The sequence below is a fragment of the Mesoflavibacter sp. SCSIO 43206 genome, from assembly GCF_019904215.1.
Classification (GTDB): Bacteria; Bacteroidota; Bacteroidia; order Flavobacteriales; family Flavobacteriaceae; genus Mesoflavibacter; species Mesoflavibacter zeaxanthinifaciens.
In genome coordinates this window covers 2,548,357-2,606,027 of record NZ_CP063201.1, presented here as the reverse complement: position 1 = coordinate 2,606,027, position 57,671 = coordinate 2,548,357, and the positions used below count along the sequence as shown (strand labels likewise).

Here is a 57,671-nt window from a genome sequence, read left to right as displayed (position 1 = left end):
AAAAGTCAACCTGAACATCTCCTGCGATAACAGAATCTCCTAATCCACCAACTGGCACACCAACTTTACCGTTAATAAGAACACGGTCTGATATTTTGGTTTGTAAAGTTACACCTACTCTATTATCTGTTTGAAAATCTGGTCTTGTTTGTCCTGCTTCAAAATTTAGTCCAACATTAAACTTACCGTCCCCTGAAGATAGTAGGTTGTTAACTAATCCATTTAAACGCTCGGTTAATGTTCCTGTAAAATTAAGGTTTTCTAATCCACGACTAAAGGATCCTGTAGCTAAAAGGAAAAGTGCCTGATTTTCTCTATCTTCTCTTGAGTCTAATCTATAATTTAACTCTGATTTTATTGTTGAGCTTGTATTAGGAAAATCAAACGCATAGTTAATTGTTGGTCGTTCTAGTTGATCTGTTAACTCTAAGGTTAAATCTACAGGTATACTTCTGTTAATACCACTATCTAATAATGGTGATGGATTAGCACGTGTGCTATATTTTGCTTTTATATCTATTAAGGCGTCTAACGGTGGACCATTCCATGCAAGTGTACTTACATAAGGCTCTACAACAAATTGTTTTTGTACAACACCACTGTATAGAAAATTGTAAACACCTTCATAAATTACAAAGTCACCGTACATATCAAACTTATTATTAGTGTTTATTTCTATTAATAAACCACCAACACCACGACCTTTTATTGTACTTCCTGAAGTTTTATCTATTAAAATTTCAATTTCGGCATCTTGAGTAACATCTAATTCAAAATTTAAGTCTAAACCTTCATCTACTTCAAAATCTATTTCTTTACCTTCTTCTTTTGCTTGTTTTTCTTCTGGTGTTAAAAAGTGAATGATAGAATTATCTCCAAAAGACTCGTTATCATTTAGAGGTATTTTAAATACGGTACCTTCTTTGGTTTCGGCAATTACATTTATACTTAATGCTTCTGTTGCACCAACAATTTCTGCACTACCACCTATAAATGCGGTACCGTAATACATAGATTCTTCTGTATATTTAGTATCTAACACTAAGAGTTTTTGTGTGTTTATGCCTAAGTTTAATTTCCATTTAGAAAAATTATTGTGGCTTATACTACCACTAAAACTTCCTTTTGTATTGTGTTTAGTGTCTGTAATATTTGTTTTTTGAAAGTTGAAACTTTGGTCTTTCAAAATGACTTTTGTGTTATCCTGAAATTTATAATCAACCATCAAATAAGGCACACCTAATCCGCCATTATTAATTAATAATTCTCCATTAAAATTTGGTTGGTTAAGATTACCTACTACTTGAGTGTTTCCTGTAACCTTACCTCTTATATTACTTAGTATTCCATCTAAAAATGGATTTAATGGTTTTAAACTAAAATCTCTAAATGCTATATCTAAATCTATAGAAGGTTCTTGTCCTGATACTATTATACTACCATTGGCTTCAAATGAATTAGTTGCATCATCCTTTATTTTTGCATTTACCGTATAGTTTGATAAGTCTGAGTTTCCTTCAATTTTTGCATCAAAAGAACCTAGGTATGTTTTGTTAAGCTCTAAATTATCTATGGTGATGTTAGAACTTGGTAAATAACTACCGTTTTCTTGTAATACATTAAGTTTTCCATTAATCGTACCTGCTAGACTTAAACTATCAATCTCTGGAATAATTTTATTTAAATCTACATCTTTAAAATTAAGGTTTAAGTCTTTGTAGGTAGAGTCTTTTAAAACACCTGCTAACTTAATTTCTTCATTTTGATGGTTAAGCAAAATGTCTTCAATTTTAAAATCTTTAAAATCTCTATCAAAAATTATTTTATTAAAGTTATTACGGTCTTCATTAATATGCCAATTATTACCTTTAAAGGTGACATCGCTCTTTTTAAAACCTACAACCGAATTGTTGTCTTGATCTATTGTATGATAAAAACTTAAATCGTAAAGATCATCATTTCGTTTACCGCCTTTAAATTCGCTACGCATATAAAGCGTATCATTTAAGGTTACATTAATTAAGTTGAATTTTGAAATATTGTAGACGTTTGTATTTATACTATCAATTTCTACGTAAGTATTAAATAATGGATTGTTGTTATCTACTTGTATCTCTATCTGGTTAGCAAAATATTCTAATAGCTTTATTTTAGGTGATTTAAAGGTTAGCTCAAACTCTTTTTCGTTACTTTCTACTCTTCCCTTTATAAATGTATTTGGTGCTAACTCTACCTCTGGTAAGAATACTTCTACTATTTTATTATAAATTTTAAAATTGAAGTCTATATATTGATTACCTTCTATCTTATTAGGCTTGTAATTTGTGTATATACTTTTTAAAGAGTTTTCAAAAAGCAACTCTAAATCATTAAATTTAAAATTTCCGCTTAAGCTACCTTCAATAATTTCGGGAGAGTTTATATCTATTATATGTTCGTTATCAATAAACTGAGAGTTAATTTCGAAATCCTTAAAATTATATGTATCATTTTCATTTTTATAGGTAGTATTTTTAAATTGAATGTATCCTACAGCATCATCAATAGTGTTTGCATTCATTTTCATTTCTACAATTCCTGAAAATTCAGACTGCTCGTCTCTATTATAAAAATTTAAAGTTTTAAGGTTGGCATAATCTACATTAGCAATAAAGTCAAAAGTGTTTACTTTATTTGATAAATCTGCTAGTCCATTAAATTTTAATTTTAAATTTTGATCGTTAACAACAAGCTTACCATTAAATTTACTCTGCTTATAAACACCATTAACAGCAATATTTTGGTAATTATATGCATTGTAGTTTATACTATAAACATCACCTTTTAATTGTGTAGATAAGTTTTCTTTTTTAAACCCAACGCCATCTACTTCTACATTTAGAGATGTTTTTGTTAATTTAGGATCGTCTAATAATTTGCCTATATTAAATTGATCTAAAATAATGGTTCCTCTATAAGAAGCGTTATCAATATTATTAACATTATACATCTTTAGATCTGAATCTACATAACCTAAATCTGTGATAATCTCTAAATCTGCAATTATATTATCTGGCGTTACATGGCTTGTACCTTTTGCTGTAAAATTACCTAGCTTATCAAAAATTGAAGGTATGGCTTCACCTAAAACATTAGGTAACAACGCTTTTAAATCTCTATAATTTGAAGACAGATTAGTAAAGCTTCCATCCATTTCAAAATTATTAGCTTCACTATTAAAAAGGTTTTTAAAATTTATATCACCATAAATTTTAGTATTACTACTTGTGTTTAATCTTAGATTTGTAGTGTTTAAATTATTTAAAGTCCCTGAAAGTTTAGTACTAAAGTTAACTCTTTGATTAATCCCAAATTCATTATAAAATTTATTTAAATCATCAAGTAATATGCTAGCTTCTGTAAAATTTGCATCTACATTTACTTTATCTTCAAAATCTTTAAAATCTTCTCTATTATAATTAAAATTTAAATTTCCCTCTACATAAGATGCCTTAGTTTTAATACTTAAATCATCAAAACGCATTTGTGTTAAAGTATAAGAGAAGTTTGTTGATAAATTTTGAAGTGCTAAACCACGATTATCTATAAATTGCATGGTATTAATACGTGCACTTACATCACTTCCATCAATTAAAAAGTTTGTTGCATTTATGTTTAAGTTATCAAACTGAAGTATTTTTGGTGTCTCTTTATTCTCATCAATCATTCTAAACACACCATTATTTATGGTAATATCACTAGAAGACATTAAAAAAGAACTTTTAGATGTTTTAGGTTGGTCATCATCAAATCTTGCTACAAAAACATCTAGATTAGTATCAGTTTCATCTTTGTAGGTTTTAATATTAAACACCAAATCATCTAAACTTATATCGCCAAAATTTAATGTGCCATCATAAAGATTCTTAAAATTAATAATAGAAGTTTTAATCTCTGATGCACTAATTAAAGTATCTAGTTTGTAATCTTTTATTAAAACACCTTTTATCTGTACATCTCCATTAAAAGCAAGACCAACTTTATCTATATTAATATTAGTCTTAAAATCTTGATTTAATCTATCTGTAGCATATTTACCTATTTTTGTTTGTACAGCAGGTATTGATAACACTAGCATTAAAATAATAAATAGCAATACAATTATTGCTATTATCTTACCAAATATTTTAAGTGCTTTTTTGATATTGAATTAAAATTATAATTTTAAAAGAAACCTTACATTTGCATATACGTTAACAAATGTAATCTAGTTGTTAATTAACACCTCAAAATTAACAATTATTATGCCTAAAAAAAGCTAATGAACTCACAAAATATTTATATCCTTGGTATTGAGAGCTCTTGCGACGATACTGCTGCTGCTGTAATCCATAACGGAAAAATTTTAAGCAACATTATTGCTAATCAAAAAATACATGAAGAATATGGCGGCGTTGTGCCAGAATTAGCCAGTCGTGCTCACCAACAAAATATTGTTCCTGTTGTTGACCAAGCGTTAAAAAAAGCTGGAATTACCAAAGATCAATTAAGTGCAGTAGCTTTTACAAAAGGTCCTGGACTTATGGGAAGCTTGTTAGTTGGTACATCTTTTGCAAAATCTTTGGCATATGGATTAAACATACCTTTAATAGACGTAAACCATATGCAAGCGCATATTTTAGCGCATTTTATAGATGAAGAAGGTTTTGATAAACCACCTTTTCCGTTCTTAGCAATGACTATTTCTGGTGGACATACTCAAATTGTAAAAGTGAATAATCACTTTGATATGGAAGTTATTGGCGAAACTATTGACGATGCTGTTGGAGAAGCGTATGATAAAAGCGGAAAATTATTAGGTTTAGGTTATCCTGCAGGACCAGAAATTGACAAACGTGCTAAATTAGGTAATCCAAAAGCTTTTAAATTTAGTAAACCGAAGGTTGACGGACTTAATTTTAGTTTTTCAGGTTTAAAAACGGCTATTCTTTATTTTATTCAACGTGAAGTAAAAAATAACCCAAATTTTATAGAAGAAAATCTAAACGATATTTGCGCTAGCATACAATACACCATTATTGGCATTCTAACCGATAAATTAAAAAAAGCAAGCAAAGAAACAGGCATTAAACACATAGCAATTGGTGGTGGCGTTTCTGCAAATTCTGGAATACGACAAGCCTTAAAAGATGGCGAATCTAAACACGGTTGGACAACATATGTGCCTAAATTTGAATTTACCACAGACAATGCAGCTATGATTGCTATTGTTGGCTATTTAAAATATTTAGATAAAGATTTTACTACACAAAATGTAATGGCTAATGCAAGACTAAAAATCTAATTTTGTTAATAACGTTTTAAAAAAGCCTATCTACAACATCTTTTTTTTGTTTTTTTGTTCTATCAAAACTAAAATTCTAAAAATTTAATTAATGAAATATCTACTTACAGTAACACTAGCTTTAATCACTTTTACAGCAACTGCTCAAAAAAAACTGATTAAAAGTTTAGATACTATTACCAACACAGAACAAGCAGAAAAATTTTTAGAAACCAAAAAATCTAGAAAAAACAAGATCCTTATTTTTAATGAAGAAAAGCACCAATCCAAACTAGCTAACGCACTTTTAAACACATCTGTTGGTAGCACAAAAGTAGTTAAAGGTGAATTTGATACGACAGTTTACAAAGTCATAGAAAAAGACAACCAACGTCATTACAGACTAAGTTACGTGTATTTAGATGGCAATAAATTAGATGCCGAAACTATTGTAAAATATAAAAACGAAATTCTTCAATCTTACGAAGATGGTGTTAGGTTTGATGATTTAGCAAAAAAATATTCGATGGATAAAAATGCGTTACGTGGTGGCGATTCTGGTTGGTTAAAAGAAGGTAATCTTCCTATCGAAGTAGAAACCGAAGCGTTTAATCTAGAACACAAAGTAGGACAAATTTACACGGTTAGAATACCAGAGCCACAAGCTTATTTTGTAATTTTAAAAACGCACAGAATTAAAAAAATTAAAGAAATTAAAGTTTTAAAAGTTATAGATTAATTATAAAGAATAATTTAGCTTTTAATCGTATAAATTACTGTTAGTTAATAGTTTGACGTAACTTACATTAGTAAACGTAAAACAAGCTATTATGAAACTATTTTTAATTAAAGCGATGGTAACTGTATCGTTATTACCATTAGCTTTTTCCCTTAATTCTGGCAAAAAACCAAATAACGACAAAAAAATTACAATTTGTCATGTTCCGCCAGGTAATCCTGGAAATATGCATAAAATAACAATAAGTTATAACGCATTACAAACACATTTAGATCATGGAGATTTTATTTGTACAGGACAAGACCAATAATTAAAATTTATTAAAATAAAGAGTCTTATTTTATCCAAAAGTAAGACTCTTTTTTATTTTTGTCTTTTTAAAAATTATATGCAGTTATTCTATAATTCAGATATTTCAGAACAAAACAATACGTTTACTTTTCCTAAAGACGAAAGCAGACACATTGTAAAAGTTTTACGTAAAAAAGTTGGTGATACGCTTTACATCACTAATGGAAACGGATTTCTGTTTACTGCAAAAATCACTATTGCAGATCAAAAAAACTGCGTGGTAAGTATTGAAAATTCTGAATTTAAAAAACCAACAGATTACAAACTTCATTTAGCTGTAGCACCAACAAAAATGAATGACCGCTACGAATGGTTTTTAGAAAAAGCTACCGAAATTGGCATTACTAGCATCACGCCTATTTTTTGCGATCATTCCGAAAGAAAAAATGTAAAACTAGATCGTTTTGAAAAAATTTTACAATCGGCAATGAAGCAATCGCTACATTTATATCTGCCAACTTTAAATCAACCTATATCGTTTAAAGACTATATAAATAAAGACTTTTCTGGAGATTTATTTATCGCGCACTGCGAAGAAACAGATAAAAAATCATTAAAAAACGAAATTAAACCCAACACAGAAATCACAATTTTAATTGGTCCTGAAGGCGATTTTTCTGTTAATGAAATTGAAACAGCAATAAAAAATAAATTTATTCCTGTAACTTTGGGTAATACGCGATTACGTACAGAAACTGCTGCTATTGTTGCCTGTCACAGTGTTGCTTTTATAAACGAATAATTATGAAGTTTAAACTTATCTTATGTTTTTGTCTGTCTTCTATCTTCGGGTTTTCTCAAGATTTAGCAGTCTTAAAATATAAAGGTGGCGGCGATTGGTATAGTAATCCAACAGCTTTACCAAACTTAATCAAGTTTTGTAACGAAAACATTGGTACAGCGATGAACACAAAACCAGAAGTTGTTGAAGCTGGCAGTATTGATATTTTTCAATATCCAATGCTTCACATGACTGGTCACGGAAACGTTATTTTTGATGATGATGAAGCTGAAAACATTAGAAATTATCTTATTTCTGGCGGTTTTCTTCATATTGATGATAATTACGGTATGCAGCCTTACGTTGTAGAAGCTTTAAAAAAAGTATTCCCAAATCAAGAATTGGCTGAATTACCTAATACACACGAGATTTTTAGCGCAGCATTTCAATTTAAAGATGGTTTACCAAAAATACACGAACACGATGGTAAAAGACCACAAGCTTTTGGATTGTATCATGAAGACAGATTAGTGGTTTTATTTACTTTTGAAAGTGATTTAGGCGATGGTTGGGAAGATCAAGAAGTACACAACGATCCTGAAGACGTGCGTTTAAAAGCTTTAAAAATGGGCGCAAACATTGTAAAATATGCGTTTGAACATTAAAAAATGGATGATTTAATAACTGCTTTTATTGACTTGATTTAACAGGTATGAAAAACGCAACCGAAATCATGAAGAAGAATTTTTTGATTTTAATCATCAAACTTTCTATTATATCTGTTTTTGTAATAACTGTAACGAGAGCTATCATATTGACTTCAATGTTTTGGGAAATTAATATTGAAAGCGGATTTAAATTAGAAAGCTTAGTAAAAATTATAGAAAGAACTTCATATTATATCCCATCACTCATTTTACTTATTCCTCTTGTTGGAGTTTTTTTAAACAAAAAAATTGGCTGGATTTTAATTCAATCTTATTTCTATTTTCTGATTACTAATCTGACATTTAGAATGAAATATTTTGATTTTAATGATAAAACTAAAATTTTATTGAATTTTGTCGGATTCTTATTACTAATGTTAATTATCATTCTTATGAATAAAAATAAAATTAGTGATCAAGTTTACGGAATAAGAAAAGTAGAATTAATTAAAAAGAATATTATAGCTTCTGTTATTGGAATAATGATAACAATAACTTTAGCTTTAAGTAAAATTTAAATACTTAAAAAGCAACTATCATTTTATATTTCATACTAAAATAAATCTAAACTCCGTTTGCAACTCAACCATTACAATACCAACTTTAAACAACAAACATTTCCTATTACCATTGTTTGTCAAAATGTAACTAACGCGCCTAATATTGGTAGTTTGTTTAGGACTTCAGATGCATTTGGTGTAAAAGAATTAGTGTTTACAGGAACCGAAATTCCGTTAGGCAGAAAAATGACCAAAACGTCTAGAGCTACCGAAAAAGTTGTGAATTATCAAGTTGTAGAAGATGCTTTCGGCTTTATTTCTAATTTAAAAAAGGAAGGTCATCAAATTATTTCATTAGAAATTACAGATAATAGCCAAGCATTACATAAATTTAATTTCAACTTAAATACGCCAATTGTGTTAGTGATTGGTGATGAAAATTTTGGAGTTTCAGATAATATTTTAAGCATTAGTGATGCTATTATTCACATAGATATGTTTGGTCAAAATAGCAGCATGAATGTGGTACAAGCTACTAGTATTGCACTTTACCAAATAACTAAACAATTAAACCACAAATAGTTTATCTTTACGTTATGACATCAAAAACTATCTCTAACGGAATCCTTCGTGCTGTAGCTATAATTATAGGTGTAGTACTTTTAGGTTGGTTTATTTATAAAGTACAAAGCGTTATTGTTTACCTTGCTATTGCTGGTGTTGTAGCTTTATTAGGTAGACCTATTGTTGTGTTTTTAAAAAGCAAATTAAAATTTAACGACACACTTGCTGTTGTATTTACAATTACTATCTTTTTGATCTTTATTTTTGGTATTATAAGCCTATTTATTCCTTTAATTATAGAGCAAGGCAATAACCTATCTTTATTGGATATTGATGAGCTACAAAACAATATAGAAAATTTATATGTGGAAGCAATTAGCCATTTTGGATTAAATACTTCTGATGTTGAAGCGTCTTTAAAAGATTCAAAATTTATGTCTAATCTAAATTTTGGATTTATTCCAGACTTTTTAAATTCGGTTATTTCTGGTTTTGGTAGCTTTAGTATGGGATTATTTTCCGTACTTTTTATTTCGTTTTTCTTCCTTAAAGACAGTAAATTAATGAGCAATGGATTAATTACCATATTACCTAAAAAACACGAAAAAAAACTTAGAAAATCGTTTGTTACGATTAGGGATTTACTAACTAGATATTTTGGCGGGTTGTTATTACAGCTACTTATATTATTTACAATATACTCTATCGTATTGTTCATTTTTGGTATAGAAAACGCTATAATTATAGCTACACTTTGTGCTTTACTTAATGTTATTCCTTATTTAGGTCCAGTTATTAGTGCTGCTTTATTAGTATTATTAAGCATGTCTAGTAATTTAGGCGAAAGCTTTAGCGATGTAATTTTACCAAAAACCATTTATGTTATGATTGGTTTTATTATTGCACAATTAGTAGATAACTTTTTTAGTCAACCTTTTATTTTCTCTAAAAGCGTAAAATCTCATCCATTAGAAATCTTTTTAGTAATCATTATTGCTGGACTAATTTCTGGTATTGTTGGACTAATTATAGCTATTCCAGTTTATACTGCAATAAAAGTAATTGCTAAAGAATTTTTAAGTGAATATCGTGTAGTAAACAAACTTACAGAAGGCTTAAATGATTAGTTTCAATAAAGAAATATTAAATATTGAAATTCAAGAGTTTATAAAAAATAATATTAATTCAAACATCTCTGGATTAATACTAAAAGGTCTTCCTTTTTCTTCTGAAATTTCTTCAGAAATTATTAATCAAATTGAAGCTAAAAACCGTTGTAAAAACAAGCTGAATACTTGGTTTGAAACTGATAATATTTACTATCCAAACAAACTAAATATTGAGCAAACATCTTCTGAAGTTACAGCAAAACACAAAGCGTCTTTAATCAAAGGAAAAAGCCTAATTGATGTAACTGGCGGATTTGGTGTAGACTGTTTTTACTTTGCCAAACAATTTGAAACTGTTACTCATTGTGAGCTCAATACCGATTTATCCAAAATTGTCAATCACAATAACTCCGTTTTTAAAATTGAAAATATAGATTGTGTTGCCGCTAATGGAATAGATTACATCATAAATAACGATACTATATACGACTGGATTTATATTGACCCATCACGTCGTAACGATGCAAAAGGTAAAGTATTTATGCTGTCCGATTGTTTACCAAATGTTCCGCAACATTTAGATAATCTATTCAAAAAAACAAATAACATCATGATTAAAACATCACCGTTATTAGACATTTCTTTGGGTATAAAAGAAGTTGATTTTGTAAAAGAAATCCATTGTATTGCGGTTAATAATGAAGTCAAAGAACTGTTATGGATTTTAGACAAAGGTTTTAACCAATCGGTTAAAATTATAACCACAAATATAAAAAAGGATAAAAAATATAATTTCGAGTTTTTCTTAGATGAAGAAGCTAATGCAACGGTTAATTACAGTAAGCCACTAACCTATTTATACGAGCCAAATTCGGCAGTATTAAAATCTGGAGCGTTTAATAGCGTTGCAGAGCAATTAAGTGTGTTTAAACTACATAAACATTCGCATTTATACACAAGTGAACAATTAATAGATTTCCCTGGAAGACGTTTTAAAATTGAAACTATTGCGCCTTACAACAAGAAAAAGTTTAAACAGCAATTTAAACTAGATAAAGCTAATTTTACGACTAGAAACTTCCCTGAAACTGTTGCACAATTAAGACAAAAACTTAAAGTTAAAGATGGCGGAACTGACTATTTGTTTTTTACTACAGATTTAGATAATAATAAAATTGTAATACACTGCACAAAAGCTTAAATTTTAAAAATCGCATCTTCTGTAAACACAATATTAGTGTTTTTTTTATCCGTTTTATTAGTGTTTAAACCTGTAAACTTACTAAAAGCTGGCAATACGATATGATTATCAAACACTTGATAACATGGTAATTTTATAAACTGTTTGCCTTTTCCTTTCAGCACATATCCTGGATGAATATGTCCTGAAATATAAAATGCATCGTCTTCACATTCATTTAAATCATGAACAAAAGTAAATGGATCTAATTTTAAGCTTGGTTTAAAAATGTCGATATTTAAGTCTTCGTATAATGTAGCTGAAAGTCTGTCGTGATTACCAATAATTAACTGCAATTTCAAGTTATCAAATTGCAACAACCAATCTTTAAAATAGTCTATATCTGTATTAAATTCTGCGTGAAATAAATCACCAACAATTATTAGTTTTTCAGCTTTAAAATGATCTATTAAAGCCTTTAAACGCTGTAAATCTTCAATTAAAATAGATTGACTAATTGGTATACCACTTTTTCTAAATGTAGCCGATTTACCAATATGCAAATCACTTAAAACTAATGCGTTTTGTGTTTCCCAAAAAAGCGCACGTTGGTTGGTAAACACTAAGTTTTGATTGGCAAATTTTAAACTAATCGTCGCTAATTGTTTCATGTTTCAAATTTAAGCATCTGTTTTTTAATGCGCTCGATACGTTTTTGCAAATCTTCATTTGTCATCGTGCCTCTTAAACCATCTACTTTTAACGGAAAACTCAATGGTGTAAACGATTTTGAATGCTTAATAATAATCTCACTGTTTTTAATCCTATTAAAAGCTTCACGTAATCTCACTTCTTCTAATTCTTGATTAAAAACTTCGGCATAAGCTTGTCTGATTAATAAGTTAGAAGGCTCATTTTCTTCTAAAACTCTAAATATCAAACCAGAAGACGATTGTAAACTCTTATTCGTTTTGCGTTGTCCTGGTTGCGATTGTACAACTAAACCAGCAATAACAGCGATATCTCTAAATTTTCGGCTTGCCATTTCACTAGCATTTATACTTGCCACAACATCTTCCATTAAATTCTCAACAGATAATATTTGATGAATTTTAGCCTTATTTAAAGGTAATTCTTGATCGCTTAATAATTCAAAACCATAGTCGTTACAGGCAATACTAAAGGTTAACGGTTTAAATTTACTAATGCGATATGCCATTAATGCAGCAAAAATCTCGTTAACCAATCTGCCTTCAAACGGATACATAAATAGATGAAATCCGTCTTTTGTGGTGACTAATTCGACTAAAAACTGATTAGCTTTAGGTATTTGTGACGCTTTATTTTGACGTTGCAATAATGGTCTTAAAAACTTTAGTTCCTTTTCCGATGTTTTAGCAAGTAAAGCATCGCTTAACTTCAACCTTAAAAAGTGTGTCAAATAGGATGTTAATGGTAACGAGCCACCTTTCCAACTTGGTGTAATGGCTTTTTTAGATTTACTTAAAGTTACCAAAGCCGTCATATCTTTAATTTGCTTTAATTGCAACACGCGACCAGCCAAAACAAATGCGTCGTCTTTTTTTAGTTTTGAAATAAAAAACTCTTCAATCATACCTATATAACCGCCAGAAAAGAATTTTACCATTAACATAGCGTCACTAACAATTGTACCAATATTCATACGGTGTAACATGGCTATTCGTCTACTTTTTACCTTAAATAAACCATCTGTATCAAAAATTACTTTATGAAATTCTTCATAAGATGATAAGGTGTTACCGCCTTTTGTTATAAAGTGAATTGTCCAATTAAAATCGTCTTCGGTTAAATACGAAAAAGCATGTGTTTGTTGTAAAAGTTTAAAAATTTCGTCCTTTTTAAATCCTTCGCCAACAGCCAAAGTGACTAAAAATTGTACCAAAACATCGTAAGCCAAAACAATTGGTGATCGCGTTTCGATTTGTTGTTGTTTTACTGCTTCTTTAACTGCAGCAACTTCAATTAATTGTAAAGAATGCGTAGGAACAAAATATATTTTAGAAGTCTCAAAAGGCGAATGACCGCTACGACCAGCTCGTTGTAAAAAGCGCGCTATACCTTTAACTGAGCCTATTTGGATGACACAATCTACTGGCTTAAAATCGACACCAAGATCTAAAGAACTTGTACAAATTACCGCTTTTAAAATACCTGAAGCTATGGCGTCTTCAATAAAATTACGTTGTTTTTTATCAATAGATCCATGATGAATAGCGATTAATCCAGCTAAATCTGGCGCTTCTTCAAGAATGATTTGATACCATAATTCACTTTGATTTCTTGTATTGGTAAATATTAACGTCGTGGTATTTTCATAGATTATAGGTATAGTTTTAGAACTCATTGTTCGACCTAAATGTCCTGCCCAAGGAAGTGTTTCGACTTGGTCTGGTAAGACTGAAATGATGTCGATTTTCTTCTTTAATTTTGCTTTAATTTGAATGGTTTTTAAATCTTTATAAGGCATTAAAACCTGCTGAGCTTCATCTAAATTACCAATGGTTGCAGTGATTCCCCAAACTTGAAGTTTTGGCGATAACTGTTTCAATCTTGCTATAGCTAATTCGGTTAAAACACCGCGTTTATTACCTAATAACTCGTGCCACTCGTCTACCGCAATGCAATTAAGATGTTTAAACCAACGTGAATTTTTCTTTTGTGAGAACATTAAATGCAATGTCTCTGGCGTCGTGATTAATACGTCTGGCATTAAGCGCTCTTGTTTGCGTTTAATATTAGTTGGCGTATCACCATTTCTAACTTCAATTTGCCAATCTAAACCAATATCTTCAACCGCATTTGACATTGCTTTGGCCAAATCTTTAGCTAAGGATCTAAGCGGACTAACCCAAATTAATTTTAGTCCTTTTTTATAGGCTTCTGGATGATTTAAATAATCGATAACAACCGCTAAAAACACCGAAAACGTTTTACCAAAACCTGTTGGAGCTACGACTAAACCAGAATGTTTAGTGTAATATTTAGACCAAGTTTTATACTGAAAATCAAATGGTTGCCAGTCGTTTTGATGCATCCAATTCTCAATAATTTTATAACCAGTAGAATTTTTAAACTTAGACATCTAACGGATTTGTAATAAGTTGTTTAACAGTTTCTATAGTATCGATTTCTGAAACTGGCTTATCTTTTCGCCAGCGTTTTATTCTTGGAAAACGCAGTGCTACTCCACTTTTGTGACGTTTACTAAAAGCAATACCTTCAAAAGCAATCTCAAAAACTAATTCTGGTTTTACAGTTCTTACAGGACCAAATTTTTCGATAGCATTTTTATTAACCCATCTAGAAATTTCGGTAATTTCATCGTTTGTCAAACCAGAATAGGCTTTAGCAACGGTAACTAAACCGTCATCTGTTTTTACCGCAAACGTATAATCTGTGTATTTGCTACTTCGTCTACCGCTACCTTTTTGGGCGTAAATCATCACAGCATCAATGGTTAAAGGATTTACTTTCCATTTCCACCAATCGCCTTTTTTACGACCAACATGATATTCAGATTGTTTTTGTTTCAGCATTAATCCTTCGCTATTATGCAATCTGGCTTCATTTCTTATCGCATCTAATGCTTTCCATTTATCAAATTGAATGACTTCTGAAAGTTTAAAATTTGGTTTTGATAATTGATTATCATTAAAGAGTTGCTCAAGTGTATTTCGTCTAAACTGAAGGCTTTTTGCTCTTAAATCTTCATCATTAATTTCTAAAATATCGTAAGCAAAAAAGCCAATTGGTACGTCTTGTAATAGTTTTTTTGAAATGGTTTTTCTATTTAATCGCTTCTGTAAATCGTTAAATAATAACACAGATTGATCTTTAACAGCTAGGATTTCGCCATCTAACACAAAATCTTCTTTTATGGTTGAAACAATTTCAACTAACTCCGGAAATTGTTTTGTCACCAACTCTTCGCCTCTTGACCAAATGTAAATTTCGTTATTTCGTTTTACAATTTGACCTCTAATGCCATCCCATTTATATTCGACTTGCCAGTCTGAAACCAAGCCTAATTCGTCAAGATTTTTCTCCAAACTATACGCTAAACAAAACGGATAAGGTTTTGAATTATCGTAATTGATATGCGAACCGTTTATTAAATCTTCAAACGAAATAGAATTGATATCCCATTGCCCAATAATACTGTGCATCAATTGGTTGGCATCGATATTTGTTAATTTAGAAAGTGCATTTACCAAAGTTTTTTTAGAAACGCCAATTCTAAAACTTCCACCAATTAACTTATTAAAAATAAAGCGTTGTTGCGTGTCTAAATGTCGCCAAGCATTCAATACATAAGCTTTTTTTTCATCATCAAATTTAGTTGAAAGTTGCTTAAGCTCGTCCATGTAAATATGTAACGGTTTATCAATTGTATTAGAAGGTTCTGGCAATAATAAAGATAAGGTTTCTCCTAAATCACCAACAGTGCTGTAAGATTCTAAAAACAACCATTCTGGTAGATCTGTTTCTTCAATACACCATTGTTTTAATAAAGATGTTTTTACAGGTCTTTTAGGTCTTTTTCCTGTAAATAAGGCAATTAGCCAGAGTTTATCTTTATCTAAAGCAGTTTCAAAAAAATTGACTAATGCGTCTAATTTGGCATTAGTTTTATTGGTGATTTCTAATGAATTTATGAGTTGCGAAAACTGTTTCATTAGCTAGCAGTTGTTAATTGTTGATCTTTGGCGTCTTCGTTGTCTTCTGTACCATATTCTGTGACAACCTCTTGACTTTCTATACCAATTTCATTTAAATACTTTGAAAATACAGCTTGCGAACCATGAGTGACATAAACTTTCTCTGCTTCGGTAGCTTTAACAGCAGAAAGTAGTCCGTTCCAATCTGCATGATCGCTAACTGCAAAGCCTGCATCTACACCTTTCCAACGTCTATTTCCTCTTATTTGCATCCAACCAGAGCAAATTGCAGTTGCGGCGTTAGGAATCTTTTTAAGTAGTTTAGAACCCAATAAAGCTGGTGGAAGAATTACGATTTTATTTTGAATGTCTTTTTTATTGAAATCTGAAGTGATAAGTTTTGATTTAGGTAAAACAATTCCAGATTTAGAAATAGCTTGATTTAAATTATTAATTGCTGAATGGACATAAACCTCATCAACTCCATCTACTAAAGACATAATTCTTTGCGCTTTACCCAAAGAGTAACCAAAAAAGACACTAGTTTTATTTTGTCTTTGATTATTTACAATCCATTGTTGTAGTTGAGATTGTAAATCGACTTCTGTTTTCCAACTATAAATTGGTAAACCAAAAGTACTTTCTGTAATAAATTCGTGACATTTTACTGGCTCAAATGGTGTCGTTATAAAATCAGTATTAGTTTTATAATCTCCAGAAAACACTACAACTTTTCCTTTATACTCTAGCTTTATTTGAACAGAACCAATAATATGTCCAGCAGGATAAAATGAAACTTTTACACCATTTATAGTTTTGATTTGGTTGTAATTTAAAGTTTCTATCGAAATGTCTTTTCCTAAACGATGAAGCAGTATGTTTTTTGAATCCTGATGACACAGATAATGCTTATTTCCCCATCTTGAATGATCGGCATGACCATGAGAAATTATAGCATAATCTACAGGATACCATGGATCTAAATAAAATTTTCCTGGTATGCAATAAATACCTTTTTTAGTGAATTTTATGAATTTCAAGCGTTTTTTAACTACAAAATACAACCAAAATCATAAAATTATAGTAGACTTAACTAATTTTTAACCAGAAACAAAAAAGCCTTACTAAATTTAGTAAGGCTTTTTGTGATCGCGACAGGATTCGAACCTGTGACCGTCTGCTTAGAAGGCAGATGCTCTATCCAGCTGAGCTACGCGACCGATAAAATGTCGGGGTGGCAGGATTCGAACCTGCGACCTCCGCGTCCCAAACGCGGCGCGATAACCGGGCTACGCTACACCCCGAAATTGGTTATCTATATTGCGGAGAGACCGGGATTCGAACCCGGGCATCCCGAAGGATGACAGCTTAGCAGGCTGCTGCATTACCACTCTGCCACCTCTCCTAAATCATTTAATGAACTTTGCAATAAAATTGCGGATGCAAATGTATGATTTCATCTCGTAGAACACAACATTTTTATTGATTTTTTTGAAATTTTATTCCGGATACTCAATTCTTAAATGGTAAATGTTTGCTAACTTGCGTTTTAGCACTTTTTTTATGGCTTCAATTTCTTTAAAGGTTATGTCTGCATTTAAAAATTGTCCTTCGTCTTTTTGTTTATTTATTATATTTTCTACAAAATTATCAATTTTTGCTGATGTAGGTTCTTTTAAACTTTTTGATGCTGCTTCTACACTATCACACATCATTAGTATTGCAGTTTCTTTACTAAATGGCTTTGGTCCCGGATAGCTAAAGTCTTCTATGTTTACACCTTCATTATTAGCCTTTTCTTTCATATAGAAATAATAAACTTGACTGGTACCATGATGTGTTCTTATAAAATCTATGACTCTGTCGGGTAGATTATTTTTCTTAGCAATTTCAATTCCGTTTATAACGTGATTTATTATGATTTGAGCACTTTCTTTTGGAGATAATTCGTCATGACTATTTATTCCTGACGATTGATTTTCAGTAAAATAAGTAGGATTTTTCATCTTCCCAATATCATGATATAGAGCTCCTACTCTAACCAACATCGCATTTGCATTAATTTCATTTGCTGAAGCTTCTGCTAAATTTGCAACGTTTAATGAGTGATGGAATGTACCTGGAGCTTTATTTGACAGCTCTTTTAAAAGTTTAGAATTTGTATCGGACAATTCTAAAAGAGAAACATCTGATACTAATCCAAATAGCTTTTCATAAACATAAATTAATGGCTGGACAAACAATGTAGCCAAACCGCAAAGTATAAATAGTACAAAGGTTTGGGTATGTATGTTTTCTATACTTGCTTCATGTATAACAAAAAAGGCAAAATAAGCGATGATATAAATTAATGTAATTTGACCTACTGATATGAATAGATTTGCTCTTTTATAAAGTTCTGAAACTGTTAATATGGTTACAATACCTGCAATAATTTGCAAAAACATATACTCATAACTATTTGGCACTATTGATCCAAGTAAAAGCACTGTAATGACATGTGCAAACAAACCTAATCTAGCATCAAAAAAAGCTTTTAAAACTAAAGGTAAAATAGCTATAGGTACAATATAGACATATTCTGATTTGTAACTTACCACTAAGGTTGTAAGCAAAACAACCACAAATATGTTAAAGAATATAAAGGTAACTTTAGTATTATTGTTAAAAACATCTATTCTATACTTTCTTATAAATAACAATAACATTAATAGGGCTAAAGCGACTAATAATGTGTAAGCAAAAACAATCCAATAATAGTTAGATTTTGTCCAATCTTTAGACTCATATTCATTAACTAAAGAATTTAAAATTTGAAATTTATTATCGTTTACAATTTCTCCTTTAGAAATAATTAAAGTCTCTTTTTCAATCATTCCCCTATTTACCGAAATAGATTGCAAAGCTTCATTTAAAACATTTTCTGTTAATGTTTTATTATAGGTTAAGTTTGGTTTTATAACGTTAAAGAAAAGCGCTATTATAGAGTTTATTTCTTTTGGTGTAAAAATATCTTTTAGTTCGTTTTCAACGGTAGATTTTACTTCAGATTGGTTGAATAAATTTTTAAAATTTGCAGTTTCTTTTTCAACATTATTTTCAAGTATAATTACAGTTTTTTCAGGCTTTAACTTGATTTTTTCGCTTAAAATTCCAAATTCATAAAACTCATCTAAAATCTGACTACTTTTTTCTTTAAGAATGTTATAATTTGGTATTGAATCTGAAAAAACATTGCTAAAAGACTTTTCAAAAGCATTAAAAACAGTTGATTTAACCTTTTCATTTCTATTAAAATATGCTATAGATTGACTTTTTAGTAGCTCTTTTTCTTTATCAATTTCAGACTTATTTTTCTTTATAGCAAAGTTAAATGGTGCGTAAAGATTTTCTGTTTGCCAAGGTTTTCCTTTTTCAAAGTTATATTTAAAACGACCACTTTTAGGAAATAAAAACACAATTAAAAAAGTAGTAGCTATAAAAAGTAATACTTTGTATATGTTAGAATGGTTTTTGTAAAAAATATTTATGTTGTTGTTCATACAAAAAACTGTAGTTTTTCAAATGTAATAAATAAATACAGTTTTGATTAGTTATAATGCACAGAATGGTCTAAATTTTATTAAAAAATTAGTAATTTCGTGGACATAATAAAAACTAAATAAATATATGAGTAAAGAAGTTGTAATTGTCTCGGCTGCAAGAACACCAATAGGTAGTTTTTTAGGTGCTTTAAGTACTGTTCCTGCTCCTAAATTAGGTGCTGTAGCTATTAAAGGTGCATTAGATAAAATTAATTTAAAACCAGAATTGGTTGATGAAGTTTTAATGGGTAATGTAGTACAAGCTGGTACTGGACAAGCTCCAGCTAGACAAGCAGCTATTTATGCAGGTATACCAAATACTGTACCGTGTACAACTGTAAACAAAGTTTGCTCTTCTGGGATGAAGGCAGTAATGCAAGCTGCACAAAGCATTGCTCTAGGCGACACAGAAATAGTTGTTGCTGGAGGTATGGAAAACATGAGTTTGATTCCTCATTACTTACATGCAAGAACTGGAACTAAATTTGGTCCTGCAAGTTTAATCGACGGTATGCAAAAAGATGGTTTAGTAGATGCTTATGACCAAAATGCAATGGGTGTTTGTGCAGATGATTGTGCTACTGAATATAATTTTTCAAGGGAAGAACAAGATGCTTTTGCAATTCAATCTTACAGTAGATCTGCAGCAGCATGGGACGCAGGGAAATTTGATAATGAAGTTGTACCTGTAGAAGTACCTCAGCGTCGTGGTGAACCAAAAATAGTATCTAAAGACGAAGAATATACAAATGTTAAACTTGAGAAGATTCCTGCATTACGTCCTGCTTTTACTAAAGACGGAACAGTAACTGCTGCTAATGCTTCTACAATAAACGATGGTGCTGGTGCAATGGTTTTAATGAGTGCTGATAAAGCAAAAGAATTAGGCCTAACACCATTAGCAACTATAAAATCTTATGCAGATGCTGCACAAGAGCCAAAATGGTTTACTACTGCTCCTGCAAAAGCATTGCCTAAAGCTTTAGATAAAGCGGGAATTAAATTAGAAGATGTAGATTACTTTGAGTTTAATGAAGCTTTTTCTGTTGTAGGATTAGCTAACATGAAAATTTTAGGGTTATCAGACGACAAGGTAAACGTTAATGGTGGCGCTGTATCTTTAGGTCATCCATTAGGTTGTTCTGGTGTAAGAATACTAATTACTTTATTAAATGTTTTAGAACAAAATGATGCAAAAATTGGTGCAGCAGCTATCTGTAATGGTGGCGGTGGCGCATCAGCTTTAGTACTACAACGTCAGTAAATACAACTAATGCAATACGGAATTTGTAATTTAAGCATTGTTCCTTTAAGATTAGAAGCATCAGACACAAGTGAAATGGTATCTCAGGTCATTTACGGTGATGTTTTTAAAGTTTTAGAGCAACGAAAAAAATGGAGTAAAATCAGATTAGCTTTTGATAAATATGAAGGCTGGATTGATAATAAACAATATGTAGAAATTACAGAAGAACATTATAATGACTTAAATAATCAACCTTTAAAAATCTCAACAGATTTAGTTGAGTTTATTCAGGATGAAATTGAGCAACTTCATACAATTGTTTTAGGTTCTAGCTTAAATGGTGTTAGTCTATTAAATCATAAATATGAAGGTGCTTTTGTAGATCAAACACAAGAAAAAAGTCATTTAATTGAAACTGCATTTAAATATTTAAATGCTCCTTATCTTTGGGGAGGAAAAACTCCTTTTGGTATCGATTGCAGTGGTTTTACACAAATGGTATATAAACTTAATGGTTATAAATTATTGCGTGATGCCTCACAACAAGCCACACAAGGTGAAGCTTTAAGTTTTATTGAAGAAAGTGAACCAGGTGATTTAGCTTTTTTTGATAATAATGAAGGCCAAATTATTCATGTTGGCATAATAATGCAAGACAATTATATTATACATGCGCATGGAAAAGTAAGGATAGATCGTTTAGATCATACAGGTATTTACAATGCAGATAGACGGATGCATACCCATAAACTTAGAGTTATTAAAAAGATAATATAAAAAAAGCCTCCTAAAATTTAGGAGGCTTTTTTATTATAATAGTTAAAGGTTTTATTTCCCTTCAATCTCTGCATTAATTGCTTTTGCTTTTTCTACTTCGCCTAAAGCATTATATATATTCTTTAACTGTTGTAAAACAGATGTAGGTACAGAAGTATTATTATTTTTAAAATCTACTAGCGTTTGTGCTGCTTGATCAAATAGAGAAGACTTCTTCTTTTTAAGTTCTTCATATTTTAAATCATCTGCTCTACTGTTTCCTAAGGAATTCATTTGTTCTACTAAAGCATTTCCTTCTTCAAGGTATGATGTAGATAAATTTAATGCTGCATCTGCATTTGCAGGTTTTAAGCTTAATACTTTTTCAAAAGATTGTCTTGCTTTTTCAATCTCTTTGTTATTCATGTAAATAACACCTACGTTATAATGTAAGTCTGCATTATTAGGCTCTTTTTGTATAGCTTCTTGTAAGATTGATTGAAACTTTTTCTCATCACCCATTTCAAAATAAATGTTTGCTTCGTTAATTAATAAATTAACATCATCTGGGTTTGCTTGTTTTGCCTTTTCTATAGCTGCTAAAGCTTTGTCTTTTTCACCTTTATTAATGTAAATTAATGCAATATTTTTAGTGATTTCAGAAGCTCTAGATTCTGTATTTTGGGTCTCTGGATCTGTGTGTGTTCCACTCTTTACATATATATCTCTTTCAGATTTACTGTTAAAGCTATCTACTTGTCCAGTTTCTTTGTTTGTAGCAACAAACATTGTTTTTTCTCCTGTATAGCCTAATTTATCTAACTCTAAGTAAGACTCTAATGCTTTGTCAAAGTTTTGAGCACCTATATAACTTACTGCTGTGTAATATAAATAGTCTTGTGCTTCTGGATTAACTTGATACATCATGTTAAAAGTTTCTGCTGCTTTATTAAACTTTTTACTTGAGTAAAAATTATTTGCTTTTGTTAACAGATCATTCTCTATGATTCTTTTAAACTCGGCTCCTTCTGCTCCTACCTTAAGTATATTTTCTATAGCTTTATTAGTATCTGCATTAGTAGACGTCCCGTTAGCATAATATGCTTTTGCTGCAGCTAGATAATAATCTTCTTTTAAGTCATCATCCATAGCAGAGACTTGAGAATCTAATTGTGTTGCTATAGTTTTAGCTTCTGCAAAATTGTCTTTTTTTACTGCTTTTTCTAATGCTTTAACTTCTTTTTTTTGGGCAAAAGTAAAAACAGATACAACTAATGCTAAAGCAATAATTACTTGTTTTTTCATTTTAAATTTGTGTTTTAAATTTTATAAATTATTTATTCTTCTTCGTTAGTAGCAATAGTTGTGCCATCTTCTGTGTTGGCAGTGTCTTCTATGTTTTCAATATCTATTTCTTCTTCATCTTCATCTTTCATCACTTTAGCTACAGCAGCTATAGAATCGTTACCTTTTAGATTTATTAACTTAACACCTTGAGTAGCTCTACCCATAGTCCTTAAGTTTTCTACTGCTAGACGAATAGCAATTCCGGATTTATTAATAATCATTAAATCATCGGAATCTGTAACACTTTTTATTGCAACTAAGCTTCCTGTTTTTTCTGTGATAGAAATAGTTTTAACACCTTTTCCTCCTCTATTAGTGATACGGTAAACTGCTTCTCCATCTTCTGGATCATCAATAAATGTACGTTTACCATAACCGTTTTCTGAAACGACTAATACAGTTTCTTCTTGCGGATTGTTAACAGTTACCATTCCTATTACTTCATCATTATCATTACCTAAAGTAATACCTCTTACTCCTGAAGCATTACGACCCATTGGACGTGTTTTTGCTTCTTCAAATCTAATAGCTTTACCAGATTTTAAGGCTAACATAACTTGGCTGTTACCTGTTGTTAGTTTTGCTTCTAGTAACTCATCATTATCTTTAATGGTAATTGCGTTAATTCCGTTAGTACGAGGTCTAGAGTATTGCTCTAAAGCTGTTTTCTTAACCTGACCTTGTTTTGTTGCCATTATGACATAATGAGAATTTATGTAATCCTCATCTTTTAGGTCTTGAGTACAGATAAATGCCATAACCTTATCATCTTGTTCAATATTAATAAGGTTTTGTATTGCTCTACCTTTTGATGTTCTTGAACCTTCAGGTATTTCGTAAACACGCATCCAGAAACACTTTCCTTTTTGGGTGAAGAATAACATATATTGATGGTTTGTACCCACAAATAAATCTTCTAAGAAGTCTTCATTTCTTGTATTTGAAGCTTTTTGACCAACTCCACCTCTATTTTGTGTTTTATACTCTGTTAAAGATGTACGCTTGATATATCCTGCATGAGAAATAGTAATAACTACTTGCTCATCTGGTATCATATCTTCGATACTTAAATCTCCACCAGCATATTCTATTGTAGAACGACGCTCATCTCCGTACTTATCTTTAACTTCGATAAGTTCTTCTTTGATAATGTCCATACGACGCTCTTTCTTTTCTAAAATATCTTTTAAATCTGCTATTGTCTTTATGATATCTTCATATTCACTACGTAGCTTATCTTGTTCTAGACCGGTTAATTGGCGTAGACGCATATCTACTATTGCTTTAGCTTGAATTTCTGAAAGCTCAAAGCGATCTATTAATTTTTGTCTTGCTTCTTCTGCGTTAGACGATGCTCTAATTATTGAGATTACTTCGTCTATATTATCTGAAGCTATTATTAAACCTTCTAAGATATGTGCACGTTCTTCAGCTTTACGTAATTCATATTTAGTACGTCTTACTACAACATCATGTCTGTGCTCTACAAAGTGATAGATTAGGTCTTTTAAATTTAAAAGTTCTGGTCTACCATTTACTAAAGCAATATTATTGACGCTAAAAGAAGATTGTAAAGCTGTGTATTTAAATAATTTATTTAAAACTATATTTGGTATTGCATCACGTTTAAGCACGTAAACAATACGCATTCCGTTACGGTCAGACTCATCACGAATTGTAGAAATTCCTTCTAATTTTTTATCGTTAACTAAATCAGCAGTCTTTTTAATCATGTCTGCTTTGTTAACTTGATAAGGTATTTCGGTAACTACAATAGATTCTCTTCCGTTAACTTCTTCTACATTAGCTTTACCACGCATAACAATACGTCCGCGACCTGTATGAAATGCTTCTTTTACACCATCATAGCCATAGATTGTTCCACCGGTTGGAAAATCTGGAGCTTTAATGTGTTGCATTAATTCATCTACTTCAATATCGTTATTATCAATGTAAGCAATAGTACCATTAACAACTTCTGTTAAGTTATGAGGTGGCATATTTGTAGCCATACCTACAGCAATACCAGAAGCACCATTAATTAATAAACCAGGAATACGTGTAGGTAAAACTGTTGGTTCTTCTAAAGTATCATCAAAATTTAGTTTATGATCTACAGTTTCTTTATCGATATCTGCCAACATGTCTTCAGATATCTTTCGCATACGCGCTTCTGTATAACGCATTGCTGCAGGACTATCTCCATCTACAGATCCAAAGTTACCTTGACCATCTATTAACATATAACGTAAACTCCATTCTTGAGCCATACGCACCATAGTGTCATATACTGAGGTATCACCATGTGGATGATACTTACCTAAAACCTCACCAACTATTCTTGCAGATTTTTTATGTGCAGTGTTAGACCTAACACCTAATTCGTGCATACCAAAAAGCACACGTCTGTGTACAGGTTTTAAACCATCTCTTACATCTGGTAAAGCACGTGACACAATGACTGACATTGAATAATCAATGTAAGCCGACTTCATTTCATCTTCAATGTTAATCGGAATGAGTTTTTCTCCTTCTGCCATATATAATTTAATTTGTTATATTCTTTATTTCAAAACACGCTAATATAAAACTTTCGTTAGTAACGGTAAGCCTTTTACTAGGTTTTTTTAGTGTTTTTTATTAACAATTTTAGCCCCTTTTTTAGTTAATAACTTAATCACTGTTAATTTGTAGATTATTCTTACTTTCAAACCAAAAACAATTAACATATTATTTAAGGTACAGTTTTTGCCTATACTAATTATGTTTACTATTTTTAAAGCAGAAAGGAAATAAATATGGACGATAATTTTTCACCAAGAGTTAAAGATGTAATTGCATACAGTAAAGAAGAAGCGCTTAGATTAGGGCACGACTTTATTGGCACAGAACATCTTATGCTTGGTCTTTTAAGAGACGGAAACGGTAAGGCTATTAATATTTTAAACGCATTAGATATTGATTTAAATCATTTAAGGCGTAAAGTAGAAATTTTAAGTCCTGCCAACCCAAATACATCAATAACTTCTAACGAAAAGAAAAACTTGCACTTAACACGACAAGCAGAACGTGCTTTAAAAACTACTTTCTTAGAAGCTAAGCTTTTTCAAAGCACATCAATAAACACAGCACATTTACTGCTATGTATTTTAAGAAACGAAAATGATCCTACTACAAAGCTTTTAAATAAGCTTAAAGTAGATTATGATAATGTAAAAGAACAATTTAAGTCAATGATTACAAACGATGATAATTTTGAAGATATAACAGGAAGCCCTAAAGCCGAGTTTCCTGAAGATGATGCACAACAAGACGATGCATCAAAAGATATATTTAATACGCCTTCATCAAAAAGCAACAAAAAGTCTAAAACTCCTGTTTTAGATAATTTTGGTCGCGATTTGACTGCTATGGCAGAAGAAGGTAAACTAGACCCAGTAGTTGGACGTGAAAAAGAGATTGAAAGAGTGTCTCAAGTATTATCACGTCGTAAGAAAAACAATCCACTTTTAATAGGCGAACCTGGTGTTGGTAAATCTGCTATTGCAGAAGGACTTGCTAACAGAATTGTAAGCAAGAAAGTATCTAGAATACTTTTTAACAAACGTGTAGTTACGTTAGATCTTGCAAGTTTAGTTGCTGGTACAAAATACCGCGGACAGTTTGAAGAACGTATGAAAGCTGTCATGAATGAGCTTGAAAAGAATGATGATGTTATTCTTTTTATTGACGAAATTCACACCATAGTTGGCGCTGGTGGCGCAACAGGAAGCTTAGATGCTTCAAATATGTTTAAGCCTGCTTTAGCACGTGGCGAAATTCAATGTATTGGTGCTACAACTTTAGATGAGTACAGACAATACATAGAAAAAGATGGTGCTTTAGAGCGTCGTTTTCAAAAAGTTATTGTAGAGCCTACTACTGTTGAAGAAACTATTCAAATACTTAATAACATTAAAGCTAAATATGAAGATCATCACAATGTAGAATATACAGATGAAGCTATTGAAGCTTGTGTTAAGTTAACCAATAGATATATGACAGATCGTTTCTTGCCAGATAAAGCAATAGATGCTTTAGATGAAGCTGGTTCTCGTGTTCATATTACCAATATTGATGTCCCTAAACAAATTCTAGAATTAGAGAAAAAACTAGAAGAAGTTAGAGAAACAAAAAATTCTGTTGTAAAAAAGCAGAAATACGAAGAAGCTGCAAGATTACGTGATGACGAAAAACGTTTAGAAAAAGAACTTGCTGTTGCACAAGAAAAATGGGAAGAAGAAACTAAATTACATCGTGAGACAGTAACAGAAGATAATGTAGCAGATGTTATCTCTATGATGACAGGTGTTCCTGTAAACAGAATAGCACAAACCGAGAGTAATAAACTAGCACAATTACCAGAGCTAATTAAGGGTAAAGTTATAGGTCAAGATAATGCTGTTGCTAAGGTTGTTAAAGCAATACAACGTAACCGTGCTGGATTAAAAGATCCAAATAAACCAATTGGTTCATTTATCTTTTTAGGACAAACAGGTGTTGGTAAAACACAATTAGCTAAAGTTTTATCAAAGCAATTATTTGATAGTGAAGAGTCGCTAATTAGAATAGACATGAGTGAATATATGGAAAAATTTGCCATATCTAGATTAGTTGGTGCACCTCCAGGATACGTAGGTTATGAAGAAGGAGGACAACTCACAGAAAAAGTAAGACGTAAACCATATTCTGTAGTACTTTTAGACGAAATCGAAAAAGCGCATCCAGATGTATTTAATATGTTACTTCAAGTTTTAGATGATGGTTATTTAACAGATAGTTTAGGTAGAAAAATAGATTTTAGAAACACTATAATAATCATGACCTCTAACATTGGTGCCAGAAAATTAAAAGATTTTGGTACTGGTATAGGTTTTGGTACATCGTCTCAAAAAGCTCAAGAAGATGCAAATGCTAGAAGCGTTATTGAAAATGCACTTAAAAAATCTTTTGCACCAGAGTTTTTAAATAGAATTGACGATGTTATTGTCTTTAATGCTTTAGAACAAGAAGACATTAATAAGATTATTGATATAGAATTAGAAAAACTATTAAAACGTATTGATGGTTTAGGCTACAATTTACAATTAACTAAAGATGCTAAAAACTTTATAGCAGAAAAAGGCTTTGATAAGCAATACGGTGCAAGACCATTAAAACGTGCTATTCAAAAATACATTGAAGATGCTTTAGCTGAAGAAATTATTACTTCTAAATTAAAAGAAGGAGATAATATAGTTATGGATTTAGATAAAGACAATAACGAAATAGTTATTTCTATTCAATCATCAGAAGAAGCTAAATAACAATAATTAATTATAATAAAAACCTGTTGATTATTTATTTTAACAGGTTTTTTTCTATCTTTATAAAGAGTTAAAACCAACCTATATGCCTATAAAAATCACATTAGATTTTTGCACCTTAGAATTTATAGACAAAATTGCAATTGCGGTAATAAATGAAGGCGTGCATGTAGACTTAGAAACTAGCAAAATTATTGCTCAAACTTGTACTAACTATTTTAAACAAACTCCATTTGTATATTTAACTCACAGGAAAAATTCCTACTCTGTTGACGTTACAAAATATAGTACTTTAGTAAATCAAATGGAAAACCTAAAAGGTTTTGGAGTTATTTCCACTTCATTATCTGCAAGAAATGCAGAAATAGAAAGCCTTTTCCTAGATCTTCCTTTTGCAATTTTTGACGATTTAGACGAAGGTCTTAAATGGGCAAAAAACATCTTAGATAATAGCCCAGAGAAAACTATCTAAATAACTCACTCGAGTCAATACCTAAATTATTAATAAATAGTATTGATTTTTCTATATCATCGTGTAAAATTTCATCTTCTTTTACAAAAGGTACTTCTACTCTATAACTTTGTAAAAATAATTCTATAAAATCAGAAGATTTTAATGGTGCTCTAAAGTATATAGCTTGAGAAGCATTAAATAACTCTATAGCCAAAACACGCTCTACATTATCTATTAACTTAAAAGCTTGTGTAGCTGCATTTGCCCCCATACTTACGTGATCTTCTTGCCCATTACTTGATACAATACTATCTACACTAGCAGGACTTGCTAACTGTTTATTAGCACTAACAATACTTGCTGCGGTATATTGCGGTATCATAAACCCACTATTTAAACCAGGATTATCTACTAAAAATGCAGGTAAACCACGAAGTCCTGATACTAATTGAAAAACTCGCCTTTCAGAAATATTACCTAATTCTGACATGGCTATTTTTAAATAATCTAATGCTAAAGCTAAAGGTTGACCGTGAAAATTTCCTCCAGAAATAATTTCATCTTCTTCAGCAAAAATATTTGGGTTATCTGTCACAGAGTTTATTTCTGTTATAAATGTTTTTTCTACAAAAGATAAAGTGTCTTTTGTTGCACCATGCACTTGTGGTATACATCTAAAACTATAAGGGTCTTGTACGTGTTGCTTTTCTTGACTTATAATTTCGCTACCTTCTAAAAATTCTCTTACTCTTTCTGCAGTTTTTAATTGTCCGTTATGTGGTCTTACTAAATGTATTAATTCATTAAAAGGTTCTATTCTTCCGTCAAAAGCTTCTAAAGAAATACTGCCTATTAAATCTGCTAAATAAGATAATTTATAAGACTTCAATAATAAAAACACACCATAAGCACTCATAAATTGCGTTCCATTTAATAATGCTAAACCTTCTTTAGACATTAATTTAATAGCATCCCATTTAAAGTATGTATTTAAATCTTCTGCTTCTAAAATAGCATCTTTGTACCACACTTTTCCTTTTCCTATTAAAGGTAAAGCTAAATGAGCTAAAGGAGCCAAATCACCAGAAGCTCCTAATGATCCTTGTGTATAAATTACAGGTAAGATATCATTGTTAAAAAACTCAATTAAGCGCTGTACAGTTTGTAATTGCACGCCAGAATGCCCATAACTTAAAGATTGTATTTTAAGTAGCAACATTAACTTAACAACTTCATTAGGCACAACATCTCCTGTACCACAAGCATGAGACATGACTAAATTTTCTTGTAATTTAGTTAAGTTTTCTTTGTTTATTTTAACATTATATAACGATCCAAAACCTGTATTTATACCATAAATTGGCTTAGTTTCTGTTTTTAATTTTTCATCTAAATAAGCACGACAGTTTTCTATTTTATCAATAGCTTCATTTGATAATTGTAAGTGTTTTTTTTCTAAAATTATAGATTGAATAGTTGCCAAATCTAATGGCTGTGATGATATATAATGAATTGAACTCATGGACATATTTTATTGTGTCCCAAAAGTCATAATTTGAGATAAATTCTGCAAGTTTTTGTTAATAATTCGTCAAAATAAGAAATCCTCAAATTATTCTTTTATTTTTGATTGAAAATTAAATAATCTATAATGAAGAAAGTTTTAATGTGCTTAGCAGGTTTGGCCATAATAGCCTGCAAACAAGAACCTAAAGATTACGCTACTTTTTCTGGTAAAATCGAAAACGCAAATAGTGATTCTTTATTTGTATTTCAATCAAGAAATTACAAAAAAACTATTAAGGTTAATGAAGATGGAACTTTTAGTGACACTTTAAAAGTAAATCCTGGAGTTTATGGTATTTATGATGGAAAGGAACAAGCTTTTGTTTATCTTAAAAATGATGCAGATATCAAACTTTCTGTTGATGCAGAAAACTTTAGAGAAACTATTAAATATGAAGGTAAAGACGTAGAAAATTCAAATTTTTTAGTAGAAAAGGCAAGGTTTGAAAGCGGTTTAATTGATTTAGAAGCTCTAAAAAATCTTGACTCTTTAGGTTTTGAAAAAAAACTAGAAAGCCTTAAATCTGAAATGATGGCTTTTTATGATAAAAACAAAAATATAGATTCTAGTATTATTGCTACCTCTAAGAGTCAAATTAATCCAATGCTTATGTCTATAAAAAGATATGTTGGAGAGTCTATTAAACTAAGATCTCAGTTACCAAAAGGTTCTGAATCTCCTTCATTTAAAGACTACGAAAATTATGCTGGTGGTACTACATCTTTAGAAGATTTAAAAGGAAAATATGTTTATATAGATGTATGGGCTACTTGGTGTGCACCTTGTAAAGTAGAAATTCCTTCATTAAAAAAATTAGATGAAGACTACAAAGACAAAAATATAACTTTTGTAAGCATATCAATTGATGACGCAAGAGCACACAAAGGATCTATGGAAAACGCAAACGAAGCTTGGAAAACTATGGTAGCCGATAAAGAGTTAACAGGTGTGCAATTATTTGCTCCTAATGGGTGGCAAAGTGATTTTATTAAAGACTATAAGATTAATGGTATACCAAGGTTTATATTAATTGATCCTGAAGGAAAAATTGTAACACCAGATGCACCAAGACCATCTGATGAACAACTAAGAACTTTATTAGATACATTAAACATCTAATCTGTTACAATTTAAAACAAAAAAAGCGAGCTTTATAAGCTCGCTTTTTTTATTTAATCTTCTTCACCATCATCCTCTTCTTCTACTTGAGGTTGTTCTGGTTTTTTAAATAAATCTAGATAAGCTAACGGTATTCCTTCAACAACATGTGTTGCTATAAAACTTTGATAACCTAACTCATCTACAAGTAAGTCTGCCGCTTTACCGTGTAAATAAATGGCAAATACTGTTGCAGATAATAAATCATAGCCTTGTGCTATCATACCTGCAATCATACCAGTTAAAACATCTCCTGTACCTGCTGTTGCTAATCCTGGGTTGCCGGTAACGTTTACATATAGTTTATCCTCTGCAACCGTTATTGTATTAGCGCCTTTTATAACTACTATACATTTATACTTTTTACTAAATGCTTTTGTTTTTTGTAATTTATCAAAATCATCTTTCCAAGTCCCTATTAAACGTTCTAATTCTTTAGGATGTGGTGTTAAGATAGTTTGACGTTCTGGTAAGAGCTTTAATAGTGACTCTCGTTTAGCCAACATATTTATACCATCTGCATCAATGACTAAAGGTTTTTTATTTGTTTTTAAGAAAGCTTCAAAAGCATCTATAGATTCATTATCTGTACCTGCTCCTACTCCAAAAGCTATAACATTTGCGTCTATATCAAAATTAATCTCGGTAAGCTTTTCTTCATCTTTATCTGTAATTAACATTAACTCAGGAAAAGCGCCTTGTAAAGGAATATATCCACATTTGGGTGTAAAAGCTGTTACTTTTCCAGCACCAGCACTTAGTGCGCCTCTTCCTGCCAAGTTAACTGCTCCTATTTTACCATAACTACCTCCAATAATTAAAGCGTGTCCAAAAGTACCTTTATGACTATATTTTTCTCTTGGCTTGTATATTGTTAAGACTTCATTTTTTCCAATTAAGTCTGCTTCGGTAGATGTCGTATATAAAAATTCAGGATCTATACCAATATCTAATACTTCCCATTGTACCGTGTATTTTGCAGTTTCTGGTAAGAAAAAAACTAATTTAGGTGATTGAAAACTTAATGTATATCCTGCATTAACAACATTATTTGGTGATGTTGGCACAGCATCTGTTTGCAAACCTGATGGTATATCTACAGATAAAACAAAAGCTTTAGTAGCTCTAAAGTGATTAAAAATATTTACTACCCAATTAGCTACTGGTCTGTTTAGACCTATACCAAAAATAGCATCAACAATAATATCTCTTTCTTCTATTTGCGGTAATTCGCTTTCTTCATTTAGTAATATTGGCCAATCTTTAGTTGTATTTTTAATACGATCGTAATTAATCAAAAAGTCTTTTGATCTTGACGTACTGTAATTAACAATATACGTTTTAACATTATAACCATGAGTTATTAAGTGCCTAGCAATTACTAAACCATCTCCTCCATTATTACCAATACCACAAAATATATGAATTGGTACTTGCGCACCATGCATACGCATGTGTAACCAATTAAAAATTTGTATTCCAGCACGTTCCATTAAATCTGTAGAACTTATATTTTGTTTTTTAGCGGTTAATGCATCACCTTCATAAATCTGTTCTTTCGAAAATATTTTCATCTATAAAAATTTATTATAACATTCATTTTAAGTTTCATTATTAATAAAATTTAAGCTTAAATTTATTAATCTATCAAAAATCAAACTTAGGTTTGTTTATTAAGGTAAAAGTAATACATTTGATAAGTATTGAAGCAAAAAGATGAAAACAACTTCTTTAATTATTACTTTTTTTATGACAATGACCCGTTAGGGTTATGCTTCTATATATCTTCCGTTTAAGGTAGTTTAAAAACTACAAATTTTAATTAATTACATACAAACTAGATGAAAGTTCTAAAATTTGGAGGAACCTCTGTAGGTTCTAGTCAAAACATAAATAAAGTTATAGCCATTTTAAAAGAAAAATCGCAAGAAGATACTGTAATATGCGTAGTTTCTGCAATTGGTGGCATCACAGATAAATTATTAAAAGCTGGGCAATTAGCTAAAAATAAAGATAAAAGTTATTTAAATGAATTTGAAATTATTAAAGACATTCATTTTAAAACAATAAGCGAATTACTACCAAAACCTAGTAAACCCATAACGACTGTTGTAGAAGATAAACTTAATCAATTAAAAGAATTATTGAATGGTATTTATTTGATAAACGAATTATCGCCAAAAACATCTGATAAACTAGTAAGTTTTGGTGAGCACTTATCTTCTACTATCATTGCTAAAACAATGAAAACTCAAGGTTTTGATGTAGAATTAAAAAATAGCCAAGATTTAATTGTAACTGACGGTAATTTTACACGTGCCCAAGTTAATTTTGAAGTAACTAACAATAATATCAAATCCTACTTCAAAACACCTAAACAAATTACAGTATTACCTGGTTTTGTATCTAAATCTACTTCTAGAGAACCAACAACTTTAGGTCGTGGTGGATCAGATTTTACCGCTGCTATTATTGCTGCTGCATTAAAAGTAGATCAATTGGAGATTTGGACAGATGTAAGTGGTATGTACACAACAAATCCAAAACTAGTAAAACAAGCATTTCCTATTGATAATTTATCGTATCAAGAAGCTATGGAATTATCGCATTTTGGAGCCAAAGTATTATATCCTCCAACAGTACAACCTGTGTTAGATTTAGACATACCAATTCACATTAAAAACACTTTTGATCCTAACGCTATTGGAACAGTAATCACCAAACAAGACAACGAGAAAAACTTAACCGTTAAAGGTATAAGTAATATAAACGACGTTGCTTTACTTACACTTGAAGGAAGCGGAATGATTGGTATTCCTGGATTTTCTAAACGCTTATTTGAAGTCCTTGCTAATGAAAAAATCAATGTGATTTTTATAACACAAGCGTCTTCTGAGCATTCTATTTGCTTCGGAATTGATAAATCGGATGCTGAACGTGCCAAGAAAGCTATTGATACTGCTTTTGATTATGAAATTTCGCTTCATAAAATTAATCCAATTGTTGTAGAAAAAGACTTATCCATTATTGCTTTAGTTGGTGATAATATGAAAAGCCATCAAGGCATTAGCGGGAAAATGTTTAGTACACTAGGTAAAAACAATATAAATATTCGCGCTATTGCACAAGGTGCTTCAGAAAAAAATATATCTGCAGTTGTATCAGAAAAAGATGTAAAAAAAGCTTTAAACGCTTTACACGAACGTTTTTTTGAAAGCAACACCAAACAACTTAATGTATTTATAACAGGTGTAGGTAATGTTGGCGAAAAGCTAATAGATCAAATTAAACAACAACGCAGTTATTTAAAGAAAAACCTAAAACTTGATGTTAGAATTATTGGACTATCAAATTCTCGTAAAATGGTCTTTAAACCAGAAGGTATCGATTTAAATAATTGGGCTTCACTTTTTCATCATGCAGATAAATCAAGCATAGAAGGTTTTTATCAAAAAGTAGTTAATCTTAATTTACGCAACAGCATTTTTGTAGACGTAACAGCAAACGAGGATGTGGCAAACATCTACGAAAAATACTTAAAACAAAGTGTAGCGGTTGTGGCTTGTAGTAAAATAGCGTGTTCTAGCGCATTTGCAAATTATAAAAAGCTACAAAATTTATCATTAAAATATAACGCACCTTTTTTATACGAAACTAACGTTGGCGCAGGATTACCAATAATTAACACACTTAATAACCTAGTAGCATCTGGAGACAAAGTAATTAGTATTCAAGCTGTTTTGTCTGGTAGCTTAAACTTTGTGTTTAACAACTTTAGCGATAAGAAAAATTTTCATGACACCGTAAAACAAGCGCAATTTGAAGGTTATACTGAACCTGATCCGCGTATTGATTTAAGCGGAATTGATGTCGCTAGAAAAATATTAATCTTAGCTAGAGAAAATGGTATAAAAATGGAAATTGAGGATATCGAAAATAAATCCTTTTTAACCAAACAAAACTTAGAGAGTAATTCAGTAGACGATTTTTATGACACTTTAATTGCAGACGAAGCTCATTTTCAAAAGTTATATGCGTCTGCTAAAGCAAATCATTGCCAACTAAAATATGTAGCCGAATACAAAAACGGAAAAGCAAAAGTTGGCTTACAAGAAATTCCAGAAGGACATCCATTTTATAATTTAAAAGGTAAAGATAATATTGTAATGTTCCATACACAGCGTTACCCAGAACAACCTTTAATTGTTAAAGGTGCAGGTGCAGGCGCAGATGTAACTGCTTCTGGATTATTTGCAGATATTATTAAAATTGGAAGTAAATAATATGGATTGTATTAAAATATTTTCTCCTGCGACTGTTGCCAATGTGTCTTGTGGTTTTGATGTCCTTGGATTTTGTTTAGATCATATTGGTGACAAAATGATTATAAAAAAATCTAAAGAAAAAGGGTTGAAAATCACAAAAATTGAAGGTGCAAATCTTCCTTTTGAAATCGAAAAAAATGTGGCTGGCGTTGCTGCTTTAGCAATATATCAAGATGCAAATCCAGATTATGGTTTTGAGATTGAAATTTATAAAAATATAAAACCCGGAAGTGGTATTGGTAGTAGTTCTGCTAGTGCGTCTGGAGTTGTTTTTGCAATCAACCAGTTATTAGGTAAACCATACAACGCAACACAATTAACCCAATTTGCTATGAAAGGTGAAGCTGTTGCAAGTGGTTGCGAACATGCAGATAACATTGCTCCTGCGCTTTTTGGTGGCTTTACTTTGGTAAAAAGCACACAACCGTTGGAAGTGTTATCATTACCAACACCAGCGGATTTATATGCAACAATAATTCATCCTCAAATTGAAGTAAAAACTGCTGAAGCTAGAGCCATTTTACCTAAAAAAGTAGAATTACAACATGCCATATCGCAATGGGCAAATGTTGGTAGTTTGGTACATGCATTACACACTAACGATTATAATTTGTTAAGCCATTCTTTAAAAGATAACATTGTAGAACCTTTTAGAAGTAAGCTTATTCCCTATTTTGATGACGTAAAAAATGCTGCAATAGACGCTGGTGGATTAGGAACTGGTATTTCTGGTTCTGGTCCTTCAATTTTCACTTTAAGTAAAGGCGAAAAAACAGCAAAAGACGTTGAAAAAGCTATACAAAACGTATACAGTAAAACAGATATAGAATTTAATACTTACGTGTGTAAAATCAATACTGAAGGCATAAAAATAATTTAAATGAAAGAAAACGGAAGTCGGAAGATGGAAGATTCAAAAAAAGTATTAATCTATAAAAATTAATGAATATGATAATTGCTTTCAGAAAAAATTAAAATAATGAACTTTAAAACTTCGGTCTTCAGTCTTCCAACTTCTAACCTATTCAGATAATTAAAACAATGAAATACTACTCTTTAAATAAAAAAGCACCAATTACTACATTCGAAAATGCAGTAGTAAAAGGATTAGCGCCAGACAAAGGACTTTATTTTCCAGAAAAAATAACGCCTTTACCACAATCCTTTTTTGATAATATCGACAACCTTTCACATTCCGAAATTGCTTTTGAAGCCATCAAACAGTTTGTAAGTCCTGAAATTCCTGAAGCAGAACTTAAACGAATTGTGGAAGACACATTGTCTTTCGATTTTCCTATTGAAAAACTTACAGAGCATATATCAACATTAGAATTATTTCATGGTCCAACTATGGCGTTTAAAGATGTTGGCGCTCGTTTTATGGCGCGTTGCTTAGGTTATTTTAATAAAGACAACACTAATGAAGTTACAGTTTTAGTTGCTACTTCTGGAGATACTGGCGGCGCTGTTGCTAACGGATTTTTAGGTGTAAAAGGCGTAAATGTAGTGATCCTCTATCCTAGCGGAAAAGTAAGCGATATTCAAGAAAAACAATTAACTACACTTGGTAAAAACATTAGAGCTTTAGAAGTAAATGGTGTTTTTGACGATTGCCAAGACATGGTTAAACGTGCTTTTTTAGATGAAGAATTAACTTCTAAAATGCAATTAACATCTGCAAATTCGATAAATGTTGCACGTTGGTTACCGCAAATGTTTTATTTCTTCTTTGCTTACAAACAGTTACATAACTCACATAAAGACATTGTATTTTCTGTCCCAAGCGGAAATTTTGGTAACATTTGTGCTGGTATGATGGCGCAACAATTAGGCTTACCAATTAAACATTTTATTGCCTCTAACAACGCAAATAATGTTGTGACAGAATTTTTAAAAACCGAAAATTATCAACCTAAACCATCGGTGCAAACTATCAGTAACGCAATGGATGTTGGTAATCCAAGCAATTTTATTCGTATACAAGAAATTTATAATCAAGATTTTAACGAATTAAAAAACAACCTAACTTCTTACAGCTATACAGATGAAGAAACTTGCGAAGCTTTAAAAGAAATGTATAACGATTACAACTACGTTGCAGATCCACATGGCGCTGTTGGATATTTAGGCTGTAAAGACTATTTAAAAAATAATCCAAACGCGCATTGTGTCTTTTTAGAAACAGCGCATCCAACCAAGTTTTTAGATGTTGTGGAAGATGTAATTAAAGAAAATATAGAATTACCACCACAAATTTTAAGCGTCATGGATAAAAAGAAAAAGGCGACTAAAATTAGTTCTTATGAAGAATTGAAACGTTTCTTATTGAAATAACAATTCATCATCTAACATCTACAATTCGGTGATATAATATTTAGTATTTTTCAAATTAGAGATAAGTTTGCTTCAACTTTTAATTTCAACTAATGAAAAATAGACCAAAATTAATCCTAAGAATTGTTCTGCTATTAAGCACTGTAATTTCACTCTACTTTGTCCCTTGGCCAATTGTAACTGCTTGGGTAGAACCTTTACCAAATACTATTCAAGAACAAGTAAATCAAGCTTCAGATTACGGTTTTGATGGTATAATTGTTTATGTAGATCAAGCAGGAAAATCACCTCAATTTTACACTTCTGGTTATCACAATACAGAAAATAAAATTCCTGCAAAACCTGATGCTTTATTTAAAATTGCAAGTAATGATAAATTATATACATCGGTTTGTATTGCTAAATTAGTTTATGACAAAAAAATTGATTTAAATAAAACGTTAGCCGATTATTTTCCTGAGTTAGTTGGTAGAATCGAATACGCTAATACCATAACAATAAAAATGATGGTACAGCACAGAAGTGGTATACCAAACTATACAGATTTTAATAATTATTGGACAAATCCAAAATATACAAATGAAGAAAACCTTAAAATTGTTTTGGATTTACCTGCTAGTTTTAAACCAAATACAGATTACGAATACAGTAACACCAACTACCTACTACTAACAGAACTTATTGAAAAAGTTACCGAAAAACCTAAGTTTGATTACATAAACCAGCATATCTTAAAACCATTACAGTTAACAAACACTTATAATTCCATAAACGATGTAAATATTAATCGTGTAATGAGTGGTTATTATGTTGGTTATGATAAAGATTTAAAAACCGAAGATGTTGGTATGCTTGCGACTGCAGAAGATTTAGGCAAATTTTTAAGAGCATTAAATAACGGAAGTATTTTCAAAAATAAAGAGGAACAAAAAATTTATTCCTCTATATATAAATATGAACATACTGGCTTAGTTCCTGGCTATCAAAGCATCGCTAAGTATCATAAAGATATTGATGCTGTTGTAATACAATTTACTAATACCGTTAACTTTGAAAGTTATAATTGGAACCTATCTGAAGTTATGTATGGTCGTGTTGTTAAAATTTTAAAACGCAATAATTAGCTAGATAGCTTATGTAAAGCTTCACCAATTAGGGTTTCTCCTTTAATTATTTCAAAAGTCTCTCTATTTGCTGTATCGTCATTTAAGACACTAACTAAGGTTTGTGCAACGTCGTTACGGCTAATTTCGCCATGTTTATCAAGGTGTTGTTTTAACTCAATCTTATTTGCTGCTGGCTCGTTAGTTAATGATCCTGGTCTTACTATAGAGTAATTTAAATCTTTAGATTTTAAATACTCGTCTGCATTATGTTTTGCTTTTAAATAGTCTTGAAGTTGGTTAGCTTCTTCTGGTTTATCTGCACCAATAGAACTAAGCATAACAAACTTCTTTACTTGGTTGTTTAAAGAAGCATCAACCAGCTTTTTTGCGCCTTCTTGATCTACATTTATCAAATTTTTCCCTTTAGATCCTGCTGCAAATATGACTTTATCTATAGGCTTAGAAAACGCATTATCTACATTTTTAGTTAAATCTGCAAGAACAGTGTCTACATTTTTAGCTTTAAAATAAGGAATTTGCTCCTCTTTTCTAACCATTGCAATTGGGTTAAAATACTGAGATTCTTTTAAAAGGTTTACTATTTTTTTTCCTGTGGTACCATTGGCACCTGCTACTAATATATTTTCCATAATACTCTAATTTACAAAAGAGTTAGATTTTAATAAGAATTGTAAAATAGGTTTAACTTAGGTTTAATATAGATTGAAATGAAATGCTAAATTTTTAACACTAAAAGCGAATAAATTCAATAATTGAAAGGAAATTTCAGTACGTGATAAATTGAAGTTATTTCTTCAAAAATCAAAATGTGTAGTCAATAATTTTCAATACTTTTGTGACACTAGAAACTAAAAATTTCCGCTTGACGGAAACGAAAAATATATTAAATGAAAAACACAGCTTTAACCGAAACTCACATCGCACTTGGTGCAAAAATGGTACCTTTTGCAGGCTATAATATGCCTGTTCAATACGAAGGTGTAAATATAGAACACGAAGCCGTTAGAACAGATTGTGGCGTATTTGATGTAAGTCATATGGGCGAATTTTTAATTGAAGGACCAAATGCTTTAGACCTTATACAAAGCGTAACTAGTAACGATGCATCCAAATTAACTATTGGTAAGGCACAATATTCTTGTTTACCAAATGATGAAGGCGGAATTATTGACGATTTAATTGTATACCGAGTAAAAGAAAATACATATTTATTAGTTGTTAATGCTAGTAACATAGAAAAAGACTGGAATTGGATTAGCTCTAAAAACACCTTTGGCGCTACAATGCGAGATTTATCAGAAGATTATTCTTTACTAGCTATTCAAGGTCCTAATGCAGTTGAAAAAATGCAAGCTTTATCAAGCCACGATTTATCCGAAATTAAATTTTACAACTTTATAGTAGGCGATTTTGCTGGAATAGAAAATGTTATTATCTCTGCAACAGGATATACTGGTAGCGGTGGATTTGAAATTTACTGTAAAAACAACGAAGTAAAACAAATTTGGGATAAAGTTACAGAAGCTGGTGCAAAACCAATTGGTCTTGCAGCACGTGATACGTTACGTTTAGAAATGGGTTATTGTCTTTACGGAAATGATATAGACGATACAACATCTCCTTTTGAAGCTGGTTTGGGTTGGATTACTAAGTTTACCAAAAAATTTACCAACTCAGAAAACTTAGAAGAACAAAAGAAAAAAGTACTAAAACGCAAACTTATAGCGTTTGAGTTAGACGAAAAAGGTATACCAAGAACAGGATATGATATTGTAGACGGACAAGGAAAACTAATAGGTAAAGTTACCTCTGGTACAATGTCTCCATCATTAAAAAAGGGAATTGGTTTGGGTTACGTCTCTCCTATTTTTAGTGATTTTGGAAGTAAAATTAACATTCAAATTCGTAAAAATGCAGTTCCTGCAACGGTAGTAAAATTACCTTTTTACAAAGGATAATTCTTTAAAGAAAATAATACTATGTCAGTCTAAGCTTGTCGCTATAAACATTGGTTTATTTTAACAAGTTTATTCTGGCATTTTATTTGAAAATGAAGTAGATTAATGAAGCCTCAAAAAGACAACAAACATCGTATATTAATTCTTGGCGCAAGTGGTTTTTTAGGACAAGCCATTTATAAAGAGTTGTATGCCTACTATAACACATTTGGCACCTACTGTACCGATAAATATGCATATGAGAAAAACCATCATTTTTTTCAGTATAACATAGAAGAAGATGATGTTTTTGAAATCCTAGATATAATAAAACCTACAATAATTATATCTGCCCTCCGTGGTAATTTTTCTGCTCAAGTTATAGCACATCAACACATAGTTAGTTATATTACAAATAACGATTGTAAGTTACTTTTTTTATCATCAGCAAATGTTTTTGATGCTTACAGTCAATTTCCTAGTTACGAATTTGACAAAACTTTAAGCCATAGTATGTATGGTCATTTTAAAATTAAAATAGAAAACATGCTTCTTAGACTACCCAAAAACAAAATAGGTATTTTAAGACTACCTATGGTTTTTGGCGTACAATCTCCTAGAATTAAAGAAATAAAACTTCATTTAAGAGAAAAACTGCCAATAGAAGTGTTTCCTAACTTAATAATGAATGTTACAAATGATAGCAAGGTAACTCAGCAAATTCATTACATCATTAATCGAAACAAATCAGGAATTTTTCATCTTGGAAGTCAAGACCTAGTGCATCACGAAGATTTTTTCTCAGAAATTATTTCATCTTTAGGATACAAAAATCCATTGTATAAACGAGTATATACAACTAACGAAGATCGTTATCTTGCTGTTTTACCAAAAGAGAATAAATTACCAAAGCACCTTCAAATACTAAGTCAAGACATTTTATCTGAATTAGAAGTATAAATTTCTTATTTTTAAAACATAAAACATTAATATGGATAAACTATCTAAAACCGACATAGAAACACGTCTATTAAGACTACCAGATTGGGAATATTTCGATAATGCAATACATGCCGAATTTGAATTTGAAAACTTTAAAGATTGCTTTAGTGCTATGAGTCGTATAGCTTTTGAATGTGAAGCATTAAACCACCATCCGGATTGGACAAATGTTTATAATGTTCTTAAAATTTCTATATCTACACACGACGCCAATGGTGTTACAGACAAAGATTTTAAATTAGCACAAGCAATAGAAGCTATTATTGAGGAAGAAGAATAATTAAATTCTCTTTTTTAAATTTGCAAAAAAATTAAATAACCGCCTTCGTTAGAAGACAAAAATAAAACATCAAATATGGGAAGAGCTTTTGAGTTTAGAAAAGCACGAAAAATGAAACGTTGGGCTGCTATGAGTAAAGCCTTTACACGTATAGGAAAAGATATCGTAATGGCTGTTAAAGAAGGTGGACCAGATCCTGACAGCAACTCAAGACTAAGAGCAGTTATACAAAATGCCAAGTCTGTAAATATGCCTAAAGACAATATAGAACGAGCAATAAAACGTGCTAGTGATAAAAACCAAGGCGATTATAAAGAAGTTGTTTTTGAAGGTTATGCGCCACACGGTATTGCTGTTTTAGTAGAAACAGCAACAGATAATAATACACGTACTGTAGCAAACATACGTAGTTATTTTAATAAATGTGACGGTAGTTTAGGTACATCTGGATCTGTTGTTTTTATGTTTGACCATACTTGTAATTTTAGAATTAATGCTGAAGGATTAGATCCTGAAGAATTAGAATTAGAGCTAATAGATTTTGGTGCAGAAGAAGTCTTTGTAGATGATGATGGCATATTAATCTATGCTCCTTTTGAAAGTTTTGGAGCAATACAAGCAGAACTTGAACGTCGTGAAATAGAAATTTTATCTTCTGGTTTTGAGCGTATACCACAAGTCACAAAAAAGTTAACCGAAGAAGAAGCTGCAGATGTAGAAAAACTTTTAGAAAAAATTGAAGAAGATGACGATGTACAAAACGTATATCACACAATGGAAGAGACAACAGACTAATAAGCTTCCTTATTTATAAAACTAAAAGGCTATTCAAAATTGAATAGCCTTTTTTCTTTCAAATCAAATCAATTATCAACCATTAATTATTGCTTAGAAAGATAAACTGCAGAAGCAGATGCTAAATCATAATCTAAAACCGGTGTAAGGTTACCTCCTGAAGAGATATTATTAAAAGCTAAAATCTTACCATTTGCAGCTTCTGCAATATATACTGTTTCAGTCGTACTATCATACGCAACATCAACTGGATTACCTAACATTGTATTAGATCCTGCAACTCTAACTTGACTAGACATTGCTAAAGTACCACCATCGTTTATACTATTAAATTTTGTTGAGAAATTAGAAATAACATGAAATCCACCATCTGATGCACTTGTAGGAGTACCACTTGCAACACCTATATCTGTTAATACCATAACATCAGCATCCATATCGTAAGCTATACCATGTGTTCTAACAATTCCTTCTACAGAAACTGTTTTTGTAGCCATAACTGTAGCATCTGTAGTATTTGACAAAAAGTTATTAAATACAGCCAATTGATCTGTAACATCTACAATTGCATATAAATCAGATCCAGCAAAAGTAATGCCCCATAATTTAAAGTTTGTAGTAATAGTATTTCTTAAAGTGAAGTTACTACCCGATTTTTGATAAATAAATAATCTACCATCAGGTGTGTTTGCATCTCCATCTACATCACTATTGTCTGCCACTACATAAAAGTTACCATTAACAGCGACTTCACGTGGACTTGTCATATCTGCCGTACCTGTAAAATCTACAGAAACATTTGTGCCAGAAGTAATCATACTTACATTAGAAAAACCTTCTAAAGAAAGATTTGATCTTGATACTTGAAAAACGGCATCAGATTCTGAATCATAATATACACCATCTGCAGCTGTACTTGTTGTAATTAAAGTTTTAGATTCTACGTTTGACATATCTGATACATTAATTTCGTCAATATTACCATTGGCATTATTAGATGTATAAATTTTAGTTGAAACTTCTGCCATAGGCATATCCATTCCGTTGTCATCGTCATCACTACAAGAAGTTAAAGCAAATGAAGCAATTGCTAAAAGACTTAAAAATTTTACTGTTTTTTGAGTTTTCATAATTTTTGTTGTTTTGTTAATACGAGGATACCTACGAAGTTTCTATTAAATCAGTTTTATAAAAAACACATATTAACATTTTTTAACAAAAAAAAGCGCTTTCAACTATGTAATTGAAAGCGCTTAATTTAAGTAAGTTGTAGCTTTATAATGTTTCTTTTTAGTGACTTGGGAAGTTTACTTTATGTTTCATTAATATCTACATTATATCTATATCAAATAAGATGCCAAAGCTAAGACCAACAACGTTTTAGCTTAAGAATTTTTACTAACCTTACCTTTAACACCACTAAAAAAAGACTTCATGTATTTAAAATCTTCTTCTAAATTATCTGTTGGATAAAAAGGTCTTGAAACTTTGTTTTGTTTGTTTTGATAATCTAATGTAAACATGATTATTGGCACATTTGCTTTTTTAGCTATGTAATAAAAACCAGTTCTCCAATTATCTACCTTACTTCTTGTGCCTTCTGGAGCTAAGGTTAATCTAAACTCTTCTTTATCGTCAAAAAGTTTTGCAATGGTTTCTACTTTATTTTCTTTATTTTTTCTGTCTACAGGAACACCTCCAACAGCTCTAAAATAATATCCTATTGGCCATACAAAAAGCTCTTTTTTTCCTAAGTAGTTAGATTTTAAATCAACAACTTTTCTTAAAAGTAGCCCTATAATAAAATCAAAATTATGAGTATGTGGCGCAGAAATTAAAACTGCTTTTTTTATGGTATCCTTAGAAAAATTAGTGTTTCCAACAACTTTCCAACCTAAGATTTTGAAATAAATTAATTTAGCTAACCAACGCATTTTACATTTTTTGGTAAAGTGCCTTTAGGACTTCTGGTGTTATTTTTTTCTTCCAGTTTTTTCCTATTGCGTTTTCCCATAATGGCTCTAGGCTTAATGCAACACCAATCATGGTATCAAATTCTTTATCTGTTAAATTGGCACAAATACCTTGTGGTAATTGTATGTTATGCTTTTCTTTCATTTGTTTGAAAAGTTTAACGCCTTCTGGATAATATTCCTCTAAATGATCAAACACTATACAATTACCTATACCATGTTTTACACCTAATAAATATCCTAAACCATAACTCATAGCATGAGCAACACCTACTTGAGAATACGCAATACTCATCCCGCCATGCCAGCTAGCCATCATTAATTTATCTTGGGCTTCTTCTGCTGTGAGATGATCTGATAAGAAAATTTCTTTACACAACTCATAAGCTGTTTCTCCATACGTTTTACTAAAAGCATTTAAATATGTTCCATTTAAAGACTCTATGCAATGTACATAACAATCCATACCTGTGTAAAACCACTGGTCTTTTGGTACATCTTTAGTTAATTCTGGATCTAATATAACTTGATCAAATGGAGTAAAATCACTATTAATACCCAATTTACGTTCTGGACCTGTTAAAATTGTTGTTCTTGAGACTTCTGCTCCTGTACCAGATATGGTTGGCACACCAACATGATATACTGCTGGGTTTTTAACTAAATCCCAACCCTGATAATCTTTAGATTCTCCATCGTTATTTAGCATAATAGATACTGCTTTAGCTACATCCATAATGCATCCACCACCAATACCAATAATACCAGATGGTCGTTCTTTATAATCTAATATTATTTGCTCTACTAACTGATCTATTTGTGATGTTTTTGGCTCTTCTGCTGCAGAGACGTATATTATTTTGTCATCATAAGCTAAGGGAATTCGTGAAGTTAACCAAGCATTACCTTTAAAGACATCATCTACAAAATATATAAATGGAGCATTTCTGTTTACACGCTTAGGTTCTAATATTTCTCCTAGCTGACTGAAACTGCCTCGTCCAAAAACAATTTTGGACACCATTGGAAAATTTTTGAATTGCATTAACTAGTTTTCTTATTTTGTAAATTTATTATTTATTTAGGTGTTTCTGAAATATTTCTGAAAATAAACCAATATGATATCCATCCGCAAGTGCGTGATTTACACTTATAGCTACATTCATTTTTAATTGGTTATTCTTATTTACTGCTTTACCAAAAGCTAATTTTGGTACAGAGTCTTTTAAGCCAGAAACTGGTTCTTTATGTCCTGAAAAATCTACCCAAGGTAGTGCAGAACAATGTATACAATCTAATCCGTTTTTAGCTGGATATAATTGATCTGTGTTATTAATTCTTTGTTTTTCTAAATGTAAATTATTTAAAAATACGTCTAAATTTTTATCATAGTTTACAAAAGAAAACCCAAAAGTTTTGTCTTCTCTAGATATTGTTGGTGATGCGTTTATTACATCATAACTTACTACTTTATCTTCTAATATTCTATACTTTAAATTTTCTACACTATTAATTGCTATCATACAAGCATGTAAATAGACACCAAAAAAACTAAGGTTATTATCCTTAGAAAATTGATAGGTTTTTGTTACATCAAAAGGAATAGTTACAGCAAAATATGGATCTTTAAAATTGACAAAGTGATTAAAAAGCTGCTTTCTTTCCCAGTTTTCTTTATCTATAGTTTTTAACATTGTAATAATTGCGGTATTTCTTTCAAACTTTTTAAAGTATGAAATTGATTATTACTATTTGCATCTAATTTAATTTCTTCATGAGCCCAAGTGGTATGAAACGGAACATGAATTGCTTTTGATTTTATGTTTATTAAAGGTAAGATATCTGATTTTAAAGAGTTTCCTATCATTAAAAATTCTTTAGGATTGATATCTAAATGATTTAATAATTTAGAGTAATTAGCTTCTTTTTTATCACTTAAAACTTCTATATGATGAAAGTAATCTAACAGTCCAGATTTTTCAAGTTTTCTTTCTTGATCTAATAAGTCTCCTTTTGTGGCTACAATTAATTTATATTTAGTTGATAGTTTTTTTAACACTTCTTCTACACCATCTAAAAGCTCTACATCTTTATTAATCATGTCTTTTCCTATCTCTAATATTTTTGAAATGACTTTATTAGAGACTGTACTATTTGATAATTCGATAGCCATTTCGACCATTGATAATACAAAACCTTTTACACCATAACCATAAACAGGAAGATTTTTCATTTCCATTTTAAATAGCTCTTGGTCTATTTTATTAGGTGTTTCAAACTGACTTAAAAGTTTAGCAAACTCTTGTTCTGCATCTCTAAAATAGGTTTCGTTAACCCAAAGCGTATCATCTGCGTCAAAACCTATAACTTTTATATTGTCGTAATTTATTTCCATAGTTTTTTTGCACGTTCAAGATCTTCAGGTGTATCAATTTCTACGCCTTGCACATGGGTTTCAACCATTTTAATTTTTTTGCCATATTCTAAATAGCGTAGTTGTTCTAATTTTTCAGCAGCTTCTAATGTTAACATCGGAAAGTGATAAAAATCCATCAACGCTTGTTTTCTAAAAGCATAAACACCTTTGTGTTTGTAATACTTAACGTCTACATTTTCATCACGAGGATACGGTATTGGACTTCTTGAAAAATAAAGTGCTACATTATCTTTATCTAAAACCACTTTTACAGTATTTGGGTTTTTAATTTCTTCCCAATCGGTAATAAGCACCATTAAAGACGCTAAATCTATTTCTTTATTTGGATCGTTTTTAAAAACATTTATTAATTTTTTCAAGGAAACAACTTCTGTAAAAGGCTCGTCACCTTGTACGTTAACTACTATATCTACATCTAAATTTTCTACCGCTTCTGCTATCCTATCACTACCACATTGATGTTCTTTTTTACTCATCATAACATTACCATCAATATGTTTTATTTCGTCATAAATAATTTGACTATCTGTTACAACTAACACATCGTCAAATAAATTGGTGTTAACTGTAGCTTCATAGGTACGTGTAATTACTGGTTTTCCGTTAAGGTCTTGCATAAGTTTACCGGGAAAACGAGAAGCACTGTAACGTGCTGGTATCATGGCAATGATTTTCATATTTTATTTTGAAAAATTACTATTCAAAAATAGTCTATTAATGTTAATTATTGATAGGTATTGCTTTAATTTTCTTCGAAAAATTCGTCTTTAAAACCTATTAAATACAGTTTTTCTTTAGCTCTTGTTACTGCTGTATACAACCAGCGTAAATAATCTCGATCTATCCCGTTAGGTAAATATGGTTGTTCAACAAAAACAGTGTTCCATTGTCCTCCTTGCGATTTATGGCAAGTAATGGCGTAAGAAAACTTAACTTGAAGAGCATTAAAATGTGGGTTATTCTTGATTTTTAGGAACTTTTTATAGTTACTCGTTTCATCCTCATAATCTTTTTGTACTTCTTCATAAAGTTTATTTGATTCTTCATAAGACAGTGATGGTGATTCGGCAGTTATCGTATCTAAAAGTAGAACGGTTTCAAAAGGTTTCATTTTAGGATAATCTACCATTTTTACTTTTACTTCTGCAAATTTAAAACCATATAATTCTTTAAAACTAAAGATTTCTAAGACTTCAATAATATCTCCGTTAGCAATAAAACCTGCTTCGGTATTTGGCTTTATCCAAAAATAATTGTTTTTAACTACCATTAGATAATCTCCTGCTGCAAGTTCGTTTTCACTAAATAGAATTCGGCTTCTAATTTGTTGATTATATAAATTAGCACGTTTATTACTTCTAACAATTATACTTGTCTCTTCATATCCTAAAGTGCTATATGCATCATTTATAGCATCCATTATCTCATAACCATCAACTAGCCTAACTATATCTTTAAAAGGTTTTAAGTTAAATTTAAAGCTTTCAAAAAACTCGTCTGCTAGCGCTTCTCTTAATAAAGTTGCATTTTCTAAGATCCCAGAATCTAAACCTTGACGTGTTACTTCATCTAACTCCATCTTTGTAACAGATTTGTTGTAGTTTAGATTTAGTGTGTTTTCATTTAAAGCTGGACTTAAATCTAACTTTACTGGAGGCAACTGTGCTGTATCACCAATTAAAAGTAATTTACATTTATGTCCTTGGTATACATACTGCATTAAATCGTCCAACAAAGACCCGTTTGCATATAATTTAGAATCGTTAGGTGTGTCTGGTATCATAGACGCTTCGTCTACAATAAATATGGTGTTCTTGTGTTTGTTTGGTTGTAAAACAAAATTAACGCCACCACCTTTATTTTTTTTAGGAAAATATATTTTTTTATGAATTGTAAAGGCTTCTTTTTTTGAGTAATTAGATATCACTTTTGCTGCTCTACCTGTAGGAGCCATTAAGACTGCACTTTTCTTTGCTTTCCATAAATTAGTTACTATAGTACCTATAATTGTTGTTTTTCCTGTACCGGCGTATCCTTTTAATAAAAAAACGCTATCTGTAGTATCTTTAAAAATAAATTCTGAAAGTTGTAAAAGTAAAATGTCTTGTTTTGCGGTTGGTTTAAATGGAAATTGCTGTTTTATAAGGGAATAAAATTCTGAACTAGTCATTAAGGCACAAGGTTTAAAAACTTTTTCTCAAATATATAAATCATTTTTACCAACAAATGGTTTTTACGAATAAAAAAAAATTGTAGATTTGTCACTGACCTTAATTATTTTTTAATAAAAAACACTATGCTAAATTTAATATTAATTATTATTGGTGCCATTCTTTTAACCTTTGCAATTGTATGGCTAATTGACAAATATTTACCTTCAAAAGTAAAACCTGTAATTGTAATTGCACTTTGGGCTTTAATTATCCTTTTAGGTTACTTAACTTTTGACTCTGTTTATGGAGAAATTAAATTTAATCAATTAAAAGTAAAGCGTTACGCTGCTGCAATTGAAAAATTAAAAGACATTAGAGATTCTGAATTAGCATACAGAGAAGTAAACGGAAAGTTTACAAAAAGCTACGATACTTTAATTAAGTTTATTGAAAATGGTCAATTTACAATTATAGAAAGACGCGACTCTAGTGTTGTTGACGAAGAAAGAACCAAGGCTTATGGTGGTGTAGAAATGTTTAAAGATATTGTAATTACAGATACTATTGGATACGTGCCTGTAAAAGATAGTTTATTTAAAACTTCTACTAGATATAAAACAATGATGGATGTACCAAATGCTAAACCAGGTACTAAATTTACTTTAAATGCAGGAGAGCTAACAGATGGAGATAATAAAATACCTGTATTTGAAGCATTTGTTAAAAAAGACGATTTATTATTTGACCAACCTAAAGATTTAGTTTCTAAAGAAAAAGAAGTTTTATCTGTAGAAGGTGTTAACGGAGATGCTTTACGTGTTGGATCTATGGACGAAGTTAAAACTGTAGGAAACTGGCCAAAAACTTATGGCAATAACGAATAATACACATAATATTTTAACCAACCTAGAACTGTCCATTCAACTAAGTTTGAGTGGACTTTCTTTTTGTATCCTAAACACAGATACAAATACCATTATAGATTTACAAAATGTAAACTTTACAAAAAAAACACCGTTAGATTTATTAGATGCTGTAAAGCATCAGTTTAACTCTAATCCTAAACTAGATCAAGCGTTTAATAAAGTAACTGTTATTCATGAAAACGAATGGTCTACTCTAGTTCCTAAACCATTATTTGACGAAGAAAATTTAGCAGATTATTTAAAATTTAACACCAAAATTTTAAAAACAGACTTTATTACTTTTGATGATATTAAACAAAATGATAGTGTCAATGTTTATGTACCATTTACAAACATAAACAATTACTTATTTGACAAGTTTGGAAGTTTTACTTACAAACACTTTTCTACTGTATTAATTGAGCAATTATTGACTTTAGAAAAGAATAACAATACTTCTAAAGTATACGTTAATATAAATACAGAAAGCTTTGAAGTAGTAGCATTTAACTCAGGTAAATTAGCACTTTACAACACGTTTAATTATCAAACTAAAGAAGATTTCATCTATTATTTACTCTTTACTTTAGAGCAATTACAGCTTAATCCAGAAACTATCGAGCTTGTCTTTTTAGGAAATTTAGATAAAGAACATCCTATTTATAAAATAGCTTACAAATATGTAAGACATGTTAGTTTTGGTAATAGATTTGACACTTTCGCTTTCGCGGAAAAACCAACAAATAACTATTCTAATTTCACCTTATTAAAAAGTTTCTAATGCGTATTATATCCGGAAAATACAAAGGACGAAAGTTAGTTGCACCAAAAAAACTACCCGTTAGGCCAACAACAGATATGGCTAAAGAAGCCTTATTTAACATCTTAAATAATCAATATTATTTTGATGAAATTTCAGTATTAGATTTATTTGCTGGTACGGGTAATATCAGTTATGAATTTGCATCACGAGGTACCGAAAACATTACCTGCGTTGATCAAAATTATGGTTGTATAAAATACATTAATGAAACTGCTGAAAGTTTTGAAATGTCTATCAACACCATAAAAAGTGATGTATTTAGTTTTTTAGAAAATCATCAACAACCTTACACTATTATTTTTGCAGATCCACCATATGAATTTCCAGTAGAAGAATTTGCAAAAATCCCAGAATTAGTCTTTCAAAATAACCTATTAGAAGAACATGGACTTTTAATTTTAGAACACTCTAAACATACCGACTTATCAGGTTTATCACAGTATTCTCATTCCAAAAGTTATGGCGGAAATATGTTTAGTTTTTTTGAACTGACAGAAGAATAGTATTCTTAAAACCAATTTATAATTCCGAGGAATCGAGTAATCTCATCCTTATGTGATTTCTCAATTTGTTCGAAATGACAAAAAATAAAAAACCACCTTAAAAAAGGTGGTTTCTTTATAAAATAGTAAATCTATAAGCCGGATTCTGTACGCAAAAGCGTCCTTATCATTTATCTGAATGTGCTGTTACCAACACACTTTAGCTACCTACCCTTTAACATCGCACGTGCAGCGCTCAAACGTTAATATACATGGTATTGCACCTTATAGAGTTTACCTGATTTCACTACAGCATGACCTGTACATTCTTTCTGTTGCACTTTTCCTCACCTTTCGGCGGATGGCTGTTAACCACTATAATTGCACTATGGTGTCCGGACTTTCCTCTAAATTCTCGCGAATGCGGGAATCTCAAAAAAAAGAGAAACTCAATCAAGTTGAGTTTTTAGCGATAAGGCAATTTACTGGTGCTAAATTACGATAAACTAATGTATGTATTTGTATAAAATAATAATTATATTTTTTTAAATAAAACATCTATAATTTTAAGACCAACTATAGAGTTATTGTTATCTCTAAGAAAGGTTATTAGGTCAGAAGAGTAATCAAAAGCATCTTTATCAAGAGGTATAATCTCATTTTTCCAAGCACCATTTCTGCTAAAAACAAAAAGTTTACCGTCTATTAGTTTGATTTTTTTACTGATTTGAAAATCTGCATTAAAATATTGTCCTTCAAATTCTTTTAATTGCTTTTCGTTGTAAGTAGTAGGATTGTATTCTTTAAATAGCCAAGGTAATTGGTTTTCAGAATCATAATATTTATAACTTTTTTTATTAGACTCTAAATCAAAAACAACTAATTTATCATTAAACATAAATTGATTATTTCCAATTGGTTTTAATCTTGTTATTTCTACTCCATCAGTCGTTAGTACAGTAAGTTCATCATTTTTAAGTTGAATTCTGTTTGTTTTAATTGTCTCTACATCGCTTCCGGCAAAGAGATAACTTCCTTCATATAATTTTAGCTCTTTTTTTGAAAGCTCTACTTTTTTCACCTTTCCGCGATTTTTTGTTTCGTTATTGAAATTATTTTTAGGAATGTATAAGTCAACTAACTTAAAAAACTGTTCTTCAAAATCTGAATCAAAGGTGTTTTGAGTTGTGAAAAACATCATATCTAATTCAGGAAAATAAAGATATTTAGAAACAAAGCCGCCTAATATCATTCCGTCAAAACCAAATGCTTGATAGTTATTATAAGTTTCAAACTCTACTCCTAAACCAAAATTGATAGTATTACCATTATTTAACTTGGCTTTGGTATGCATTTTATTATATAATTCAGGACTTAGCTTTTTTACATTTTGTAAACTTATATGCCACTTCAACATATCTTTTGCTGTGGTTAACACCTGACCATCACCATTATAGATAAAAGCGTGTAAATGTGTTTTATAAAAACTGTTTTCATCTTTTACATATCCTATTGCTCTATTTTTAATAATAGAATAAGTACTTGATTTCTTTATTGTATTTTCCATTCCGAATGGTTCAAAAACATCTTCTTGCATAAAATTTGCAAAAGACTTCCCAGAAACTTTAGTTACAATATCAGCCAATAAGATATAGTTTGAATTTGTGTATTGAAAATACTCGCCTGGTTTGAAGTTTAATGATGTCGTTTTTGTAATAAAATTCATCATTTGCGATTGAGTAAGTAAATCATTTCTACCTAAATCCGCAATTCCCGCAATGCCATCTACTTCTTTTATACCACTTGTCTGGTTTAATAATTGTTCAATGGTTGGATTTCCTTTTTGATATTGAGGTAGATTATTAATGTATTTATAAGCAGGCTCTTTAATAGATAATTTACCTTGTTCTTCTAGCAAAAGTATTGCGTATGCAGTAAATTGTTTAGCAATTGAACCGATGTCAAAAACTGTTTTGTTTGTAATTGGTATGTCATAATCTAAATTAGATATTCCATATTGTTTTTCTACTAAGATTTCTTCGCCTTTAGAAACTATAATTGAAAAACCAGGTGTGTTATCTTCTACTTGATAAATTTTATCTATTTCAGCTTCTAAATTTTGGCAAAATCCAAATGTTGATAAAAGTGTAAGAAAAGTAAAAGCAGTTAGTTTTTTTATCATTTTAATTCTTTTATGTAAGGACAAGAATAATTATCTTTTGTTACAGTCAATATAATAATTAAAAAAACTATTACTCTTCAATTTTTGTTAATAACTCAAAATAAATTGGAGCAACAAACTTCCTTTTTATTAAGCTATTTTTTAAATTTGTAATCAATTTAATGTCTATGGAACATTTTGTAGTATCAGCCAGAAAATACAGACCACAAACCTTTAAGGATGTTGTTGGTCAATCTGCTATTACAAACACTTTACTTAACGCCATAGAAAACAATCATCTTGCACAAGCATTATTATTTACTGGTCCACGTGGAGTTGGTAAAACAACTTGCGCACGTATTTTAGCAAAGATGATTAACAGTGAAGGCAATGAAAGCTCTGAAGAAGATTACGCTTTTAATATTTTTGAACTAGATGCAGCTTCCAACAACTCTGTAGACGATATTAGAAACTTAACCGATCAAGTTCGTATTCCACCACAAGTTGGTAAGTACAAAGTTTATATTATTGATGAGGTACATATGTTATCTCAAGCCGCTTTTAATGCCTTTTTAAAGACTTTAGAAGAGCCACCAAAACATTGTATTTTTATTTTAGCAACTACTGAAAAACATAAAATAATCCCAACTATTTTATCACGTTGTCAAATCTTTGATTTTAAACGCATTACAGTTAAAGATGCTAAAGAGTATTTAAAATACATTGCAGAAGAGCAAGGTGTAAATGCAGAAGATGATGCGCTACATATTATAGCTCAAAAGGCAGATGGTGCTATGCGTGATGCACTTTCAATCTTTGATCGTGTAGTTAGTTTTTCTGGTAAAGATTTAACCAGACAAGCAGTTACAGAAAATTTAAACGTATTAGATTACGAAACTTACTTTGAAAGTACAGACCTTATTTTAGACAATAAAATCCCTGAGTTGTTACTTCAATTTAATAAGACATTAGCAAAAGGTTTTGATGGTCATCATTACATTGCTGGACTTGCATCACATTTTAGAGATTTATTAGTTTGTAAAAACCCTGCTACGATAGAACTTTTAGAAGTTGGTGAAGACACTAAAAAGAAGTACGAAAATCAAGCTACAAAATCAAGTCAGCAGTTTTTAATACAAGCTATAAATCTGGCTAACGACTGTGATTTGAAATATAAAAGCAGTAAAAACCAACGACTTCTGGTCGAACTTACTTTAATGCAACTTGCCTCTATCACTTTTGATGGAGAAAAAAAAAATAGCAGACGTTACATAATTCCGCCTAGTTATTTCAGAAAAAAAGGTATTACACCTATTCCTGTTAAAAAACCAGTAGAAGCTTCTTCTAAAAACGAAACACAAAAAGTAAATCCAGAACTTAAACAATTTGTAGAACCGCCAAAACCTAAAATTGTATTAGAAAAAGGTATAGCATCTGCAAAAAAACGAACATCTGGATTATCTTTAAAAAGTATAAGAGCAAAAAAAGAACATGAAATAAAACAACTAGATGTTGTTGTTGATGAAGAAAACCTACCAAAAGAACCTTTTACTCAAGAAGAACTAACCAATCATTGGAATTTATTTGTTAACGAAATTGAAGCCAAGGGACAATTTAACCTTGCTTCTATCCTATCTATAGACAAGCCTAAACTAGCCGAAGATGGTGTAACAGTAAAATTAACTTTTCCTAACGCTACAAATAAAGTTGAAGTAGAACGTCAATCTTATGATTTGATGTCTTATTTACGTAAAAGTCTAAACAATTATGATATTAATTTAGACATTACTGTAGATGAAGTGATGGAAAAAAAATACGCCTATACACCAATTGAAAAATATGAAAAACTAAAAGAAAAAAATCCTAACATCGAATTACTAAGAAAGGCTTTTGATTTAGATGTTTAAATTGTAACTTTATAATTATGAACAAGTTTACAGTACTACTTTTAGGAATAATCATTACGCTTATTAGTTGTGATGCTAGAGATAAAATTAATAGATCACCTAAAGATATTTTAAAAGAAAAAAACTTATTAGAATCTTTTTCAGAACGTGTTTCTTACTTTCCTAAAGAATATGCTGAAGTTAAAACAGATACTATTTTAAGTAATGGCTACCATGTAAATGTAAAAACTTTTACAGATATGAAGTCTTCATACTTAAGACAATTTAAACACGACTCTATAAACTATAAATATCATTACAGAGATTATAAAGCCCAAGTTGTAGCACGTCAAAACAAAATTATTTTTAATGATGTTATTGATAAACAATATATTTTAAAACATGATAAAACAGTTTCTTACTATATGGAAACTTCAATTTTAAAAAGTGTTTGGGTAAATCAAGAAGAAAGTTTAAACCAAAATAAATTGGTTTTAAACATCCTTTTTACACAACCAAAATCTAATACAGAAAAACTTTTTGAATTAGTAATAGATAATAAAGGTGATAAAAAACTAATCAACCTTACAGATTTAGATCATAACTACTTAACTGCTTAAAAAAATATGCTTGGACTAAAATTACCAACAGATCCACGTTGGGTTAATATTGTAGAAAAAAATATTGAAGAAATCCTTACAGACCATGCCTTTTGTGAGCAAAAAGCAACAAGTACAGCCATATCTTTAATAGTAAGTTTTCCTGAATATACAGAGCTTGTTCAAGAAATGACTGCTTTAGTTAAAGAAGAAATGAGCCATTTTAAAATGGTACATGACAAGATTATAGAACGTGGTTGGACTTTAGGTAGAGATAGAAAAGATGAGTATGTAATTCAACTTTTAAAATTCTTCCCTAAAGGCGGAAGCAGAACAGATCAATTAGTACACAGACTATTATATGCTGCATTAATTGAAGCTAGAAGTTGCGAGCGTTTTAGATTACTTTCTGAAGAATTAAAAGATAAAGAATTAGCCGAGTTTTATAGACGATTAATGGTTAGTGAAGCTAATCATTACACCATGTTTTTAGGATATGCTCGTAAATACGGAAAACGAGAAGAAGTAGATAAAAAATGGCAAAATTTATTAGATTATGAAGCCCAAATTATGAAAGATTTAGGTACAAAAGAAACCATACACGGATAAATATAAAAAGCCTTTTCTAAATTAGAAAAGGCTTTTTTAAACACTTACTATTTATTGAATATATTAGAATTTTACTCCAAATCCTATTTGCATTGTATTTCCTTTAAATTCTACACCTAATTCATCATCAACTAGGTTTTGTAATCCATACTTATATCTAAAGTCTAAGAAAAATTCATCAGTAATCATGTAGTCAATTCCAGCTACACCAGAAAAAGTAAAGTTTTTAATGCCATCATCATACTCATGAGCTTTTAAACTAGCTTGTGGTCCAACTGCTAAAGCAAAATTATTAGATAAGTTAAACTTAAATAAAACTGGTAATTGGATATAGTTAATTCTCAATTCTTCTTCTTTAGAACCTTCTGCTGAAAACTGAATTTCTGGAGCAATATCAATTAAGTTTGATAACTTATACTCTCCAAAAAAACCAATCATAAATCCATTTCTGTGAGTGTGAGGCGTATCATCAAACTGATCTTCAAAATCTAAATCAGAAATATTAATACCAGC

The 57,671-nt window shown here is 30.6% G+C and carries 48 protein-coding genes, 3 tRNA genes and 1 other RNA gene (2 of these 52 only partly in view); 28 read left to right on the top strand and 24 right to left on the bottom strand.

Going from position 1 to position 57,671, the window contains the following annotated elements:
- A protein-coding gene (locus INR78_RS11935; RefSeq protein WP_223076687.1) for a translocation/assembly module TamB crosses the window boundary here: on the bottom strand, positions 1–4,117 show its 5' portion. Its footprint begins 260 nt before the window's first position; 4,117 of the gene's 4,377 nt are visible here — the first part of the coding sequence; it begins with the start codon at positions 4,115–4,117; the stop codon falls past the left edge of the window.
- 183 nt (positions 4,118–4,300) lie between these two features.
- Here INR78_RS11935 and tsaD point away from each other — a divergent pair, with 183 nt between their 5' ends.
- The 9 genes from tsaD (at position 4,301) to INR78_RS11890 (ending at position 11,194) form a co-directional block, all read left to right on the top strand.
- Entirely contained in the window at positions 4,301–5,323 is a 1,023-nt protein-coding gene (gene tsaD, locus INR78_RS11930; RefSeq protein ID WP_106677623.1) for a tRNA (adenosine(37)-N6)-threonylcarbamoyltransferase complex transferase subunit TsaD, read from the top strand.
- Positions 5,324–5,414: 91 nt separating this feature from the next.
- Positions 5,415–6,041: a peptidylprolyl isomerase gene (locus tag INR78_RS11925; RefSeq protein WP_106677620.1), complete on the top strand. Its 627-nt coding sequence runs from the start codon at positions 5,415–5,417 to the stop codon at positions 6,039–6,041.
- A 91-nt stretch (positions 6,042–6,132) separates the two neighbouring features.
- Positions 6,133–6,351 (top strand): hypothetical protein, encoded by a 219-nt coding sequence (locus INR78_RS11920; RefSeq protein WP_106677615.1) that lies wholly within the window; start codon positions 6,133–6,135, stop codon positions 6,349–6,351.
- Between the two features lie 78 nt (positions 6,352–6,429).
- The gene (locus tag INR78_RS11915) at positions 6,430–7,134 is read left to right on the top strand and encodes a 16S rRNA (uracil(1498)-N(3))-methyltransferase (RefSeq protein WP_223076686.1); all 705 of its coding nucleotides are present in this window, start codon (positions 6,430–6,432) and stop codon (positions 7,132–7,134) included.
- Positions 7,135–7,136: 2 nt separating this feature from the next.
- Positions 7,137–7,778 (top strand): DUF4159 domain-containing protein, encoded by a 642-nt coding sequence (locus INR78_RS11910; RefSeq protein ID WP_223076685.1) that lies wholly within the window; start codon positions 7,137–7,139, stop codon positions 7,776–7,778.
- A gap of 47 nt (positions 7,779–7,825) precedes the next feature.
- Entirely contained in the window at positions 7,826–8,338 is a 513-nt protein-coding gene (locus INR78_RS11905; RefSeq protein ID WP_223076684.1) for a hypothetical protein, read from the top strand.
- Between the two features lie 57 nt (positions 8,339–8,395).
- Positions 8,396–8,902 (top strand): TrmH family RNA methyltransferase, encoded by a 507-nt coding sequence (locus INR78_RS11900; protein WP_223076683.1) that lies wholly within the window; start codon positions 8,396–8,398, stop codon positions 8,900–8,902.
- A 14-nt stretch (positions 8,903–8,916) separates the two neighbouring features.
- Positions 8,917–10,011, top strand: coding sequence for an AI-2E family transporter (locus tag INR78_RS11895; RefSeq protein ID WP_223076682.1), 1,095 nt, complete (start codon positions 8,917–8,919; stop codon positions 10,009–10,011).
- A complete protein-coding gene (locus INR78_RS11890; protein ID WP_223076681.1) occupies positions 10,004–11,194 on the top strand; it encodes a class I SAM-dependent methyltransferase in 1,191 nt (396 codons plus the stop codon). Before INR78_RS11895 ends, INR78_RS11890 begins: the two co-directional genes overlap by 8 nt.
- On the opposite strand, the gene pdeM is transcribed toward INR78_RS11890, so the two are convergent.
- From pdeM to INR78_RS11850, 8 genes are all read right to left on the bottom strand, one after another.
- On the bottom strand, positions 11,191–11,844 hold the full coding sequence (pdeM, locus tag INR78_RS11885; RefSeq protein WP_223076680.1) for a ligase-associated DNA damage response endonuclease PdeM: 654 nt from the start codon (positions 11,842–11,844) through the stop codon (positions 11,191–11,193). The two genes, INR78_RS11890 and pdeM, sit on opposite strands and share 4 nt — an antisense overlap.
- Positions 11,841–14,297, bottom strand: a complete 2,457-nt coding sequence (locus INR78_RS11880) for a ligase-associated DNA damage response DEXH box helicase (protein ID WP_223076679.1) — start codon at positions 14,295–14,297, stop codon at positions 11,841–11,843. Before INR78_RS11880 ends, pdeM begins: the two co-directional genes overlap by 4 nt.
- Positions 14,290–15,891, bottom strand: a complete 1,602-nt coding sequence (locus tag INR78_RS11875) for an ATP-dependent DNA ligase (protein WP_223076678.1) — start codon at positions 15,889–15,891, stop codon at positions 14,290–14,292. Before INR78_RS11875 ends, INR78_RS11880 begins: the two co-directional genes overlap by 8 nt.
- Positions 15,891–16,913 (bottom strand): ligase-associated DNA damage response exonuclease, encoded by a 1,023-nt coding sequence (locus INR78_RS11870; protein ID WP_223076677.1) that lies wholly within the window; start codon positions 16,911–16,913, stop codon positions 15,891–15,893. Before INR78_RS11870 ends, INR78_RS11875 begins: the two co-directional genes overlap by 1 nt.
- 106 nt (positions 16,914–17,019) lie before the next feature.
- Positions 17,020–17,093: transfer RNA gene (locus INR78_RS11865), tRNA-Arg, on the bottom strand.
- 9 nt (positions 17,094–17,102) lie between these two features.
- Positions 17,103–17,177: transfer RNA gene (locus INR78_RS11860), tRNA-Pro, on the bottom strand.
- 19 nt (positions 17,178–17,196) lie between these two features.
- Positions 17,197–17,278, bottom strand: a tRNA-Ser gene (locus INR78_RS11855).
- Between the two features lie 94 nt (positions 17,279–17,372).
- Positions 17,373–19,415 carry an HD family phosphohydrolase gene (locus INR78_RS11850; RefSeq protein ID WP_223076676.1) on the bottom strand — a complete coding sequence of 681 codons (2,043 nt, stop codon included), beginning with the start codon at positions 19,413–19,415 and terminating at the stop codon, positions 17,373–17,375.
- Positions 19,416–19,542: 127 nt separating this feature from the next.
- On the opposite strand from INR78_RS11850, the gene INR78_RS11845 reads away from it, so the two are divergent.
- Positions 19,543–20,721: an acetyl-CoA C-acyltransferase gene (locus INR78_RS11845; RefSeq protein ID WP_027879072.1), complete on the top strand. Its 1,179-nt coding sequence runs from the start codon at positions 19,543–19,545 to the stop codon at positions 20,719–20,721.
- A 9-nt stretch (positions 20,722–20,730) separates the two neighbouring features.
- Positions 20,731–21,480 (top strand): C40 family peptidase, encoded by a 750-nt coding sequence (locus tag INR78_RS11840; RefSeq protein ID WP_223076675.1) that lies wholly within the window; start codon positions 20,731–20,733, stop codon positions 21,478–21,480.
- A gap of 51 nt (positions 21,481–21,531) precedes the next feature.
- Here the strand turns inward: INR78_RS11840 and INR78_RS11835 are convergent, their stop codons facing one another.
- Both INR78_RS11835 and gyrA read right to left on the bottom strand, forming a co-directional pair.
- Complete coding sequence (locus INR78_RS11835; protein ID WP_223076674.1) at positions 21,532–22,764, bottom strand: lipopolysaccharide assembly protein LapB; 1,233 nt, start codon at positions 22,762–22,764, stop codon at positions 21,532–21,534.
- 32 nt (positions 22,765–22,796) lie between these two features.
- Complete coding sequence (gene gyrA, locus INR78_RS11830) at positions 22,797–25,346, bottom strand: DNA gyrase subunit A (protein ID WP_223076673.1); 2,550 nt, start codon at positions 25,344–25,346, stop codon at positions 22,797–22,799.
- A gap of 258 nt (positions 25,347–25,604) precedes the next feature.
- Here gyrA and INR78_RS11825 point away from each other — a divergent pair, with 258 nt between their 5' ends.
- Together INR78_RS11825 and INR78_RS11820 are read left to right on the top strand one after the other, a co-directional pair.
- Positions 25,605–28,151 (top strand): ATP-dependent Clp protease ATP-binding subunit, encoded by a 2,547-nt coding sequence (locus INR78_RS11825; protein ID WP_027879076.1) that lies wholly within the window; start codon positions 25,605–25,607, stop codon positions 28,149–28,151.
- Positions 28,152–28,236: 85 nt separating this feature from the next.
- Complete coding sequence (locus INR78_RS11820; protein ID WP_223076672.1) at positions 28,237–28,623, top strand: hypothetical protein; 387 nt, start codon at positions 28,237–28,239, stop codon at positions 28,621–28,623.
- On the opposite strand, the gene hutH is transcribed toward INR78_RS11820, so the two are convergent.
- Positions 28,616–30,127, bottom strand: a complete 1,512-nt coding sequence (gene hutH / locus INR78_RS11815; RefSeq protein WP_223076671.1) for a histidine ammonia-lyase — start codon at positions 30,125–30,127, stop codon at positions 28,616–28,618. The genes INR78_RS11820 and hutH overlap by 8 nt on opposite strands.
- Positions 30,128–30,256: 129 nt before the next feature.
- On the opposite strand from hutH, the gene INR78_RS11810 reads away from it, so the two are divergent.
- Positions 30,257–31,291 carry a TlpA disulfide reductase family protein gene (locus tag INR78_RS11810; protein ID WP_223076670.1) on the top strand — a complete coding sequence of 345 codons (1,035 nt, stop codon included), beginning with the start codon at positions 30,257–30,259 and terminating at the stop codon, positions 31,289–31,291.
- Between the two features lie 53 nt (positions 31,292–31,344).
- Here INR78_RS11810 and INR78_RS11805 read toward each other — a convergent pair whose 3' ends face one another.
- Positions 31,345–32,904 carry an NAD(P)H-hydrate dehydratase gene (locus tag INR78_RS11805; protein ID WP_223076669.1) on the bottom strand — a complete coding sequence of 520 codons (1,560 nt, stop codon included), beginning with the start codon at positions 32,902–32,904 and terminating at the stop codon, positions 31,345–31,347.
- Positions 32,905–33,171: 267 nt separating this feature from the next.
- Between INR78_RS11805 and thrA the strand changes: the two genes are divergently transcribed.
- From thrA to INR78_RS11785, 4 genes are all read left to right on the top strand, one after another.
- On the top strand, positions 33,172–35,613 hold the full coding sequence (gene thrA / locus INR78_RS11800) for a bifunctional aspartate kinase/homoserine dehydrogenase I (protein WP_223076668.1): 2,442 nt from the start codon (positions 33,172–33,174) through the stop codon (positions 35,611–35,613).
- Position 35,614: 1 nt separating this feature from the next.
- Positions 35,615–36,535, top strand: a complete 921-nt coding sequence (locus tag INR78_RS11795; RefSeq protein ID WP_223076667.1) for a homoserine kinase — start codon at positions 35,615–35,617, stop codon at positions 36,533–36,535.
- Between the two features lie 161 nt (positions 36,536–36,696).
- A complete protein-coding gene (gene thrC, locus INR78_RS11790) occupies positions 36,697–37,989 on the top strand; it encodes a threonine synthase (protein ID WP_223076666.1) in 1,293 nt (430 codons plus the stop codon).
- Between the two features lie 92 nt (positions 37,990–38,081).
- Positions 38,082–39,113: a serine hydrolase gene (locus INR78_RS11785; RefSeq protein WP_223076665.1), complete on the top strand. Its 1,032-nt coding sequence runs from the start codon at positions 38,082–38,084 to the stop codon at positions 39,111–39,113.
- On the opposite strand, the gene INR78_RS11780 is transcribed toward INR78_RS11785, so the two are convergent.
- Positions 39,110–39,745, bottom strand: coding sequence for an SDR family oxidoreductase (locus INR78_RS11780; RefSeq protein ID WP_223076664.1), 636 nt, complete (start codon positions 39,743–39,745; stop codon positions 39,110–39,112). The genes INR78_RS11785 and INR78_RS11780 overlap by 4 nt on opposite strands.
- Before the next feature lie 258 nt (positions 39,746–40,003).
- Between INR78_RS11780 and gcvT the strand changes: the two genes are divergently transcribed.
- From gcvT to INR78_RS11760, 4 genes are all read left to right on the top strand, one after another.
- Positions 40,004–41,074, top strand: a complete 1,071-nt coding sequence (gene gcvT / locus INR78_RS11775; protein ID WP_223076663.1) for a glycine cleavage system aminomethyltransferase GcvT — start codon at positions 40,004–40,006, stop codon at positions 41,072–41,074.
- A 105-nt stretch (positions 41,075–41,179) separates the two neighbouring features.
- On the top strand, positions 41,180–42,013 hold the full coding sequence (locus INR78_RS11770) for a sugar nucleotide-binding protein (RefSeq protein WP_223076662.1): 834 nt from the start codon (positions 41,180–41,182) through the stop codon (positions 42,011–42,013).
- A gap of 31 nt (positions 42,014–42,044) precedes the next feature.
- Complete coding sequence (locus INR78_RS11765) at positions 42,045–42,335, top strand: 4a-hydroxytetrahydrobiopterin dehydratase (protein ID WP_223076661.1); 291 nt, start codon at positions 42,045–42,047, stop codon at positions 42,333–42,335.
- A gap of 75 nt (positions 42,336–42,410) precedes the next feature.
- Positions 42,411–43,130 carry a YebC/PmpR family DNA-binding transcriptional regulator gene (locus INR78_RS11760; protein WP_027879089.1) on the top strand — a complete coding sequence of 240 codons (720 nt, stop codon included), beginning with the start codon at positions 42,411–42,413 and terminating at the stop codon, positions 43,128–43,130.
- 86 nt (positions 43,131–43,216) lie between these two features.
- Here INR78_RS11760 and INR78_RS11755 read toward each other — a convergent pair whose 3' ends face one another.
- From INR78_RS11755 to INR78_RS11725, 7 genes are all read right to left on the bottom strand, one after another.
- Positions 43,217–44,260, bottom strand: a complete 1,044-nt coding sequence (locus INR78_RS11755; protein ID WP_223076660.1) for a hypothetical protein — start codon at positions 44,258–44,260, stop codon at positions 43,217–43,219.
- Between the two features lie 255 nt (positions 44,261–44,515).
- On the bottom strand, positions 44,516–45,064 hold the full coding sequence (locus INR78_RS11750) for a 1-acyl-sn-glycerol-3-phosphate acyltransferase (protein WP_223076659.1): 549 nt from the start codon (positions 45,062–45,064) through the stop codon (positions 44,516–44,518).
- Position 45,065: 1 nt separating this feature from the next.
- Positions 45,066–46,127 (bottom strand): iron-containing alcohol dehydrogenase family protein, encoded by a 1,062-nt coding sequence (locus INR78_RS11745; RefSeq protein WP_223076658.1) that lies wholly within the window; start codon positions 46,125–46,127, stop codon positions 45,066–45,068.
- Positions 46,128–46,176: 49 nt separating this feature from the next.
- Positions 46,177–46,797, bottom strand: a complete 621-nt coding sequence (locus INR78_RS11740; protein WP_223076657.1) for a CatA-like O-acetyltransferase — start codon at positions 46,795–46,797, stop codon at positions 46,177–46,179.
- A complete protein-coding gene (locus INR78_RS11735) occupies positions 46,791–47,498 on the bottom strand; it encodes an HAD family hydrolase (RefSeq protein ID WP_223076656.1) in 708 nt (235 codons plus the stop codon). Before INR78_RS11735 ends, INR78_RS11740 begins: the two co-directional genes overlap by 7 nt.
- Positions 47,489–48,217 (bottom strand): 3-deoxy-manno-octulosonate cytidylyltransferase, encoded by a 729-nt coding sequence (gene kdsB / locus INR78_RS11730; RefSeq protein ID WP_255593074.1) that lies wholly within the window; start codon positions 48,215–48,217, stop codon positions 47,489–47,491. The genes INR78_RS11735 and kdsB overlap by 10 nt, the downstream gene beginning before the upstream one ends.
- Positions 48,218–48,282: 65 nt before the next feature.
- Positions 48,283–49,710 carry an ATP-dependent RecD-like DNA helicase gene (locus tag INR78_RS11725; protein ID WP_223076655.1) on the bottom strand — a complete coding sequence of 476 codons (1,428 nt, stop codon included), beginning with the start codon at positions 49,708–49,710 and terminating at the stop codon, positions 48,283–48,285.
- Between the two features lie 126 nt (positions 49,711–49,836).
- On the opposite strand from INR78_RS11725, the gene INR78_RS11720 reads away from it, so the two are divergent.
- From INR78_RS11720 to rsmD, 3 genes are read left to right on the top strand one after another with little or no spacing between them, the layout of a single operon-like run.
- The gene (locus INR78_RS11720; protein WP_027879097.1) at positions 49,837–50,577 is read left to right on the top strand and encodes a hypothetical protein; all 741 of its coding nucleotides are present in this window, start codon (positions 49,837–49,839) and stop codon (positions 50,575–50,577) included.
- A complete protein-coding gene (locus tag INR78_RS11715; protein ID WP_223076654.1) occupies positions 50,561–51,379 on the top strand; it encodes a DUF3822 family protein in 819 nt (272 codons plus the stop codon). The genes INR78_RS11720 and INR78_RS11715 overlap by 17 nt, the downstream gene beginning before the upstream one ends.
- Positions 51,379–51,924, top strand: a complete 546-nt coding sequence (gene rsmD / locus INR78_RS11710) for a 16S rRNA (guanine(966)-N(2))-methyltransferase RsmD (RefSeq protein WP_223076653.1) — start codon at positions 51,379–51,381, stop codon at positions 51,922–51,924. The genes INR78_RS11715 and rsmD overlap by 1 nt, the downstream gene beginning before the upstream one ends.
- Before the next feature lie 118 nt (positions 51,925–52,042).
- On the opposite strand, the gene rnpB is transcribed toward rsmD, so the two are convergent.
- Both rnpB and INR78_RS11700 read right to left on the bottom strand, forming a co-directional pair.
- An RNA gene (gene rnpB, locus INR78_RS11705) (RNase P RNA component class A) lies at positions 52,043–52,392 on the bottom strand.
- A gap of 46 nt (positions 52,393–52,438) precedes the next feature.
- Positions 52,439–54,085 carry a serine hydrolase gene (locus INR78_RS11700; protein WP_223076652.1) on the bottom strand — a complete coding sequence of 549 codons (1,647 nt, stop codon included), beginning with the start codon at positions 54,083–54,085 and terminating at the stop codon, positions 52,439–52,441.
- Between the two features lie 167 nt (positions 54,086–54,252).
- Between INR78_RS11700 and dnaX the strand changes: the two genes are divergently transcribed.
- Genes dnaX through INR78_RS11685 form a run of 3 tightly spaced genes read left to right on the top strand, consistent with a single transcriptional unit; the run spans position 54,253 to position 57,158 of the window.
- On the top strand, positions 54,253–55,971 hold the full coding sequence (gene dnaX / locus INR78_RS11695; protein WP_223076651.1) for a DNA polymerase III subunit gamma/tau: 1,719 nt from the start codon (positions 54,253–54,255) through the stop codon (positions 55,969–55,971).
- 17 nt (positions 55,972–55,988) lie between these two features.
- Positions 55,989–56,570, top strand: a complete 582-nt coding sequence (locus tag INR78_RS11690) for a hypothetical protein (protein ID WP_223076650.1) — start codon at positions 55,989–55,991, stop codon at positions 56,568–56,570.
- A gap of 6 nt (positions 56,571–56,576) precedes the next feature.
- On the top strand, positions 56,577–57,158 hold the full coding sequence (locus tag INR78_RS11685; protein WP_223076649.1) for a tRNA-(ms[2]io[6]A)-hydroxylase: 582 nt from the start codon (positions 56,577–56,579) through the stop codon (positions 57,156–57,158).
- A gap of 63 nt (positions 57,159–57,221) precedes the next feature.
- Here INR78_RS11685 and INR78_RS11680 read toward each other — a convergent pair whose 3' ends face one another.
- Positions 57,222–57,671, bottom strand: partial view of a porin family protein gene (locus INR78_RS11680; RefSeq protein ID WP_027879104.1) — the 3' portion only. Its footprint extends 81 nt past the window's final position; only the last 450 of its 531 coding nucleotides appear in the window; the start codon falls outside the window, past its right edge — the gene reads right to left on this strand; it ends in the stop codon at positions 57,222–57,224.

What these genes read in the sequence shown, in the direction of transcription:
- tsaD (WP_106677623.1), top strand. Translation starts at nt 4,301, where the DNA reads ATGAACTCACAAAATATTTATATCCTTGGTATTGAGAGCTCTTGCGAC.
- INR78_RS11925 (WP_106677620.1), top strand. Translation starts at nt 5,415, where the DNA reads ATGAAATATCTACTTACAGTAACACTAGCTTTAATCACTTTTACAGCA.
- INR78_RS11920 (WP_106677615.1), top strand. Translation starts at nt 6,133, where the DNA reads ATGAAACTATTTTTAATTAAAGCGATGGTAACTGTATCGTTATTACCA.
- INR78_RS11915 (WP_223076686.1), top strand. Translation starts at nt 6,430, where the DNA reads ATGCAGTTATTCTATAATTCAGATATTTCAGAACAAAACAATACGTTT.
- INR78_RS11910 (WP_223076685.1), top strand. Translation starts at nt 7,137, where the DNA reads ATGAAGTTTAAACTTATCTTATGTTTTTGTCTGTCTTCTATCTTCGGG.
- INR78_RS11905 (WP_223076684.1), top strand. Translation starts at nt 7,826, where the DNA reads ATGAAAAACGCAACCGAAATCATGAAGAAGAATTTTTTGATTTTAATC.
- INR78_RS11895 (WP_223076682.1), top strand. Translation starts at nt 8,917, where the DNA reads ATGACATCAAAAACTATCTCTAACGGAATCCTTCGTGCTGTAGCTATA.
- INR78_RS11890 (WP_223076681.1), top strand. Translation starts at nt 10,004, where the DNA reads ATGATTAGTTTCAATAAAGAAATATTAAATATTGAAATTCAAGAGTTT.
- pdeM (WP_223076680.1), bottom strand. Translation starts at nt 11,844, where the DNA reads ATGAAACAATTAGCGACGATTAGTTTAAAATTTGCCAATCAAAACTTA.
- INR78_RS11880 (WP_223076679.1), bottom strand. Translation starts at nt 14,297, where the DNA reads ATGTCTAAGTTTAAAAATTCTACTGGTTATAAAATTATTGAGAATTGG.
- INR78_RS11875 (WP_223076678.1), bottom strand. Translation starts at nt 15,891, where the DNA reads ATGAAACAGTTTTCGCAACTCATAAATTCATTAGAAATCACCAATAAA.
- INR78_RS11850 (WP_223076676.1), bottom strand. Translation starts at nt 19,415, where the DNA reads ATGAACAACAACATAAATATTTTTTACAAAAACCATTCTAACATATAC.
- INR78_RS11845 (WP_027879072.1), top strand. Translation starts at nt 19,543, where the DNA reads ATGAGTAAAGAAGTTGTAATTGTCTCGGCTGCAAGAACACCAATAGGT.
- INR78_RS11840 (WP_223076675.1), top strand. Translation starts at nt 20,731, where the DNA reads ATGCAATACGGAATTTGTAATTTAAGCATTGTTCCTTTAAGATTAGAA.
- INR78_RS11835 (WP_223076674.1), bottom strand. Translation starts at nt 22,764, where the DNA reads ATGAAAAAACAAGTAATTATTGCTTTAGCATTAGTTGTATCTGTTTTT.
- gyrA (WP_223076673.1), bottom strand. Translation starts at nt 25,346, where the DNA reads ATGGCAGAAGGAGAAAAACTCATTCCGATTAACATTGAAGATGAAATG.
- INR78_RS11825 (WP_027879076.1), top strand. Translation starts at nt 25,605, where the DNA reads ATGGACGATAATTTTTCACCAAGAGTTAAAGATGTAATTGCATACAGT.
- INR78_RS11820 (WP_223076672.1), top strand. Translation starts at nt 28,237, where the DNA reads ATGCCTATAAAAATCACATTAGATTTTTGCACCTTAGAATTTATAGAC.
- hutH (WP_223076671.1), bottom strand. Translation starts at nt 30,127, where the DNA reads ATGAGTTCAATTCATTATATATCATCACAGCCATTAGATTTGGCAACT.
- INR78_RS11810 (WP_223076670.1), top strand. Translation starts at nt 30,257, where the DNA reads ATGAAGAAAGTTTTAATGTGCTTAGCAGGTTTGGCCATAATAGCCTGC.
- INR78_RS11805 (WP_223076669.1), bottom strand. Translation starts at nt 32,904, where the DNA reads ATGAAAATATTTTCGAAAGAACAGATTTATGAAGGTGATGCATTAACC.
- thrA (WP_223076668.1), top strand. Translation starts at nt 33,172, where the DNA reads ATGAAAGTTCTAAAATTTGGAGGAACCTCTGTAGGTTCTAGTCAAAAC.
- INR78_RS11795 (WP_223076667.1), top strand. Translation starts at nt 35,615, where the DNA reads ATGGATTGTATTAAAATATTTTCTCCTGCGACTGTTGCCAATGTGTCT.
- thrC (WP_223076666.1), top strand. Translation starts at nt 36,697, where the DNA reads ATGAAATACTACTCTTTAAATAAAAAAGCACCAATTACTACATTCGAA.
- INR78_RS11785 (WP_223076665.1), top strand. Translation starts at nt 38,082, where the DNA reads ATGAAAAATAGACCAAAATTAATCCTAAGAATTGTTCTGCTATTAAGC.
- INR78_RS11780 (WP_223076664.1), bottom strand. Translation starts at nt 39,745, where the DNA reads ATGGAAAATATATTAGTAGCAGGTGCCAATGGTACCACAGGAAAAAAA.
- gcvT (WP_223076663.1), top strand. Translation starts at nt 40,004, where the DNA reads ATGAAAAACACAGCTTTAACCGAAACTCACATCGCACTTGGTGCAAAA.
- INR78_RS11770 (WP_223076662.1), top strand. Translation starts at nt 41,180, where the DNA reads ATGAAGCCTCAAAAAGACAACAAACATCGTATATTAATTCTTGGCGCA.
- INR78_RS11765 (WP_223076661.1), top strand. Translation starts at nt 42,045, where the DNA reads ATGGATAAACTATCTAAAACCGACATAGAAACACGTCTATTAAGACTA.
- INR78_RS11760 (WP_027879089.1), top strand. Translation starts at nt 42,411, where the DNA reads ATGGGAAGAGCTTTTGAGTTTAGAAAAGCACGAAAAATGAAACGTTGG.
- INR78_RS11755 (WP_223076660.1), bottom strand. Translation starts at nt 44,260, where the DNA reads ATGAAAACTCAAAAAACAGTAAAATTTTTAAGTCTTTTAGCAATTGCT.
- INR78_RS11750 (WP_223076659.1), bottom strand. Translation starts at nt 45,064, where the DNA reads ATGCGTTGGTTAGCTAAATTAATTTATTTCAAAATCTTAGGTTGGAAA.
- INR78_RS11745 (WP_223076658.1), bottom strand. Translation starts at nt 46,127, where the DNA reads ATGGTGTCCAAAATTGTTTTTGGACGAGGCAGTTTCAGTCAGCTAGGA.
- INR78_RS11740 (WP_223076657.1), bottom strand. Translation starts at nt 46,797, where the DNA reads ATGTTAAAAACTATAGATAAAGAAAACTGGGAAAGAAAGCAGCTTTTT.
- INR78_RS11735 (WP_223076656.1), bottom strand. Translation starts at nt 47,498, where the DNA reads ATGGAAATAAATTACGACAATATAAAAGTTATAGGTTTTGACGCAGAT.
- kdsB (WP_255593074.1), bottom strand. Translation starts at nt 48,217, where the DNA reads ATGAAAATCATTGCCATGATACCAGCACGTTACAGTGCTTCTCGTTTT.
- INR78_RS11725 (WP_223076655.1), bottom strand. Translation starts at nt 49,710, where the DNA reads ATGACTAGTTCAGAATTTTATTCCCTTATAAAACAGCAATTTCCATTT.
- INR78_RS11720 (WP_027879097.1), top strand. Translation starts at nt 49,837, where the DNA reads ATGCTAAATTTAATATTAATTATTATTGGTGCCATTCTTTTAACCTTT.
- INR78_RS11715 (WP_223076654.1), top strand. Translation starts at nt 50,561, where the DNA reads ATGGCAATAACGAATAATACACATAATATTTTAACCAACCTAGAACTG.
- rsmD (WP_223076653.1), top strand. Translation starts at nt 51,379, where the DNA reads ATGCGTATTATATCCGGAAAATACAAAGGACGAAAGTTAGTTGCACCA.
- INR78_RS11700 (WP_223076652.1), bottom strand. Translation starts at nt 54,085, where the DNA reads ATGATAAAAAAACTAACTGCTTTTACTTTTCTTACACTTTTATCAACA.
- dnaX (WP_223076651.1), top strand. Translation starts at nt 54,253, where the DNA reads ATGGAACATTTTGTAGTATCAGCCAGAAAATACAGACCACAAACCTTT.
- INR78_RS11690 (WP_223076650.1), top strand. Translation starts at nt 55,989, where the DNA reads ATGAACAAGTTTACAGTACTACTTTTAGGAATAATCATTACGCTTATT.
- INR78_RS11685 (WP_223076649.1), top strand. Translation starts at nt 56,577, where the DNA reads ATGCTTGGACTAAAATTACCAACAGATCCACGTTGGGTTAATATTGTA.